This window comes from Thermosipho sp. 1070, assembly GCF_001682135.1.
In the GTDB taxonomy this organism is placed as follows: Bacteria; Thermotogota; Thermotogae; order Thermotogales; family Fervidobacteriaceae; genus Thermosipho; species Thermosipho affectus.
On sequence record NZ_CP007121.1, the window covers coordinates 865,073 to 922,743 of the forward strand.

Consider the following 57,671-nt stretch of genomic DNA (forward strand, 5'->3'; position numbering starts at 1 on the left):
ACACTATCAATGTACTCTCCCAATTTTGCGTAAACAAAACCTTGGAGCAACCTATTTTTTACAAAAATAAGATGCACATCATTTCCATCTAAAATAGGGGAAATTACAGTTTGATAATTTTTAATTGCCCCCATAAACCCACAATTTGCAAATCTTCTTGCAAAAAGATCTAAATTTTCCTTTTCAACGGACAATCCCCTCAGAAAAAAAGTAATAAAAAAGAAAGTAAATAAAGAAAATAAAAGTAAAATGTTAAAAATTAAAAAAGTTCTAAAAAACTTTGTCTTTAACTTCAATTTAATCACCTATCATCTCTAGATAATCTTCATAGTGGATGCCAAAATACTTAAAAAACAACGCGTTAAAGTCTGTACTTTCAAGGTATTTTTTAAATTCCCTTGCTAAAAGTTTATCCTTAAAACCAAAAGCAAGAAAACCTCTAGACGCTGAAAAAAGTGGCTTTACTTCATTTCTCAGAAACTGTGCCTTAAAATACTTTTGAACAAAAGATAAAGAGTCAAAAATGGATATATCCGCGTTATTCTCTAAAAGTTGAATAATTACAAAATACGGCGAATATCTATATCCCTTTGGAACAAGCAATATTTCAACTTTATCTTTATCCACGGGATTGTGCGTAATAAATTTAAGTTTATTATTTTCATATATTACCTTATTGATAACGTAATCTATATTATTTTCTTCAAGCAAATTCAAAAGAGTCTTGTAATATGCAAAATCCTCATATGTTATTACCCTTTTTCCTTTAAAATCCTTTAAAGAAGTTGCTTTTATATCCTCTCTTGAGATAAATATTTCGTTATTTTTAACGAAAGGGATCATAATCATTAGCTTTTTTCTTTCAGGAGTCACAGTTAATATATCTGCTATCATATCCACTTTTTCAAAAAAATTTGGAGAAAAATATTCACTAAATTTTTCCACAACATAAATTTTTGGAGAAATCCCCAGATATTTTGCAAACCCACTTGCAAGTTCATAGCAAAATCCAGGATACTTTTCATTTCCCGGAAAATATATAGTTTCACTTGGAATATTCCTCGTTGCAATTAAAATTTCCCTTGAATCTAAAATTTCCATAAAAGTTCTTGAAAATAACATAACGGAGAATAACAAAAAAACAAAGATAATCCTCTTCATTTTTTCACCTCTCAATATAGCTTATTATATTTGCTATATCTGCAGGTGTAACACCGGGAATTCTCATTGCCTGACCTATTGAACGCGGCAAAACTTTTTTCAACTTTTCACGTGCCTCTGTGGAAAGATTTGGAACCTTATCAAAATTTATATTTGATATATCAAAGGATTCATATTCTTCAAAAACCTTTACCTCTTCCAACATCTTTTCTATGTATCCTTCATACTTTATATAAATTTCTATCTGCTCCAAAAGTTCTTTGTTTTCTATTTTTTCATCGTCTAATTCCTTTATATCTACGTATCTAATTTCTGGTCTTTTTAATAGATTATAAAGCTTTGTCCCCTCTTTAAGTGGTGTTGTACCCAAATTTTTCAAAAGATCGTTCACCCTATCTGATTTTGGTACTTTTACATTTCTCAACCTTTCAATTTGTGCATTTAAACTTTTTTCCAGACTCAAAACTTTTTCGTAAAACCATTTTGGTATAAGTCCCACCCTATACCCATACTTTGTAAGTCTTAAATGCGCATTATCATGTCTTAAAAGAAGCCTATACTCTGCTCGTGAAGTAAGAAGTCTATACGGTTCATCTACCCCTTTGGTAGTTAAATCATCTATTAAAATCCCTATATAACTTTCAAAGCGTTTTAAAATAAGTGGTCTTTCACCTAAAATCTTCATTGCGGCATTTATTCCTGCAATTAATCCTTGACCAGCTGCCTCTTCGTATCCACTTGTACCGTTTATCTGCCCTGCAAAGTACAATCCTTCAACCAATTTTGACTCAAGTGTTTGATACAACTGCAATGGATCAATATAGTCATATTCTATTGCATACGCAGGTCTTACTATCACCACATTTTCAAGACCAGGTATTGTCCTTAGCATTTTTATCTGTGCAGCATACGGCAAGCTTGTAGATAAACCGTTTAAATAATACTCTTGGGAATCTTTTCCCTCTGGTTCGACAAACACCTGATGTGAATCTCTGTTAAACTTTACTACTTTATCCTCGATAGAAGGACAATACCTTGGCCCCACACTTTGTATAAGTTTTACATCCCCATACAATGGAGAGTACACAAGATAATCCCTTATTATCTTATGCGTTTTCTCGTTTGTATGTGTTAACCAGCAAGGATGTGTTTTGGAAAGTATTTTGGGCTCACTAAAGTACGAAAAAGCGCGCGGCTCATCGTCTGTATCTTGTCTTACCATCTTTGAAAAATCTATACTACTTTTTAAGACTCTCGCAGGGGTACCCGTTTTAAATCTTGAAAGGTTAAACCCCAAAGATTTTAAACTTTTACTAAGACCCTTTGCGGGTAAATCTCCCATTCTACCAGCTTCCATAGTGTCTCTTCCTATAAATATCTTTCCACGGAGGAAAGTACCTGTGGTAATAATCACAGCCTTTGCATAATAATCTATTCCAAATGAATCTACAACACCTTTTACCTTCCCATTTTCCACCAATATTTCTTCTACAACTCCAAATCTTAAAACCAAATTTTCTTGAGTTTGCAACTTATTTTTCATAGTTTGAGAGTAGGAATATTTATCTATTTGGGCTCGCAATGCCCTTACCGCGGGGCCTTTTCCCGTATTTAGCATCCTTACATTTATCATGGTCTCATCTGTGGTCTTTGCCATTTCTCCACCCAAAACATCTATTTCCCTTACCACAATTCCCTTAGCAGGCCCACCAATTGCGGGATTACAAGGAGCCCATCCCACACTATCAAGATTAGTTGTTAAAATAAGCGTTCTAAGACCAAGTCTTGCAGGTGCAAGCGCTGCCTCAATACCTGCGTGTCCTGCACCAACCACTATAACCTCAAATTCCCTATCATCTTTTGGCCTTTCAAAAAACATATCAAGCCTCCTTAATTTTTAATAAATTATACCACAAAAAAATTCTGGGGATATTCCCCAGAATTATATGTGAATCGACCATTTTCCTTCAAATGCACCTAGTAGTGTTTCTGTCAACGTGGGATGGGGATGTATGGCCTCTGCCACTTGATGTGCGGTCATTTTGTATCTTACCGCTAAAACTCCTTCCATTATCATATCCGTTGCACTAGGTGAAACAATTGTTACTCCCAATACCTTTCCCGTCTTTTTATCTTCGATAACCTTTGCAAATCCCACTTTTTCTTCCATAGTTCTTGCCCTTCCATTTGCAGAAACGGGAAATTTCCAAACATTTATACTTTCCTTATTCACATCCCCTTCCTTTATACCAACTGACGCAATCTCAGGATTTGAAAAGATAATAGAGGGTACTGCAGAGTAATCCATTTCCTTTTTCTCTCCCGCAATATTGTGTGCCGCAACTATTCCTTCGTACATGGCAACGTGAGCAAGCATTATCTGCCCCCTTATATCTCCAATTGCATAAATATTTTCAATATTAGTTCTCATATGGTTATCTGTAACTATTCCTTTATCTACATTTATTCCTAAATTGATCACATCTTCTGTAATATTTGGTCTTCTACCAACTGCAAGTAATACCTTTTCCACTTCAAATTCTTTATCTTTCAACTTCACCACATAGCCCTTTTCTCCCTTTATTACCTCTTCAACTTTTTCTCCTTCTATCACCTTAACTTTTTTCTTTTTCAACTCCTTCTTTATCTCCTCTGCTACATCAATATCTTCAAATGGTAAAATATGCTCTGCAAGTTCTACAATTGTCACATCTACATCAAATGTGGAAAAAAACGTTGCAAATTCAATTCCAATAACTCCTCCACCTATTATCAATATACTCTCTGGAAGTTTATCCATTTTAAATACATCATCACTAGTCCAAATTCCAGGTACGCCATCAAATGGTGGAAAGATCACAGGAACAGAACCTTGAGCAAGGATTAAATGTCTTCCCTTAATTTCCTCCCCACTCTTTTTTAAAAGCACCGTCTCATTATCTTTTAACACACCTTCATCTTTAAATACATCTATTTTATTCTTTTTCATCAAAAACTCTATACCTTTCCTTGACATAGTTACAGACTTTTGCATATGTTTCATTATAGAAGAAAGTTCAAAACTTACACCTTCCACCTTTATACCAAACTTTTTGGCTTTTTCCCTTATGTCTCTATACAAATGCGCACTTGTAAGCATGGCCTTTGTGGGAATACATCCTTTGTTTGTACAAGTACCTCCCAATTCTTCCTTTTCTACAACCGCTACTTTCTTTCCAAGCTGTGAAAGCCTGATTGCCGCTACATATCCCCCTGGTCCCCCTCCTAAAATTACCACATCATACATACTCTCCCCTCCCTTAAAAGGTCTTCAACTAAATTATATATTTTTAAAAAAAAGAGTCAATCAAACTTTAAAGGAATTTCTTTTTTAAATATCACCCATCCATCCTTAAAGGAAAACAATAACGGAACTATTTCAACACCTGCTCTATGAGCCTCTTTTAACCTCTTTGAAAATACAGGATCAACTTTGTAGTTTGGTGAAAAATATTTTGCATCTGAAAAAACTAAAAAGTATATTTCCGCACAATATCCCATTTTCTTTAACATAATTAATTCTTCTATATGACGAATACCCCTTTTAGTAGGGGCATCTGGAAACATTGCCACGCCATCTTTTGACAGCGTACAACCTTTTACCTCTATAAATTTATTACCATCAACAAAAAAATCTATTCTGCTATTACCCACTTTTACCTCTGGCTTTACTATTTTATACTTTTTTCTTAAAATCTTCTCTGCTATATATCGATGATACTTGGAGTTTAAAAGTACAAATTCCTTCCCGCTCCACGCAGCAATTAAATCGTACTTTGTTTTCCTCCCCTTTTTATCTTCCATCTTAATTAACACTTTATTTTTTTCGTATAATAATTCTTTCAATCTACCTGGATCATGGATATGTACATATTCTTCTTTCTGTAAGTGCACCACACCTACAAATTTATTTACCCTTTTCAAAAAAACCGCAGGTTCTGTTCCATCAATTTTATAAATTCTCACCTAATCCCCCTTTAAAAATTCCCTTACTTCATCCACTGTGGGAACTTTTCCAGAAATAACAATCTTTCCATCTATTGCAACAGCAGGCGTTGCAAAGATTCCTCTTGATACAATTTCGTTTATATCTTGCACCTTTTCAACAACTGCGTCAAGTCCCTTTTCATTAACAACCATTTTTACAACCTTCTCCGTTTGTTTACACTTTGGACATCCACTTCCAAAAATTTCTATTTTCATATTATCCCTCCTTTAAATATGTCCGTAAATCATCCCAAACATAGTTGAAAAAACAATAACAAGCATAAAATACGTAAATGCCTTTTTCCTTCCAAATAGCTTTGTAATAACTATCATACTGGGTAAACTCAAGGAATTACCCGCCATTAGCAATGCAAGTGTTGGACCTTTTGCCATACCTAGTTTTAATAAAGCCTGCACAATAGGTACTTCGGTAAGTGTTGCAAAGTACATAAACATACCTATAACCGATGCCAAAAGGTTTGAAAAAATGCCGTTACTTCCAAGAAGTTTTGTAACTACCTCTTGTGGAAGAAGTTTTGTCAATATCCCCGCAAGAAAGACACCAAAAAATAAATAAGGTAAAATTTTCTTTGTAAAATCCCATGTTTCCAGTAACCAAGCTTTTATTTCTTCTCTCTCAAACAAAAAGAGTACCATAAAAGTTATGGAAAGGAAAATTCCAAATAATACATAATACTTAAATCTTATCTTCAAACCACTAACAATTAGAAAAGAAAGCAAAAGTAGAAAAAAAACTAGTTGCTTTCTACCAAAATTTTTCCCATCATCAACTACCAAACCTCCTTCTCCCTTTTCTTGATAAATAAATTCCATAATAAGTCCTATGAAAATTGCCGCGGTGATAGTAGAAACAAGCCTTGCAAATCCCAAATCCCAACCTAAAACCTTTGCAGTTAAAAATATAGCCGCAATATTTATCGCAGGTCCGCTAAATAAAAACGTTGTAGCAGGACCTATTCCCGCTCCTTTCTTGTAAATACCACCAAAAAGTGGAAGTATGGTACAAGAGCACACGGCTAAAATACCTCCAGATATAGCCGCAACAGGATATGAAACTATCTTTTTTGCCTTTGGTCCTAAAAGTTTTAATATTGCACCTTTGTTAAGCATAACAGAAATTGCACCTGCAATAAAAAACGCAGGAACAAGACATAAAAGTACATGCTCCCTTGCATATTCATGGAGCATAAAAAAACCATTCAACAAACTATCTTTCACTACATCCAAATTAAAAGGTACAAAATAGAAAATTAAAAATATTCCCAATATCACCAAAAATTCTTTCACAAAACCCACCTCCTTTGATGATAATTTCACAAATTAGTATATAAGAAAATTCTAATATAGTCAACAAAAAAAATTAATCTACAAGCTGTATAACTTTTTTTACAAACTCATCTTTAAGGGAATAATAAACTGTATTTCCTTTTCTTTCGTCCTTTACAATCCCTAAATTTCTAAGGAGTGCTAAGTGTTGTGAAAGGTTTGGCTGATTAACACCTAGTTTTGGAAGCAGCTCACATACACACATTTCTTTTTTGCTGAGTAAATATAATATTTTCAACCTTGTGGGATGTCCCATTGCCTTTAGGATATTTGCCTTTTTAACCAACTCTTCCATTTTTTCACCTCTTGTCTATTATAACCAACTCTTATTATTTTTGTCAATTTAATGTTAAAATTTTCTGCTAAAATGTTAGTAATCCTAACAAACAAAAGGAGGGAATATATGCACATATACAGAAAGCTCTTCAAAATTGCTATCCCCATTGCACTACAACAATTTTTATTCAGTAGTGTGAACTTTTTAGACACGTTGATGATAGGAAAACTTGGCGAAAACTCCATCGCTGCTGTTGGACTTGCAAATCAATTTTTCTTCTTTTACAATTTAGTGATTTTTGGACTTGTATCAGGTGGTGCCATATTTTTTGCGCAGTTCTGGGGAAAAGGGGATCTAGAAGGGCTATCTAAATCAACGGCACTTACCACCATATCTTCTCTTTTTATTTCCATTCCATTCTTTCTACTTACACTATTTTCCCCAAAATTTGTTATGACATTTTTTTCACCTGATCCACTGGTAATCGATTTAGGGATAAAATACTTAAAAATATTATCCATTTCATTTCCAATATTTGCCGTTTCAATGGTATTTTCTTTTATGCTTCGCAGCATACACAAAGCACATATTCCTATGTATACAACAATTGTAGAATTATCTACAAACGTACTTTTTAATTACATACTTATATTCGGTAATTTTGGTTTTCCAAGGCTTGGTGTAATAGGTGCATCTATCGCAACTGTTATATCAAGATTAGTAGGTTTGATAGTTCTAATTGCAATAATAAAAATAAAGAATCTTCCAGGTATGTTTTCTATAACTCACATAAAACTCTTGAACAAAGGCTTTATAAAAAAATTTTTTCACTACACACTCCCCACAGTTGCAAACGAATTTGCGTGGTCCTTGGGATTTACCATGTATTCTGTTATATACGCACATATGAGCACTAAAGTAATTGCCGCACGAAATATAGTAGGTACAATTGAAGGATTTGCCTGGGCTTTTTCATTTTCCCTTGCAAATGCCGCTTCCGTTATTGTTGGAAATTACCTAGGTGCGAAAAAATACAATGACGCATACAAAATATCAAAAAAAATAATAACGCTCACGGAAATAGTAGCTATTATTTCGGCACTTGTCACATACATATTAACCATATACGCGGTAAACTTATTTAACGTCTCTCAAGAAGTTAAAAGATTGGTAATAATAGCCATGGCTATATCCATGGGATTTGTCCCTGTGAAAATTTTCAATGGATTAAACGTCGTAGGATTCTTACGCGCAGGTGGAGATACCAGGTTTTCCTTTGCAGTAGAGGCCTCCACTCTTTGGTTTTTAGGTGTTCCTCTTGCCGCATTTGGAGGACTTGTATTAAAACTAAGTTTTCCAATTGTATTACTCCTTACAATGACAGATGAACTTGCAAAATTTCTAATACTTTTATTACGATACAAAAGTAAAAGGTGGATTAGAAATGTTGTTGAAAATATTTAATTTCTTCCTCGAGTGTTTCTATTTTTTCCAAAATTTCCATTATTTCATTTTCTAAACTCTCCTTCTTCTCCGTTAATTCCATAGCTTTTACATAGTCTGCACCTACCCCAAAAAGCTCTATTTCCACAAGTTCAAGCTTTTTTAAAAGCTTTTCCTCCATGCCCCTTAGTTTTTTTATTTCTTCTTTTGCCTTTTTTAATTGATTTTTTATCTTTTTCTTCTGTTCATATTCAAAGTTGGGTGATTTTTTCTCCACTTTTTTTTCTACACTAATTTCAAAATCAGATGAAACCTCAACAAGTCTTCTATTTTTTATCATATAATATCTACTACAAACATTTTTAATCAATTCCTCATCGTGAGACACAAGAATAAGACTTCCTTTATACTCCTTCAACGCCTTTTCAAGTGCCTCAACTGTTTCTAAATCCATATGATTTGTAGGTTCATCTAACACTAAAAGATTTGGTCTTTTTAATAGTACTTTTGCAAGTGCAAGAATTTGTCTTTCTCCTCCACTTAATTCAAATACATTCTTAAACACATCTTCACCTTTAAAACCAAATTTTCCCGCATAAGCCCTGATTATATAATCAGGTTGAAATGACATTTCATCGGAAAGCTCTTCAAAAACTGTGTTTTCCTCATCCAAGTTTTCCACAAACTGGTCTAAAAACTCCACCTTTACGTTATGACCAAATTCCACCACTCCTTCACCTTTTAACCTTCCAGCCAACAATTTTAAAATGGTGCTCTTTCCCGAGCCATTTGGCCCAAGAATTGCCACCTTTTCCCCCGTATATACTTTAAATGACACATCTTCTAAAATATCCAAAAATTTTAAATTATCTACACTTAAAACAACATATCCAGATGGTTCGGGGATTGGTATGGAAACTTCTTTTTCCACATCTTCTTCAAATGTTACCTCAGATTGTAATTCCCCTAACATCCTTTGAAGCATTTTTTCTTTACTTTTTGCCTGCTTTATAAACTTTTCCCTTCCCCATTTCCTGTACCTTTCAATTATCTTTTTTAACCTTTCTATTTCACGTTGTTTGTTTTTCATTGAGCGTTTTTGATTTAAAATTAAAGTTTCCCTTTCTCTCAAATAGTTGTCAAAATTCATCCTAAAGTCCCAAATTTTTGAATTGTTTATCTCCAAAAATCTTTCACAGGTATCTCTCAAAAAACTTCTATCGTGGGATATAATTATGTATCCTCCACGAAAATTCTTTAAAAGATTTTTTAAAAAGTGTATACCTGGTATATCCAAAAAATTCGTAGGTTCATCCAAGAGGATAAAATCTGCATCTTCTAGAAAAATTCTTCCAATGTGAAGACGTGTTTTTTCCCCTCCACTAAATGTGTTAATATCCCTGTGCCAATCTTCTTCTGCAAACCCCAAACCTTTTAGAATACTCCTAACAAGTCGTTGCTTTTCGGGGGTATCTGCAACCTCCAGATAATACTCATATGGTGTCCTACTGTTAAATGTTCGGTATTGATCAAGGTATACCGCTTTACCTGTGGTATTTATCTGTCCTGCATAGTCTTTAAATTCACCAATTATTGCTTTTAAAAGGGTTGTTTTTCCACTTCCGTTTTTCCCAATTAACGCAACCCTTTCACCATCTGCAATATTTAACGTTACATTGTTTAAAAGCTCTTTTCCAGGAAAGTGTATTGAGACGTTATTTAACGCTATCAACCTTTTTACCTCCCATAACTACTTTAAAAGACTCAATTGAAACAAGTATGGAGAATATGTGCCACAATACAATACAAATCGATATTACAAATACATGAACACCTGTAAAACTTGTACTCCCTTGTGAAAGACCCGTGAACTTTGAATAAAGTTGTGCAAAAAGTATAGTTAGAAGTTCTATGCCTATAAATATTATTATCATCTTTCTTTGATGATTAAAGGCAAAAAACATAGTACCAATCCCACCAATCAAAGTAAATATCACTAATTCAACGGGCATTAAATAATCGTAAAGAAAATGTCCTACACTAAAAAACGCTACAAATGAAAATATTATAGGCGCAACAAAGGGGATTAGGGTGAGAAAAGAAAAAAAATACAAAAAAAATTTTTTCACATAAATCACCTCCCAAGTATCATTATACCATCAAACTCAACGATAAATTCAAGAATTATTCACATTTGAATAGTTCTACTGTGATATAATTAAAGTGGATAAATTTTGGAGGTGATATAATGCCAAATCCACAGTTTAATCTAAACAATGGCGATACAAAGATAAAAGAAAAAATGTCAAAAGTAAAACACAAAATAGCGGTCTTAAGTGGTAAGGGTGGAGTTGGAAAGACAACCGTTGCAGTGAATATTTCCACTGCACTAGCGGAAAGTGGATACAAAGTAGGACTTTTAGACCTTGACATGCACGGTCCAAATATTGTAAGGATGCTTGGTGAAAAAAATCCATCTGTAGATGGAGAAGAAATTGTTCCCGCAGAGATTTTACCAAATTTAAAGGCACTTTCAATAGGAATGCTTGTTGAGAGTGGCAAAGCAGTTATTTGGAGAGGTCCACTTAAACATTCTGCAATTAAGCAATTTTTGGGTGACACAAAATGGGGAGAGTTGGACTTTTTAATCTTTGACCTTCCACCTGGTACTGGGGACGAAGCATTAAGTTTGTTCCAAACACTCCCAGATTTAGATGGTGTAGTAATGGTAACTACCCCACAAAAAGTGGCGTTAGACGATGTACGTCGTGCAATTGATTTCGTACATTCTATGAACAAAAAACTCATAGGTATAGTTGAAAATATGTCTTATGTAAAATGTCCAAAATGCGGCGAAAAAATAGAAATATTTGGTAGTGGCGGCGGGAACATAATTGCAAAAGAATACAACGTTGAACTCTTGGGACAAATACCACTTGATCCAAAAGCCGCTCAACTTGCAGACGAAGGAAAACCTATAACCCTGTATATGAGGGAAACAGAAGTCGAAGAAGCATTTAGAAAAATAGTGGAAAAAATTGCACAGATAGTAGAATAACCCCCAAATCTGGGGGTTTTTCTTTCCATAATTCAATGTTTTATGATATAATCATACGAAGAACCTTTTTCTTAACTGGAAAGTCGAAAATTAGAGGTGAGTAATTTTGAGGATAGAACCTACAGGCGACCCGAAAATAAAAAATGAAAAAATAAAAAAGAAAAAAGGTTCAAAAGGTAAAAAAGTGAATTTCACAAACGAAACTCCCGGCTTTTTCGATGTATTAATGGATGTAGAAGAAGAAAAGATAAACGTAGAACTTGAAAAGATTGTAAATGAAATATTGGATGCGGGAAATGATTTTATTAGATCCCCTACACCTGATACTTTGAAAAAGTACAAGGAAAAAATTAAAAAATTTCTAAAACTCATTGAAAAGAAAATGTACAAATTATCCGGTAAGATGGATTATTCAACTAATTCACCGAGATTACACGTAATTGTAGAGGATATAGATGAAAAACTAAAAAACCTTGCTGAAAAGCTTATAACTTCAGAAGGTGGAACCATCAACTTTGCCGCCAAAGTTGATGAAATAAACGGTTTAATATTAGACTTGTATAAATGAGGAGGAAAAACATGAACATCTTGGTAACAAATGACGATGGGGTAACGGCAAACGGCATATTGTGTCTTGCAAGACATTTAAGCAAAAAACACAAAGTAACCGTAGTTGCGCCTGAAACGGAACAAAGCGCTGTAGGACATGCAATAACGTTGAGGCTTCCTTTGTGGCTTAGAAAAATAGATATAAACGAAGATTTTGAAATTTACGCAGTTTCTGGTACTCCAGCAGATTGTGTAAAGATAGGTATAGATGTCGTATTAAAGGAAAAACCAGATTTACTAATCAGTGGAATAAACAGGGGAAACAACTTGGGAACGGATGTGGTGTATTCTGGAACGGTAAGTGGCGCGCTAGAAGGTGCTATAGCGGGAATTCCAGCCATAGCCGTATCAAGTTTTAGTTTTGAAAATCCCATATATGAAACAGCGGCAAAGTTTATACTAGATTTTCTAGAAGAATTTGATATTAATTCCATACCGCAATTTACCGCATTAAACATAAACGTACCTTCCATCCCTTACGAAAAACTTAAAGGTTGGAAACTAACAAAACAAAGCAAGAGAATGTATGAAGACTACTTTGAAGAACGAAAAGACCCATCCGGTGGAAATTATTACTGGATGATGGGAAACATAATAGAAAATGACCCAGATCCAAAAGCAGATTACAAAGTACTAACCCAAAATTTCGTATCGGTAACTCCAATTAGTGTATTTTTGACAAACGAAGAATATCTAAAGCGATTGGAGGAAAGGTATGAAGATAAGGCTATACGGTGATCCAATTCTTAGGAAAAAGGCAAAAAAAGTTGAAGATTTTGAATACTTACAAAGTATAAAAGATGATATGTTAAAAACTATGTACATAGAAGATGGTGTGGGACTTGCCGCGCCGCAAGTGGGTATTTCTTTAAGATTTTTTGTTATGGATGATGGAAATGGACCACTTTTTGTTGTAAACCCCGAAATACTGGAACATTCAACTGAAAAAGAAATTGGAGAAGAAGGATGTCTAAGTCTTCCGGGCATTTTTGCCGATGTTGAAAGGTATAAATGGGTTAAATTGAAATTTCAAGACGAATATGGAAAAGTTCAGACAAAGTTGTTTGAAGGATACAGTGCAAGAATAGTACAACACGAAAGAGATCACCTTGATGGTATATTATTTATCGATCACCTTCCAACCACTGTAAAAAGACGACTTTCTCCTGAGCTTTCCAAAATAATGAGGATGAGATTGGAGGAAACAAAGTGAACTTTGAAGATTTTAACTTAAGTGAAAAGACGCTTCGCGCAATTTACGAGAAAGGATTTGAAACACCAACACCTGTGCAAGAAAAGGTAATACCTATACTGCTAAAAAAGGAAAAGAATTTAATTGTACAGGCAAAGACAGGCACGGGAAAGACTGCGGCATTTGGAATACCACTCATAGAACTTTTGGAAAACAAGGGGTATGTCCAAGCGATTATACTCACCCCTACACGTGAACTGGCACTGCAAGTTTCAGAGGAGATAAACTCTTTAAAAAGGAAGAGGCTGAAGATACTTCCCATATACGGAGGACAGTCTATAAAGAGGCAAATAGACCATCTAAAAAGAGGTGTTGATATAGTAGTTGGTACACCGGGAAGGATCCTTGACCATCTAGAAAGAAAGACGATAGACCTTTCAAAAGTAGAGTACTTTATCTTAGATGAAGCAGATGAAATGCTTGATATGGGCTTTATAGACGACGTGGAAAAAATACTGAAAAATACAAATGGTGAAAAATTCTTTTTGATGTTTTCTGCAACGATCCCAAAGAGAATCATAGACCTTGCAAAAAAATACATCAAAAACTATGAAGTTATAAAGATACTTGATAAACAACTCACCACAAACCTTACAGAACAAATATACATAGAATTAAACGAAAGCGATAAATTTGAAGCACTTTGCAGAATAATAGACGTGGAAGATGATTTCTACGGTATGGTATTCTGTAGAACAAAAGTAGAAGTAGATACTGTATCTTCAAAACTCATTGAAAGGGGATACGACGCAGAAGCACTACATGGAGATTTTTCACAATACCAACGTGAGAGGGTATTGAAAAAATTTAAAGAAAAGAAGATAAATATACTTGTCGCAACTGATGTTGCAGCACGTGGAATAGATATTACCGGTTTATCTCACGTAATAAATTACTCCATTCCACTTAACCCTGAACACTACGTGCATAGAATAGGTAGAACGGGAAGGGCTGGAAAAGAAGGTATCGCCATAACGTTTGTTACCCCAAAAGAATACAGACAACTCTTTAGAATAAAGAAATTTTCAAAGGCAAAGATCAAAGAAGGTAAAATCCCTTCAGTGGAACAAATAATAAAGGCAAGATCGGAAAAAATAAAAAAAGATATTTTAAATCATAATAAAAATATACAGAAAGTATACTACAACCTTGCTGATGAACTCCTTGAAAAAGCAGAACCAAGAGAAGTTGTAGCAAAGCTTTTAAGTACTGCTTTTAAATCTTTAAATCCGGAAAATTACAAAAAAGTATCACCTACTTCAAAAGCAAAAGAAGTTGTAAGGTTGTTTATAGCGAAAGGAAAACAAGCTGGTCTTACCAAAAAAGATCTAGTTAAATTTATCGTTGAAAAAACCAACATAAATCCAAAAGTAATAAGTGATGTACTTGTTTTGGACAAATTTTCATTTATAACCGTTCCATACAAAGAAGCGGAAATAATACTATCAATCTTTAAAAAACGTGGGAGAAGATCCTTAATATCCAAAGCAAAAGAAAGAAACTAGGAGGGAAAAGTATGAAAAAAGTGGGTTTTCTAGTCGTATCTATAGCTATTTTACTCTCATTTGTACTGCTCTTTGCAGGGGGAGACACAAACCAAAGTCCAAAAATTGCATACATTGATTCAAACAAAGTACTACAATCGTACGATAAATTTATAACACTCCAATCCAAGTATCAAGAAGATGCACAATTTTATCAGAAAAAACTCAACGAACTTGCAGCAGAAATAAATCAAATGAAAAAAGATGGTGCAAGCGAACAAGAGTTAAATAAAAAGTTAGCAGAATACACACAAAAACAACAACAATATTCACAACTTTTAAATAACGAATATCAACCAAAATTTTCACAGCTTGAACAGGAGATACTCCAAAAAATAGCAGAATACGCAGAAATTATGGGATACGACTTTGTGTTTAACAGCAAATCAATGGCGTATGGCTCTCCAAAATACGATATAACGGATAAATTTATTGAATACTTGAAATCCGCACAATGAAAATAGTATGTAAAAATATAAAAAAAAGATTTGGAAAAAAACAAGTTTTAAACGGTGTAGATTTAATCGTAAACACAAATGAAATAGTGGGCTTGCTGGGACCAAACGGTTCCGGCAAGACTACTTTATTTAATATTATACTAGGTGTAGTAATTCCAAGCAGCGGTAAAGTTTTTTTAAATGAAAAAGATATTACAAAGGTACCAATACACAAAAGGGCAAGGTTGGGAATAACGTACCTTCAACAGGAAACATCTGTCTTTAGACAACTTACTGTGGAAAAAAATTTAAAACTCGTTATAGAACATTACGACAAAGATTTTGGTAAGATAGACACGCTTCTCAAAAATTTTGGATTACTTGATTTGAAAAACCAAATGGCATTTAGTCTATCTGGTGGGGAGAAAAGAAGGCTTGAACTGGCACGTATGATGACACTCTCTCCAAAATTCTTACTCCTTGATGAACCATTTGTGGGTATAGATCCAAAGACGGTAAAGGAAATTCAAAAGATGGTACTAGAATTGAAAAAAATGGGATTGGGGATAATTATAACAGACCACAGTGTAGATGCACTAAAAGATATTGTGGATAGGTTATACGTAATACACAAAGGTGGTATAATTGCAAGTGGGGAACCAAGCGTTGTCTTAAACGATGAAATTGTCAAAAAAGTGTATTTGGGGGGATAGCATGAAGGTTATCTTAACTTTTTTATTTTCAATTTGGGGGCTTTTCGCTCCAGAAAGTATTGTTGTAAAAAACGGTGATTACTTTATTTCTCAAATGGGAAAGCTATACGTTGAAGATGGTAGTGTACTTTATATGTCAAAGGAAAAAAACGAAATGCTTTTAAAAATGGTAGATCCACGGGGAATGTTCAAAGAAGGTAAATACCTCTGGATTGTAGATTTTGATAGGCTGGTAAGGCTTGATCTTTCAACGGGAAAGTACAAAAACTTTTTTGCATCTTCTCCTAAGTATTTAAACGATATAGTAAAATACAAAGAAAAATATTACGTTACAGATACATATGGAAATACAGTATACAAATTAAACGATGAAAAATTAGAAGTTACATACAATTTAAAAAGACCAAATGGTATTACAACAGATGGAGAATATTTATACATTATATCCTTTACTTCTCCAGCTGTCGTCTACAAATGTGACGAAAACAAAGTCATTGAAACATATACCTTAAACGAGGTAAAAGGTGGAGATGGTATAGTGTATGCAGATAATATGTTTTTCATATCGGGTTATACTTCAAAAAACGTGGTAATTTACAATTCTTCTTGGAAAAAGATTGGTGAAAAGAATGGATTTTCATCTCCCGCTGATATATACTACTCAAATGGAAATCTTTACGTACCAGATATGAAAGAGGGAAAAATTTACGTATTTAAGGTGGAAAATGAATAAATATCTGATTAAATTTAAAAAACTTGGAATGTACAGATTCATTTCGGGGCTTGATACCATATCCATGATAGAGAGAACATTTAGAAGAACAAATCTTAAAATGCAATTTACAGAAGGGTTTCATCCAAAGCCCAAGTTTACTTATGTTGATCCAGTTGCAACTGGGGTAATAGATTGGGCTTTTTATCTTACAATTGAACTTTTGGAAGATTATAACACATCCTTTGTAAAAGAGGAAATAAAAAGGGTACAACCTCCGCATTTTGTAGTAGATAAAGTTTTAAAAAAAGATGTCAACCTTTCAAAAATACATTCATATGAATTTCAAATTATAGCAAGAAAAAACTTTAATCTTCCGGAAAAAATAGTAAAAAAGACAAAAAGGGGTTTTAGAGAAATCCCCATATCTTCTTTGGAAAATCTCAAAATTATTGAAAAAAAGGACTATATTGTGATAAACTATATAATTGAAAAGGAAAATACATTTAATCCGTATATCATTTCAGATGCCGTGTTCTTAGCTATAAGAAAGGAATGTTATCCTTCTTTTCTTTTTGAAGGGAGTGTATTAGATGAAAAAAATCCTCGTAGTGGATGATTCTGAAGTTTTGCGAAAAATCACGTCTTTTAACTTAAAAAAAGCGGGATACGAAGTGTACGAGGCCTTTGATGGGGTAGATGGCCTCGAAAAGATGAAAGACATAAAACCTGATCTCATAATATTAGATATAATGATGCCAAGACTCGACGGGTTTGGTGTTTTAAAAGAAAAGAAAAACATAGAGGAAATAAAAAACATCCCCGTAATTATACTCACCGCAAAAGGTGGAGCAGAAGACGAAAAAGTAGCCAAAAGCTTAGGAGCACAAATAGTCATGACCAAACCATTTAGCCCATCAAAATTAATCGAAGAGGTAAAGAGGCTGATTTCCGATGATTGAAAAATTGGAAAAACTATACCTAAAATTACTTGAAATTTCAAAAAACCCACAGAAATCATACTCATCTGAAGAGGAACTTTGGGCATTGGTAGAAGAAGAAATTAATATAATTACAAGTGAATTTCTATCTTACAAGCAGGAATTGGAATCATCTACAATACTTATTGAAAGTCAACTTGAAGAAATTTCAAGACTGTATGAAGAAATTTCAACACTTTTTGAAATAAGTAAAATTGTAGCATCCAACATAGAAACAAAGCAGATTCTAATGCCCGTGTTAATTACTTTGAAAAAGGCAATTAATTTTTCATGTGGAATAATTAGTATAAACTTTGATGGGAAATTTTCCGAAACTATTGGAGAATGTCCCAATAACATTGAAGAGGTATTAAAAGATAATTTAGACGAAAATGCAGACATTGTATTCAAAGAAACCTGTAAGAAATTAAATAATAGAAGTATAATATACAAATCTATATCCACCGCGTCAAATAAAAGAATGGGGTATATCCTTGTTGTTGGAAAGGAATCCGGCACTATATTTACAGCAGGTGATAAAAAGATTATAGAATCTGCAGCACAGCAGATTGCAAGTAGTATAGAACGCGAAATAGCTTTAAGAGAAGAAATAGAAAGGGAAAAGTTAAACCAACAAATTGAAATTGCAAGAAGTATTCAATTTAACTTTTTCCCGAAGGCATTCCCTCAAGATGAAAATTTTGATTCATTTGGCGAAAGCATCCCCGCTATACACGTTGGTGGAGATTACTTTGATGTGTTCTTGAAAAATAATAGTCTCTACGGTATAGTAGCCGATGTATCTGGAAAGGGGCTTCCCGCATCTTTGATTATGTCTTCTCTTAGAAGTGCTTTTAAATCGCTAATAGAAAGTACAAATGGCGATCTATTAAAAACAGTGACAAGTTTAAACAACATGCTCTCATACGACGTTGGAGATGACAAATTCGTAACCGCTGTATTTGTGAAATTAAATAGGGATGGAGCACTGGAAGTGATAAACGCGGGACATGATCCACTCTATATAGTAAAAGATAAAATTACAAAGATAAACTCCACAAGCATTCCTATAGGTATGTTTGAATTCATGGAATTTGAAATGCAACGTACACAACTTTCCGAAAATACACTTATTTTTGCATACACAGATGGTATCCCAGAGGCAAGAAATATAAACAACGAAGAATATGATTTTGAAAGATTGGAAAGATTACTAAGTAAGATTCACATTTTACCTGCAAAAGATATAGTCGATAGTGTTGAAAAAGATGTCTTTAGATTTTCACAAGGTGCACTACAGCACGATGATATGACAATTTTGGCGATAAAATACTTAGGATAGGAGGTAGTTAAATGATAGATGTAGGTGCATTAAGTAAAGGTATGTACATAAAGTACGACGGAGATATTTACAGAGTGGTAGACGTTAACAAGCACTTTAGAGCAAGGGGTTCTGGGTTAATTAGAACAAAACTAAAAAATCTTTCCACGGGATTAATGAGAGACGTTAATTTTAACAGTGGTGAAAAGGTGGAAGAAGCAGAGGTTAATTTTAGAAAGGCATCTTACATATACAACGACGGTGAAATGTATTACTTCATGGACAATGAAACATTTGAACAATACGGTATTCCAGAATCCGATATTGAAGATGAAAAAAATTACTTAGTGGAAAACACCGAAGTGGATTTAATAATGCATGATGGAAAACCACTAGGTATACAACTTCCAACAAGTGTTGTACTTGAAGTAGTGGAAACTGAACCAGGTTTTAAAGGCGATACGGTTTCAGGGGGAGGTAAACCAGCAATTCTGGAAACTGGTTTAAAAATTACAGTTCCTTTCTTTGTGGAGAAAGGTCAGAAAGTTAAAGTAGACACAAGGACAGGCGAATACATAGAAAGAGCCTAAAGGAGGGATAAATATGGATTTTGAGCAAGGAAGTATAAACATAAGCGATGATGTTTTAAAAGAAATAGCCTTTAGAAGTTTTATCGAAGTACTTGCACCAGATGAAAAAGATGTAAAAAAACTAAAGAAAAGTATCGAAATCGAAAGAACACCGGACGACAACGTAATAGTATATGTAAGGACTGTTGCACCATATGGACAAAGCCTTGTAGAATTCGGTAAAAAAATTATGAAAAACATATCGGAAAATATACAAAGAATGACAGAACTTCAAGTTTCCGCTGTTAATGTTACAATAACTGATGTTGTTGAAAAGATTGAAACAACGGAGGAGGAAGAGTAATTGATAAAGAGTCGGCACAAAATGAGAGAAGCTATTTTTAAAGCTCTCTTCCAGTGGGATTTCAACAAAGATGAAAATCTAGAAGACATATCCAAAGAACACATTAGCGTATTAGATGATTCTTTGCAAGAACTTGCGAAAAAATACGTGAGGGGGATAAGGGAAAATATATTAAAGATAGACGAAATTATATCCAAGTATCTAAAAAACTGGACGCTAGATAGGCTATCTGTTACCGATAGAAATATACTTAGGCTTGGAACTTTTGAGTTATTATACATAGATGATATACCCATAGAAGTTACACTAGATGAAATGATAGAACTGGGAAAAGCCTACGGTACGGAAAACAGTGGAAAGTTTGTAAATGGTGTATTGGATAAAATAGCAAAAGAGGAGGCACCAAAAGAAAAGTTTGAAATCTAAGGTGGGGGGAAAATTTCTTTTTCCGAGGTCATCATTTCTCTGCTTATTTCAATATACGTAATCTACGCGTGTTATCTTATTCTTGATTCAACCATTGAATGGTATATATTTTTGAAAACGGACTATATTAAATCTCTCGAAACGTTTTACGTGGTAAATTACATACGTCACGATTTTTATACTCGTGGTATATCTGGTGTAAATTTTGAAAATGAAAAATGCATATCCTTTACAGAAAAATTGAAAAATGGCGATGTAAAATTGGTAAAATATAAGGTTTTGGATACAAAAGACGGTATGTTTTTAAAAAGGGAAGTACAAGGTCTGGGAAACTACCTTGGTCCATTTAAAACGACTCTTTCATTTAAAAACGCCGCAACTATAGTATACATCCAAACTTACAGGGGAAGGTTTGTACTTCCAAAAGAGCCTCTTAAGTTTAAAATAAAAAAAATCTTAGTCTCCTTTTAAGCTGTACACATATGCTAGTACTTCTGCAACTGCTCTGTAGAATTTCTCTGGAATTTCGTCTCCCACTTCTACGTTAAAATACAACTCCCTTGCAAGTTTTGGATTTCTAAAGACAGGTATGTTATTTTCCCGTGCAATTTTTTTTATCTTTTCTGCTATATTATCCACACCTTTTGCAACAACAATTGGTATCTCCATTTCATCTACTTCATATTTTATAGCAACGGCATAGTGTGTAGGATTGGTGACCACCACAGTAGCCTCGGGAACTTCTTGCATCATTCTATGCATAGAATATTGCATCATAATCTCCCTTTGCTTTCTTTTTACTTCTGGATTTCCTTCAACTTCTTTGAATTCCTCTTTAACCTCTTGTTTTGTCATTCTTATATTCTTTTCATATTCGTACCTTGAATAAAAATAATCGGCTACTGATACAATAAAGAGTGCTATACCACACTTTATCAAAAGCTCAAACGTTATATTCCAAATAAGTAGCACGCCCTCTAAAACACTCGTATCTGTTGCAAGCAACAACTTATTCCAATTGACTTTCACTACCAAAAATCCTACATATCCCACTATAACCAACTTTAAAATGGACTTTAAAAGTTCAAATAACGAACGCAATGAAAACATCCTCTTCAAACCACTGATGGGATTTATCTTTGAAAAATCAAGTTTTAAAGATTTGAACGTAAATAAAAACCTTGTTTGTAAACTTCCAACAAAAATTCCCGTTACCATTACTATTGCAACAAAGATTATCAAATCAACAATTAACCCTTTAAACGCATCAAATGTGTATATTCCCAAATCGTTGATAGTCAACGTATCATAGGAGGGTAATTGTGCAAAAAAGGATATAGCAGATTCTAATCCCAGTATAATTCCCCTGCCTAAAAATGCAAAACCAATCACCGCCGCCAAGAATGTAAAACCAGAGGTAAGTTCCCTTGAAACTGGAACTTGGCCTTCTTCTCTTGCCTTTTGTCGCCTTCTTGGAGTTGCCTTTTCCGTCTTATCTGAATCGGCAAATAGCTGTATATCTATCCTGAAAGAAAATGCTGCAGGGTTTTTTCTAAAAGAACTGTCAACTTTGCAGAAGTCTCCGCCCATAACGGCACCATCCCCAAAAATATTAAAAAAACCAATATGCTTTTTAGTGGTATTCCCACCATAAATACATTCATTTGCGGTACCAACCTTGAAAGAATCCCCAAAAGCACGTTTACTATAAACATATAGCCTATAACTGGGAGTCCTATCTTTAATGCCACAAAAAATAATTCTATAAATTTTGACGTTATAAACTTAACAAAACCAAAATCCAAAAAATCCAAGTTAAGTGGAAACACTTTAATAGAGTCCACAACCGCTTCGTATATTAACAAATGCCCATTTAAAGAGATAAACACAAAAATTGCAAGAAGAAATATAAGTTGCCCTATTATGGGACTTTCTTCCATAGTTGGATCCATAGAAGTAGCAAGCCCAAAACCAGACTCTATACCCAACAATTCCCCTGCAACGGCAAATGCTCCAAAAATCATATATGCCAGTAATCCAATCGCAAAACCCACAATGAAGTTATTTAAAAGGGAAAGTACTATATGAAGAACAGGAGTATCTAGTGCTATAACACTTTCCTGTGGAAGCAGTGAATATGAAAATGCAAGCACAAGAAAAGCCTTTACTGTGGAAGGAATAAACCTTCCTGACAGTAAAGGCGAAATTACAAAAATCCCAGTTATTCTACTTATTAGCATTCCCCAATTTAAAAATTGAGTCTCTACAAATTGATATAAATCCATTATCCTCCTATTTTAAACCAATTTGCTATACTTTTCAATTGTTCAGAGACCAAATCAATAGCTTTAACTGTTTCGTGTAATCTTTGGGAAAATTCCTCTAATTTTGACATATTCTCGTTAACCATCGCTAATTTATTCACCGCTTCTGAAACCGTATTTGTAGATCTTTCTGAGATATATACCATCTCGTTAAATACTTCTTTTGCTTGCTCTAAAACTTCCGATACCGTCTTTGTGGTTCCCGCAAGTTTTTGGATACGCTCAATTACAATTTGGAAACCTTGAGAAAATTCTTCTTTTGTCTTTGAAAGGGCTGAAAAATTATTCTTTGAATCTTCATATACCTTGTTTAAACCACTGAGATTTTGTGTGTATTCTTCCATATCCTTTACAAGTTTTTTTGAAATATCGTTTATCTCTATAGATAACTTCATAATCTCATCTGCAACTACCGCAAAACCCTTTCCCGCTTCTCCGGCCCTTGCCGCTTCTATTGCGGCATTAAGTGCAAGTAAATTTGTCTGATTTGCAACATTTTGTATCTTTGATATCTCGCTAGTAACCCTGTTAAATTGCCCTATAGTTTGGTTAATATAACTGTTAAATTTTTCCATGGCATCTAGCGACCTTGTTATACTGTTATCCATTTCCTTTACAAGTTTTGTATTATCATCTAGCCTTTCCTCCGTATCTATTATATCATTAACCAACTCTTCTAATGTATTTTCTACATTTTCTATAGATTGTTTTGCACCTTCTGTTGTACTTTTTAGGTTATCAAACTCATCTAAAATATCAGTGGTATTTTTAGAGAAAACCTCTATAGTACTTGAAAACTCCCTGGAGGTCTTTTCCAATATATTGCTCAATTCTTCTAAGCCATCTACACGAGAAACAAGCCTATTTGAATTTGAAAGAAGATTTTGTGCAAAATCTTTAAACCTTTCAGAAAGATTTTTTAAAGAGTCCATCATAACTTTAAATTCTCCAGAAACCTTCACACCGTCAAAGCTTTCAAATCTTCCCTCGGATAATCTTTCAATAACCGTCTTTGAATGTTCAAGTGCTTTTGAAAGCTGATCTGTTATAACAAATATCAAAATCACACTTATAACAAGAACAACAACAACCAATAAAATTGTTTTTTTCACAATAATAGAATTGTCAATCTTTAAATTAATCGAAACATTTGGTTTTTCAAGTTTTGGAACAACAAATGGTTTGGGTTTTGGCAATTCAACACTTGTATCAATAGCCTTAAATGGAATAGCAACTTCTATTTCACCTATCTTCTTTCCAAGGTATTTAAATTCACCTACTTTTGCAAAATAGGTATCTTTCAAAATTTCAATTATATTACCTTTTAACTTTCTTAAAGGCTCTCCTACAAGTCTTTTACCATCTTCCCCTACCTTTGTGGTTATAAGCGCTTTACCATTTACATACAACGTGATCTCTGCATTTGAAACGGATTTTATTTCATCTAAAAATTTATTGTCCATCTTATCAACAAATACAACAAAACCATTTACCGTGTTACCAAGTATGGGGTGCATTACGGGAACAATGACAATTGAATACAAAAAATTATCATACGGAAAAATCAAAGAACGATAAAAAACAGACTTTGCAGAAATTATACTTGAAAAATTTTCTTCAAGTTCCCTAATGTATGGCGGTTTTTTGTAAAAACTTACATTTGCACCTGATGAAACGGATTTTGCATATTCTACTATGTATTTTCCATTGTATTTTGTATACAATCTACTTTTAATCTTTGGCTTTTTTTCATCTATTGTCCAAAGTGCAGCATATTCAACAGAAAATTTTTCTATAAAGGGAAATAAAAGGGATTTTCTTTCAGTTAACGACAAATCTTTGTCATTTGCGGCATTTACAGTCTCCTTTAAAGATGCCGCAATTTGTGCACCTGTTAAAAGTTGTTCTGTCCTTTCCTTTATTAAATTTACAACCGTATCAAATGTGAAATTCACTTGATTTTCAAGCGCCTTTTCGTAAACTTCATTAAAAGATTTTTGTATCTTTTTTTCTTGTTCTCTCACCGTTTCACTTAATCTTTTCGTATATTCCTCTGATTGTTTCAAAAGTTCATCTTTGAAACTATCAATGTACGATTCATATTTTGAAATAACGTTTTTTTCAACGTATAAAGATATGTCTTTTTGCAAATTTTCGATCTGAGAATTTACCCCTCTGATATTGAAATACGTAACCAAGAATACTGGAACCGTTACCAAAATTATTGCAAACAAAACTATTTTTACCCTAAAAGACATATTTTCACTCCTTAAATTTCTTTAACAAGTTCAGAAATTATTCTTACAATCATTCCTCCTGTTTTATTTGCAACTTCTAATACTTCTTCTGCTGTAAGTGGTTTTAAATCATCATGTACCGCTTTATCTGTAATAGCGGATACACCAAGAACCTTTAAACCGCCGTGATTTGCAACAATAACTTCTGGAACAGTTGACATACCTACGGCATCTGCACCCATCCATCTCAACATCTTTAATTCAGCGGGAGTCTCAAAATTTGGTCCCGATACTGCAACATATACACCTTCGTAGAATGGTATATTAAGTTTTTGTGCAATCTCAATAGCCTTTTTTCTCAAATCTTTATCGTATGCATTTGACATATCTGGAAATCTTGGACCCCATTCTTCTACGTTAGGACCAATCAACGGATTATCTCCCATCATGTTTATGTGATCGGTAATAAACATAGGTCTTCCAATCTCAAATTCTGGATTCATTCCACCTGCCGCATTTGTTACTATCAATACTTCTACACCCAAAAGTTGCATAACCCTTATTGGGAAGGTTACGGTCTTCATATCGTATCCTTCATAATAATGGAATCTTCCATTCATTAACATAACATCTTTACCATTGAGTTTTCCAAATATAAGTTCACCCTTGTGTCCTGGCGCAGTTGATACGGGAAAACCCGGAATATCCTTGTATGAAAATTTCTTTGGATTTTCAATACTATCCGCTATCCCATGTAAACCAGAACCAAGGATTATGGCAATCTGTGGTATAGAATCAATGTGTTCCTTCAAAAAAGCTACCGCTTGATTTACTCTTTCAATGTATTCTTTCATCGTTTTGACCCTCCTTTTTATTTTATACATTGATAATTATATCATAAAAAAAGCGGCTATACAGCCGCTTATTCCTCTTATTCTTCTATTATATAGACTAAATCTCCTGTTTTTAAAAGTGCCGCATTTGCTTCATCTGTATCTACGTGAAATTCCAAAGCGTATTTCTCACTAACCCTTATAAGCACATCATCAAAAATTAATCTTCTTCCTTCTTTTTCGACTAACACTTTTACAATATCTTTATCTTTTACACCGTATTTTTCAGCATCACTTGTGTGCATGTGTATGTGTCTTTTTGCAATTATTACCCCTTTTTCTTTTATAACACTACCTTTTGGTCCCACTATAACTATTCCTGGAGTTCCTTCTAAATCTCCAGAATCTCTTACAGGTGGTCTAACTCCTATTTTAAACGCATCTGTAAGGGAAATTTCAACTTGTGTTTCTTTTCTTTCGGGGCCAAGTACTCTTACCTTCTCAATTGCACCTTTTGGTCCTACAATAATTACCGTTTCTTGACATGCAAATTGGCCGGGTTGCCCTAGGTCTTTAATAGGTGTAAGTTTGTAATCTTTACCAAAGAGTATTTTCACATCTTCCCTTGAAAGGTGCACATGTCTGTTACTAACACCTGCTACAATTCCAGGTTGTTTTAAATTCATTTTATCCCTCCTCTTTTCGGCTTAAGCAATCTATCCCTAACAACTACCTTAATTTTTTCTGGAACTGTAACTTTTATTGTAAATGGTCCCCTTTTAATGTTCAAAAAGCCCAAACCAGCTATTACTACCTCTTTCTCCTCATCTACTTCAAATATGTGTGTTACAAAATTTTCATCTATATCTTGCTTTTTACACGGCGGAATTAGAAGATCCCCTGCCCTCTTTTTCATTAACTCATCTGCCTTTTCTTTCTTTGTTTCATGAAAAGTTACCTTCTCAGGTGCGAAAATCTGGAAAATAGGCTTTTTTTTCGTTTTAAATTCCACCTCTATTTTACAAAATGCACTTACCAACACTGCTCTACTTTCGTCTATTTTAAAGGTTTTTCTTGTAAAAGACTTTGTATTTAAAATTTTTGCCTGACATTCTACAGAAAGTAAATCTGTTACTCTATCGTTTGTTAATATTCCAGGTGTGTCAAATAAATTTACATCAAAGACTTTTCTTTTTATTATCCCCAAAGTCGTACCCGGAAATGGGGAAATAGTTGGTTTTGCTTCTGTAAAATGCGAAAGTAACGATGACTTTCCAACATTTGTAACACCCAAAATTAAGATATCTTCCCTTAGACTTCTTAAAAATTTTTCAAACTTTCTCAACCCAAATTTATTTTTACTACTTAACAAAAATATACGCTCAGAAGAGCAACCAAACTTGTTTTTTAACCATTCTTGAGCTTCAATAGATGAAAGTGATTTTGGCAAAAGGTCAAACTTTGTAACGGCAAAATATACTTCTTTTCCGTTTAATTTTTTCATTATTTCCTTTCGAAAAGTACCTTCAAAATCCGTTATATCAACAACGTATATTACCTTTTTAAAATCCTTTAAAATTTCATCTAATTTATCCAAAAATATTTCCTCTTCAACCGGTACACTCAACTTTCCATAATGGATCATTTTATAACAGCGCTGGCAGAGCGGTTCTTTTTCTTCCAACAGCACATGTTCTGGTATATATCCAGGTTTTTTTGGATCTTTAAATTGCAATTCAACTCCACAACCTCTACACTTCATCGTTAACCTCCTATATAAAGCTTTACCATAACAAATGTAAATCCAACTAAACTAGTCAAAAGATAAGGTTTAAACGCCCACTTTATATATTCACCAAATGAAAATTCTCTACCTATTTGTTTTGAAAGTAAATTAACCCCCACAATATTCTGAACGGCACCAAGTGGCGTAAGGTTAGTGGCAAGATTTGCGCTTACCGCATATATCCACCAAAAAGAAGGTGAAAAACCGGCATTCACCAAAATCTTTATAACAGGTGCAATAATCAAAGTTCCTGGAACAGCACTAAGCCAAGGAATTGCAATTGAAGTAAAGGCAAATATTGCAAGAAGCGAGTAAAATAGATGTCCAGAAAGTGGTAAAAACATATTTGCAAGTAGGCGTGTAATACCCACTTCTTCAAGTGCATATGACAAAATGTAAAGCCCTGCATAGAAAAATAAAGTATCCCAATCTATCTCATTACTTATATCATTAAAATTCTTCTTGTGAAACAGTATCACAGCTACCGCTCCAAGTAATGCAACAAATGAAAGATCAACCTCTACTACTTGATGAAGACCAAAAAGGGAAAGTACTATAAGAAAAACTAATAGTGTAAATCTCAAAGACTTTTTATCCGTAATAGCCATTGTTTCATCAATATCTGAAAGCTTTTCAAGTTTTTCTTCAACATCTTTATCAACTACTGTATATTTTTTAAACAAAAGCATAGTAATAGCAAATGAGATTATGGTAATCAATCCCATGTTTTTAATAAAATCATTAAAACCTAAACCGCTTACTGAACCAAGCACAAGGTTTAAAGGGCTACCAATCAATGTAGACATTCCACCAATATTGTCTATAAAGATGGTTAGCATTAAAAACGGAATGGGATTTAAGCCAAGTGAATCTGTAATAAGAAAGATCATAGGGGCTATAAGGATTATCGTAACAAGGTTATCCAAAAAAGCAGAAGATACAGCTACTAAAATCATCAACCCAGTTATGGTCAAAAAAAACCTCTTGCCACCTATTTTTACCACACGTATAGCCAAAAACTGAAAAAGACCCGTTTTTTTCAAAAACTCCACTATAACGGTCATTCCCGCAAGAAGACCTAATGTGTTAAAATCTACTACTCTACTAATATTCTCCGGTTCTAATCCCTCAATAAGCTTAAGTGCGGAAACTAAAATCGCCAACCCAAAAACTATAGGCGCCTTATACTTTTTACCGAAAATAATATACCCATATGCAACTATTACAATAGATAATGCAAATACCTTTTCCACAAGTCCACCTCCCTATCACATTTTTTATTATAACTCTAATTTTTACACTTTCTTGTTAAAAATTATATAAATTTATATTTTAACTTCTTTTCTTTTTTTCCTTTTCTATTAACATTTGTGAAAAAAATCAATATATTAAATATTCCAAATCTTATCACCTAAAATGGAAAATATTACGGTTTGCAAAATCATTACTTATATTAGAAAATAAAAATGAAGAAACTAAAAAGGGGTGATAAAATGGCAAAAGTTTCTAATATGGTCTTGTTGAACAAACCCGGTGAAAAGATACTCCTTTTAGGTAACCATGCAATAGCAAGAGGAGCACTCGAAGCTGGCATAGCACTCTTTGCTGCATACCCTGGAACTCCTAGTTCCGAACTAACGGATACAATGGCAGCAGTAGCAAAAGATGCAGGCGTTTATATGGAATACTCTACAAACGAAAAAGTGGCATTCGAAACGGCTTTATCCGCTGCATGGAGTGGTCTTCGCGCGATGACTGCTATGAAACATGTGGGGTTAAACGTTGCTGCAGATTCATTTATGAGTGCCGTAGGAATGGGAGTAGAAGGTGGATTTGTTATAATGGTCGCAGATGATCCAAGCATGTGGTCCTCACAAAATGAGCAAGATACAAGGGTTTTTGGGAAATTTGCAAATGTTCCCGTATTAGAACCATGCAGTGTTCAAGAAGCAAAAGACCTTACAAAATACGGTTTTGAAATTAGCGAAAAGTACAAACACATGGTAATTTTCAGAACAACAACTAGGTCTTCACACATGAGGGGAGATGTGGTATTAGATAAATTACCAGATGAAATAGTAAACAAAATAAGAAGAGTTGGAAAATTTGAAAAAGATCCAAAAAGGTTTGTTGATATACCCGCACATTCTAGAACGTTTCATCCAAAAATTCTTGAAAACATAGAAAAAATTAGAGAAGAATTTAACAACTGTCCATTCAACAGAATAGAAGGTGATGGAAAGGTAGGAATCATTACCTCAGGTCTTTCATATGCATATGTAAAAGAAGCTATCTCCTGGCTGGGAATAAACAACGTAAAAGTCCTTAAACTTTCAACTCCATATCCCGTTCCATTTGGACTTGTCGAAAAGTTCTTAGAAGGACTTGAAAAAGTATTAATAGTTGAAGAGCTTGAACCAGTTGTTGAAGAACAGATAAAATTGTGGGCATATGATAAGGGTTACACCATTCCTATATATGGCAAAAACATTGTACCAAGAACATACGAAATGGATACAAAACGTGCAGTAAAAGCTATTTCGAAATTTTTAAACATCGACACGCCCATTGATTTTAACGCACTAGAAGAAAAATACAAAGAAATAAGCTCAATGCTTCCACCAAGACCACCTTCATTGTGTCCCGCATGTCCACATAGAAATTCATTTTTTGCAATTAACAAAGCTACAAGAAAAAATGCAATTTTTCCAAGTGATATAGGATGTTATACCTTAGGTGTATTGCCACCTCTTAGTGCCGTTGACACAACAGTTGCAATGGGTGGATCAATTGGGATAGCACATGGACTTAGCGTATCACTAAATGGTGCAACAAATGAAGAAATATACAATAAAAAAGAAGTAATTGTTGCAACAATAGGAGATTCTACCTTTTATCATACGGGACTTCCCGCAATAGCAAATGCCATATACAATAGATCAAACATACTGGTGGTAATTGTAGACAACGAAATTACAGCTATGACTGGTGATCAACCAAATCCAGGTACTGGAGATACCCCACATGGACCTGGAAAAAGAATCCCCATTGAAGATGTGGTAAAGGCTATGGGGGCAGATTTCGTCGAAGTAGTAAATCCGTACAACATAAAGAAAACAACCGAAGTAATCAAAAAAGCATTGGATGTAGACGGTGTTAGTGTTGTTGTATCAAGACAAGTGTGTGCTTTACATAGGGTAAGTCAAGCAAGAAAGAAAAAACAAAAATTACCCACATTTAGGGTTAATCCAGATAAATGTACAGGTTGTAAAGTATGTGTCACCACATTTGGATGCCCTGCAATATTCTGGGATAGTGAAAATAACAAGGCAAAAATTGATCCTACCATGTGTTGGGGTTGTGGAAGCTGTGCACAAATATGTCCATTTGGAGCCTTTGAACTTGTAAAGGAGGCGAAATAATGGTTAAAGAATACAATATAGTTATTACAGGTGTAGGAGGACAGGGAATACTAACAGCTGCAAACCTACTTGGATGGGCCGCACTAAAAGAAGGCTACAAAGTTAGAGTAGGAGAAGTACACGGAATGAGCCAAAGATTCGGTAGCGTTATATCTTATGTAAGGTTTGGCGAAAATGTCTACGGTGCGATGGTACCAGAAGGAAAGGCAGATGTGATAATATCATTTGAACCAGTAGAAGCATTAAGATATATCAATTACTTAAAAGAAGGTGGTCTTGTATTTACAAATTCCAGACCCATTCAACCTGTACAAGTATCAATGGGACTTGCAAAATACCCTTCACATGAAGAAATTAAAGATATCGTAGAAAAAAATTTTAACGCAAAATATTTAAGTTTTGATGCAGAAAGCCTTGCAAAAGAGGCGGGAAATATAATTACAACAAATGTGGTATTAATTGGCGCTTTAACATCAACACCAGACTTTCCACTCTCTTCCCAAACAATAAAGGAAGTAATTAAAGTTAGTGTTCCACCAAAAGCTGTAGATTTAAATATAAAGGCATTTGAATTGGGGTTAAGCAAAGCAAAAGAAATGTTATAAAATAACAAAAAATGAGTGTAAAACCCCTTGCAAATTTTGCAAGGGGTTGTTTTTTTTTGCTTTCTAAGTTAAAATATAAAGCAAAATGTAAAATGAAAGGAGAGAATAAATGTATTTACTTTCTTCTATAATCTTTGGTATACTACTGGGTTCAAATGATTCTGCAAATATCTTTGGCCCTTCTGTAGAAATGGGAATATTAAAATACAGAAAAGTCACAATAATTGCGGCTATTTTTACCTTTTTAGGTGCAATAATCGGTGGAGAAAATGGAATAAGAACTATAAGCACCTTTTCAAATATTGATATTTACAGTGCAACAATTTCCGTTATTTCAGCCGCAATTACCATGTTTATACTCTCAAAAATTGGCATTCCTTCGTCTTCTTCACAATCTATTGTTGGAGCAATAATTGGTATAAATTTATTAACCAATAATCTAAATACAAAACTTCTTTTAAAACTCTTTCTTGCCTGGATTTTTACACCCATTGGTGGGATAATCTTTACATACTTATTATATAAAACTTTATCTCCACTGTTTAATAAGATAAAATCGATACAAACAAGGGAGAAAATCATAATACTTTCAACATTAATCATAGGTTCATACGGTGCATATTCCCTTGGAGCAAATAACGTTGCAAACATTACCGGAGTTTTTGCAAACAATATTGGAATTAAAAATGCAACATTTATAGGCGGCATAAGTATGGCAATTGGGGCGCTACTTTCAAATAAAAAGGTTATGTACACTATAAGTAAAAAAATAATGGAATTAGATTATTTTTCCTCTGCTGTATCTTCACTTGGTCAAGCTATAACTGTGTGGATATACTCACTTGTCGGAATACCCGTATCCGTCTCCCAGGCCATTGTTGGCGCAGTCATAGGTGCAGGATACGCAAAGGGATCAAAGATAACAAACAAAAAAGTAATTATCCAAATATTCCTCACTTGGATTCTTACACCCACTTTTTCGGCGTTTATCTCAATTATTCTAAATTATCTTCTTAAAATTTCCATTTTTTAAATTTTCATCAAAAAATAAAATATGTTACTATATAGTAATTGTTAAAATAAATAAGAAATTGGGAGGTGGTGTAAATATTTATATACCTACTTCCAGCTGTTTTTTTTGGCTGGTCTCTTGGAGCAAATGATGCGGCGAATATATTTGGAACCGCAGTGTCAAATAGAATTATTAAATATCGAACTGCAACAGTAATTTCTGCAATATTTATAATAATCGGTGCAATTATTGGTGGAGAAAAAGGTATTTTAACTATTAGCAGTATTTCCGCAAGCGACTTAAAACTTGCTGCAATATCCGTACTTTCGTCTGCTATTACAATGACCACCATGACTTATATAGGTGTCCCTGTTTCTTCTTCCCAGGCAATAGTAGGTTCAATAATTGCAACTTCTTTAATAGAAGGTACAGTAAAATGGGGCATACTCTCAAAACTTTTTCTTGCGTGGTTTTTTACACCAATTGGTGGTATCTTTTTTAGTTATATATCGTATAAAATCTTTGCAAGGCCATTTAATAAAATAAAATCTATTTATGTAAAGGAAAAAGTTATATTTTTTGCAACATTAATAATAGGGGCATATGGTGCATACTCACTTGGTGCAAATAACGTTGCAAATATCACAGGGGTATTTGCAAATGCCATTGGAATTAAAAATGCCGCATTGTTAGGTGGAATAAGTATAGCATTGGGTGTTTTAACGTATAGTTACAAGGTAATGTACACAGTGGGTACACAAATAATAGAGCTTGATTATTATTCCTCTGCAATTGCGGTATTAGGCGAATCTATTACCGTATGGATCTACGCGCTGCTTGGTATACCCGTCTCAACATCGCAAGCAATAGTAGGGGCAGTTATAGGTGCAGGATATGCAAAGGGCTCGAGAATTTCAAGTAAAAAAATTATTTTCAAAATAGTTAGTGCTTGGATTAATACCCCTGTAATTGCAGGGGCTATAACTTTTCTGATATACTATTTAATGAGACTGGTATAAAAGGAGGAAAATAATATGAGTCTATTTTTTGGTAAAAAAGAGCAACTAGTAATTGAGTTATTTGAAAGTCATTTGGATTCCGTAGAAGATACCATAAAAAAATTGGTAGAACTTGTAAAGGAAAATGATATAGAAAAAAGAAAGGAGCTTGCCGAGGAAGTTAGAAAAATAGAATCACAGACAGATCAAATTAGAAGAAAAGCAGAACTTGAAATGTACTCCGGTGCATTTCTTCCAAACTTTAGGGGAGACCTTTTGGGTACCATTGAAGCACTAGATAGAATTGCAAACAAAGCAGAATCAGTAGCCGATGAGATAGATCTACAAAATCTAGTAATCCCACAAGAAATTAGAGAAAATATTATAGATCTCGTTGAAACATCTCTTGAAACCTATAAAGCCTTAAAAAAAGCCGCAAAAAAGATGTTTAAAGATTTTGATAAAGCAAGTGAGATGATAATAGAAACGGAAAAGTTCGAACATAAAACAGATGATATAGAAAGGGAAACAATAAGAAAGATATTTAATCTTGATATATCACTTGCGGAAAAAATACAATTAAAAAAGCTAGTACACAGAATAGCTGACATATCCGATACTTCAGAAGATGTCTCAGATAGAATCCAAATAATACTTTACAAAAGAAAAGTATGAGACATTTGAGGAGTAAAATTGATTAGTAAAAAAAACATTACAAAAGAAATTTTATCTTTAAAAGAAAATATCAAAGAACATTGTAAAATTTTCCATATAGAAAAAAATGAAGTATTACACTCACCACATGAAAAATTGGAACAAATAAGTGTTGTTTTAAAGGGAAGACTAAAAGTTGTAAAATTTACATCAGAAGGAAATGAACAAGTTGTAAAATATATAAGTGAAATGGAAAGCTTTGGTGAAGGGCTAATATTTGCTGGTGAATTTTATCCATCCTTTATAATCTCCGAAAAGAAATCAGAAATAATGGAAATCTCTAAGGAAGGAATTTTATTTTTGTTAAAAAATAACGAAGAATTCCTTATTACTTATTTGAATGAAATATCAAGAAAAATGGTAAATTTATCAAATGTAATAGATATACTCATTATTAAATCTGTAAAAGAACGGATAATAAAGTACTTCTCACTACTACATAAAACTCAAAACAGTGATGTAATATTTTTTAAGTCAAAACAAAAAATAGCAAATGATATCGGTAGCGTAAGAGAAGTTGTTTCAAAAAAGATTAAAGAACTAGAAAAAGAGGGGATAATAAAGATAATAGATAAAAATCACATTAAAATCATAAATAAAAGGCTTTTTGAATAAAACCGTGATTGAAATCACGGTTTTATTTTCTTGTGTAAAATATAATGAAATTAGAAAAATTTATAAAAGGAGTGATTTAATGAACACTATAATTTTAATCGTCATAGCAATACTATTTTTAACTTGGTCAATATTTAAAAGTAAAGAAAAAACAAAAGAAAGCCTTATCTTATCAAAAAATCTCCTTATAAAGACATTTATCGAAATAATAGGAGTTATGGCATTAGTTGGTCTAGTTTTGGCAATATTACCACCAGAACTCATAAAGCAACTACTTGGAAATTCAAATGAATTTTTAAGCACGCTTTATGGAGCAATTATAGGGGCCTTAACTATAATACCCGCTTTTATAGCCTTTCCACTATCCAAATCACTTTATCAAAGTGGTGCTAACTTAACTGCAATTGCTGCATTCATAACCACACTAACAATGGTAGGTTTTGCAACTATGCCAATAGAAACAAAGTATTTTGGAAAAAAATTTACACTACATAGGTTATGGTTAAGTTTTGTTGCTGCAATATTAATAGCCTCAGGTATGGCGGTGATATTGTGATTAAATTAATAAAAAACAATAAATTAATATTTATTAGTATATTTCTCTATACTATAGCATTTTTTGTAAAACCATCGATATTTTACAAAGGTTTGGAAATGACAAAAGGATTTCTTATAGAAATGCTAGAAGTTATGCCACCCATTCTTATAATATCTTCACTAATAACAGTATGGGTACCTTCAGAAATTATAATGAAACACTTTGGAAAAAAATCTGGGATAAAGGGTAAACTCTTATCAATATTTACAGGTGCAATATCGGCAGGTCCAATATACGCGGCTTTTCCCATTGCACAAGCTCTATTTTTCAAAGGGGCAAGTATTGCAAATTTAGTGATAATTATTAGTTCATGGGCAGTAGTTAAAATCGTAATGTTTATGGTCGAATCAAGCTTTCTTGGACTATCTTTTGCACTAACAAGATATATATTAACAATACCGGCTATTTTACTGATGGGATACATTATGGAAAAATTAGTTAAAAGAGAAGACATTTTAAATGAAATCTCAAACAACAATTACACGTATAAAAACATAAAGGAAGTATTACACGATTTACCAAACATGGATTGCGGTGCCTGCGGATATGCAAATTGCAAAGCTTTTGCAAAAGGAGTTTTAAATAAAGAAGTTACAATTGATGATTGTGTTATCAGAAAAAACGCAAAAAAAATAGCATAAGTCCAGTTCCAAGTGGAACTGGACTTTTAATAATTATTCACCTACTGTAAATTTAACAAATCTTGAAACTTTGATATTTTCTCCTATCTTTGCAATTGCTTCTTTTATCATATCCTCAACTGTCTTTTCTTCATCAAATGCAAATTTTTGTTCGTAAAGACAATTTTCCTCAAAGAATTTGTTTAATTTTCCTTCAATTATTCTTTCAATAACATTTTCTGGTTTTCCAGAATCTTTGAGTTGTTCTCTGTAGATATCCTTTTCTTTTTCGATAACCTCTTGTGGTACTTCTTCTCTTTTTACCCATCTTGGTGACATTGCAGCAATGTGCATTGCTATTTTGTTTCCAAGTTCTTGGAATTCTTCTGTTCTTGCAACAAAGTCTGTTTCACAATTTAATTCCACCAAAACTCCTATTCTTTTGTTAAAATGTACATAAGATGCAATTATACCTTCTCCTGTTTCCCTTGATGCCTTTTTTGCAGCCTTTGCAATACCCCTTTTTCTTAAGACCTCTATGGCCTTTTCTATATCTCCGTTTGACTCTTCTAGTGCCTTTTTACATTCCATCATTCCAGCACCCGTTCTATCTCTAAGCTCCTTAACAAGTTTTGCACTAATCATACTTTCTCCTCCTTTATATATTTTTAGAAGATATTTTCCACCCATTCTCATATACCATCAAATACTTTATACCTACCTCTTCTAAAATTTCATACACCTTTTCTATTCCCCTTCCAACATGTTCTACTTTATGGGCATCGGAACCTATTGTAACATATTTTCCACCAAGTTTCTTAAAGAGTTTTAAAATATCAATTGAAGGATTTGGCTCACCATATCTAAAAATACCAGCAGTATTAACTTCGATTGTTTTTCCCTTTTCAAGTACAAGTCTTAACACATCTTCAATAATTGGATAAAGCTTTTTAGAAAAAGGTTCAAAACCATCAGAAAACCTCCTTGGAAAATCAAGATGCCCTAGTACGTGAAAATCATCTATTTTCTTTACAAATGTGTATAAATCCAAAAGATACTTCTCATATACCTTTTGTCTATCTTTTTCATCATATCTCTTATGATTTGAAAGAATAACAAAATCAAATTCCTTTAAATCTATATCAATCTTTCCTTTTCCGTCCCATCCAAATTCCACACCTATTGGTAGATTCCTTTTTCTCATCTCTCTTTTATACACTTCCACATCAAATTTAAAACTTTCCTCACCATCCACTGCTTCATAGTGATCCGTTATTATTATACTCAAATTTCCAGCCATACTTAGTATATCATCTATAGAAGATGTGGAATCTGCGGAAAAGTTACTGTGTAAATGGTAATCTATCATTTCTTTCCACCTGCAATATTTACTAACCACTTAAAAATTGGATGAGGTGTTCCAACCTTTGATTTGTATTCTGGATGGTACTGTACTCCCAAGAAAAATGGATGATCTTCCAATTCCACAGCCTCAACAAAATCTGATTTTGCAGAAATCGTTAATTTATAACCCTCATTACCAGGTAATTTAAATATATCTGAAAATGATTCGGCATCAACTTCGTATCTGTGTCTATGTCTTTCGTATATTACTAATTGGTTGCCGTATATTTTGCTCAAAAGTGTGTTTTCTAAAACATTTGTCTTTTGAGCTCCAAGCCTCATAGTACCACCTAGTTTTAAAATTTCTTTTTGAGATTCCATCATATTAACCACGGGATACGGTGTATTCGGATCAAATTCTGTGGAATTTGCCCCTTCGTATCCTCCGACGTTTCTTGCAAATTCAATTGCCATAAGTTGCATACCAAGGCATATTCCAAGAATGGGTTTTTTATTCTCACGCGCATACTTTATCGCCTTTATTTTACCTTCTATTCCCCTTCTTCCAAACCCTCCTGGTATAATTAACGCATCAAAACCATCAAGGTAATCTTTTACCTGTACATCTGTCATATCTTCAAGTTCTTGTGCATCTACAATCACGGGTTTTTGAGCACCAGAAAGGTATACAGATTCAATTATACTTTTGTATGCATCATCTGTACCAAGGTATTTTCCTACAATTCCTATTTTTAAAAGCTCAAATGATTTTGGATAACTCCAAGAAAAATTATCTTTAATATCCAAGTCCAATTTTTCAGAAATAAGATTATGTAAATTTAACGAGTGAAGTACCACTGGTACCTCGTATACATTTGATACATCTGGGAGATTTATCACCCTATTTTTTGGTACACCACTAAATAACGCTACCTTAAACAAACTATTAGCATCGATAGGCATTTCCGTTCTAACTATTATAGTGTCAGGGTGAATACCTATTTTCCTTAAAAGCTGAACAGATTGCTGAGTGGGTTTGGTCTTAAACTCATTTGTGGTTCTAAGATATGGAACATATGTTACATGCACAAAGTGGAAATTTTCCCTACCCACTTCAAAGGCAAGTTCCCTTACCGCTTCTAAAAACACTTCACCCTCTATATCTCCAACTGTTCCCCCTATTTCTATTACCAAGAGTTCTCCATCCATTGACTTAATTCTATCTTTAATTTCAGATGTGACGTGAGGTACTATTTGAACGGTGGAACCCAAATACCTCCCATCCCTTTCACGTTGGATAACGGAAAAGTATATCTGCCCCGCCGTAATATTATTTTTTCTTGAAACGTTTATTCCCAAAAATCTTTCATAATGTCCCAAATCAAGGTCTGCCTCATAACCATCGTCTGTAACAAATACTTCACCGTGCTGATTTGGATTCATAGTCCCCGCATCTACATTTAAGTAAGGATCTATCTTTAATATATTAACATCTATACCACTATCTTTTAAAATCCTGGCAAGAGATGCGGAAAAAATTCCCTTTCCTATTCCACTTAATACACCACCAGTAACCACAATAAATTTTTGAGGCATATTATCCCTCCTTTTAGTAAAATTTTACTATTTTTTGTTATATTTCGTGTTTCTTTAAAGTTACAGCTTTTCTTTTTTTGTGGTATCATATATTTGGAAACGTTCCAAACACGAAAAGAGGTGAATTCATATGAAAAAATCCATAATTTTGGCAATAGGAAATGAACTAGTCGAGGGAATAATACTAGATACAAACTCAAAATATATATCAAGAAAGTTATTAGATTTTGGATACAAAACTATAGCTATAAAAACACTTCCAGATGACATGAAAATATTGGTAGAAGAAATTAAAAGTTCCTTAAAAAAAGCAGATTTATTAATAACAACTGGAGGTTTAGGTCCTACAGAAGATGATCTAACAAGAGAGGCGGTTTCCAAAGCCATTGGAAAAAAACTCGTATTTTCAGATAAAATATACAAAAGCATATTAGAAAAGGTAAAAAAATTTCACAGAGAAGTGCCAGAAAATGTAAAAAAACAAGCATGGGTAATAGAAAGTGCAAGGATAATAGAAAATCCCGTTGGAACAGCACCTGGACAAATAATTGATAATATAATTATTCTTCCAGGTCCTCCTGTTGAAATGAAACCTATTTTTGATAAAGCGTTAAACTACATAGAAAAATGTGAAAAAATATATCAAAGAAGGGTTAAATTTTTGGGTATTCCAGAGGCCGTATTAGTAGAAAAATACAAAGATATAATATACAAACACGATATCAACGTTGCAACAATGGCAAGTCATATCACAGGTGTGGAATTAAGGTTTACCGGTGAAAGAAAAAAAGTAGATGAAATAGTAAATTTACTTAAGGAAAAATTATCCGATTATATTTACGCATTTGACGACAAAACAATAGAAGAAGTGGTCTTTGAAAAATTGGGAGATAAAACTGTCTCCTTTGCAGAATCTTGTACAGGTGGATTGATTTCCTCAAAATTTGTTAGTCTCCCTGGTGTTTCAAAAGTATTTAAAGGCGCAATTGTAGCATATTCAAATGAAGTAAAGGAAAATGTTTTAAATGTAAGTAAAAATACCCTTAAAACTTTTGGAGCTGTAAGTAAAGAATGCGTAACTGAAATGGCAAAAGGGGTATGTAAGATTCTAAATAGCGATTATTCCGTCTCGGTATCTGGTATAGCAGGACCCACAGGTGGTACCAAGGAAAAACCCGTAGGGACTGTTTGGATTTGTGCCTACGATAGACAAAAAGATGTTTATCTTACAAAAAATTTTCTCTTTAGGGGAAATAGACAAATAATAAGGGAAAAATCTTCACTCTACGCATTAAATCTACTAAGGAGGATTATAGAATGAAAAAGAAAAATATTACCATAAAAGATGTGGCAAAAAAAGCAGGTGTTGGTGTGGGAACTGTTTCGCGGGTTATAAATAACAGTCCGCACGTTAACCCAAGAACTAAAGAACATGTATTAAAAATTATACAGGAAATGGGTTACATGCCAAATCCTCATGCAAGAAGGCTTTCAAGTGGACACACAAAGATAATAACCACTATCTTTCCACAGATGGTTGGTGAATTTCACCAACTTTTGCTTTCTGGAATAGATGAAGTATTTGAAAAAGAAGGATATACTTCCTTTGTATATCCACTTTACAGTGAAAATAGATATAAATTTGTAAGGGAAAGCTCTGATTTTGTGCTTGGTACCGACGGAGTAATAATTGATGCGCTAAATGTTGACAAGCTCTTAAAACAGTATATCCCAAAAAATGTACCCGTTGTTTCGGTGGAATTTGATTCGCAAAAGTACGATTCTGTAATATTGGATAATTTCTACGGTGGAATGATAGCAGGAGACTATCTATCTAATTTTGAAGGTGATTTATTTATAGTAACACACGATAGAAAAACAAAATTAGAAAGTACCGTCTTTGAAGAAAGGGTAAGTGGATTTATCGAATCAATAGAAAGAAAAGGAAGAAAAGTAGCAAAAATATTTAAAATAGATCTCGATTGGCTTGAAGCAATTAAAGTTGCAAAAGCTGTTTTTTCCATTTCAAAAAAACCCCTTATATTTGCAACAACAGATTACTTTGCATTCCCGGTAATAGAATTTGCAAGGATAAAAGGACTTGAACCTAAAGAAGACTTTTTTCTCTGTGGATTTGATAATCTTACTTTATCCAGCATATTAAATATTACCACCATAAAACAACCTATAAAGAAAATGGGAAAAACTGCAGGTGAAATGTTATTAAGAAAAATAAAGGGATATAGCAGAAAAAGACAAACAGTTGCCTTTAAACCTGAATTAATAGAAAGAAATACATAAGGAGGAATATTATGAAAAAAGGTGATTTTATTTGGATATTTACATTTCTTCTAATAATTTTTCTTTTAATCTTTCTCCATGACTATTATATAGCTTTAAATAGATCCCATCCATACTTTATGGGATTTTTAAAGGTATCCATACTTGCAACTATGGGAGAAGTACTATCTTTGAGATTACAAAGAAAAAGATATACAAAACCATACGGATTAATATACAGATTTATTATATGGGGATTTCTAGGTATGTGTTTTGTACTTGTATTTGAATTATTTTCAAGTGGCACGTATATTGTTATGGAAAAAGGACTTCTTCCAGGAAAAAATAAATTCCTTCACGCATTTTTTACCAGCACACTGATGAACCTTATATTTGCTCCAACTTTTATGGCATTTCATAGAATAACCGATACCTACATAGACTTGGGAAAAGGAAGAATAAAAGAAATATTTTCCGTAAAATTTAGTGATGTTATAAATACAATTGACTGGAATAAATTTTTTGGTTTTGTTGTTCTAAAAACTATACCGTTTTTTTGGATTCCAGCCCATACTATTACATTCTTACTACCAGCAGAATACAGGGTATTAACAGCTGCAATGCTCTCTATTGCACTGGGAGTGTTGTTATCCATACGAAAGGGGTAATACTGTGCTTAAATTGAAACCCATGCATTTTACAGATTTTATAGATGCACCTGTTGAAAAGGTATACAAAACGTTTGTAAATGAAAACGGATGGGATCCATGGTTTACAGATGGCATGAAAATGGAATTAAAAGACGGTGGAAAGATATTCTTTAGATGGGAAAGATTAACAGGTGAAGAGGTTATTGATAGGGGATACACTATTGAAATAATTCCAAACAAGTTATGGGAATTCTGGTGGTATGAATACGAAGACGGATTTAGATCAAAAGTTACTATAAAGTTTCAAAAGAACTTAGACGGTGGAACTTGGATAAGTATAACGGATAATACCATTGTTAAAAGCATGGAAGAAATAGACATTAGATACGGTTGTGCATTTGGATGGGGACAGATGCTCATACTCGCAAAGGCATATATAGAACAAAATATAATACTACTTCGGTAAGTATTTTGGAAAGTTTATATACTACATATAGTTCTTTGGAAAGATTTATACACTATATATTGATTTCTAACCACATGGTAAGAAATTTACTTTCCAATTTGTAGAATTTCTTACCACTAAAAAATCACGAACAATCGTCTTTTATCGTATATAATAAGAAAAACAAAAACTTACCACCAAAAACCTTATTTTATAAGTATTTATCTTCTTCTTACCAAAGACTGGTAACTTACCATTTAGAAAATTGGAAAGTTACAAATTAAGAAATAGCAACAATTTACAAGCCTTTTTTCAAAATAACTTTCCAATTTTCACCCTTATATTATTATTATTAATAAGAAAATATAAAGAAAGGATGAAAAAATGTTTGAAAAAGAACTTGATGAAGAACAATATGAAGCGGTAACAAAATCACAAGGGAAAACATTAGTAATAGCAGGACCTGGCAGTGGTAAAACAAGGGTAATTACATACAAAATAGCATACCTTATAAACTCCGGTGTAAAACCACAGGAGATAATGCTTGTTACATTTACAAAAGCAGCTGCAAAAGAAATGCTACAAAGGGCTAAAATAGTTTCAAAATCAAATCTAGAAGGTATTACGGCAGGTACGTTCCATCATGTATGTAACCTATTTCTTAGAAGATATGGAAGTACAATTGGACTAAAACCAAACTTTACCATCCTAGATAGTGAGGATGCAAAAGATTTAATGGAAAGCATTAGAAGTCAATTAATACCAAAGTCTGAAAGAAAAACAGTACCAACTGCAAAGCAACTGCTCTCAATATATTCATATATGAACAATACACTTTCATCGCTAAAAGAAGCAATAACAAGATACAATCCAAGATTTCTAGAACAAGAACATACAATAGAACAAATATTAATAAAATACCAACAAGAAAAACAAGCTCAAAATTCTGTAGATTATGATGACCTTTTAATCCATACACTCCACATACTTTCAACAAGCAAAAGCATCAGATTAAGAGAATCGGAAAGATACAAGTGGATACTCGTTGATGAATTTCAAGACACCAATATAGTACAATTTAAAATAGTAGAACTACTATCAACTGTACATAAGAACCTAATAGTTGTTGGAGACGATGCACAAAGCATTTATTCATTTAGAGGTGCAAGGTTTGAAAATGTACTCGATTTCCAAAAAGAAGCAGAAACATTCAAAATCCAAACAAATTACAGAAGTTCACAAGAAATAGTCAATTTTATAAACGAAATGCTCCCAAAAAAATCTATAAAGAAAACATTATGCGCAAAAAGAAGTACAGGTATAAAACCATTTTTAGTACAAGTATTTGACCATTACGATGAAGCAGATTTTGTAGCAAATGAAATTGTAAACTTTCAACATAACGGAATATCCTTAAATGACATTGCAGTGCTATACAGAGCACACGCACATTCCCTTGAACTTCAACTTGAACTTTCAAAACATAACATTCCTTTTAAGTTATACTCTGGTTTACGACTTACCGAAACAGCACATGTAAAAGATTGCATGGCATTTCTAAAGACCACGGTAAATCCTGAAGAAAAGATTTCATGGATACGGCTCCTAAAACTTGTAAATGGCATAGGAAATATAAAGGCAAACAACTATGCAGAAGAAATTTCAAAAATAGGATATAGCGCATTAGACAAAATAAAGGAAAAAAGTTCCGATTTTAAAAAACTAAGGGAAACTATTAAAAATACACTAACTGTAGAAAATCCAGGTGAAAGAATAAAGATATTTTACATAGACTTTTATCACAAAAAAATGGAGGAAAAATTTGAAGATTACAAAGATAGAAGAGAGGATATAGAGCGCCTTATAGAAATGGCGTCATTTTACAAAAACACCGAAAACTTTATTGGTGATATATTAATAAGTGAAAGCTATGAAATGAGAAATGAAGACAACGAAAAAGAAAAGGTAACACTTACTACTATCCACCAGGCAAAAGGGCTTGAATGGAAAGTAGTTTTTATTTTAAGTGTTAACCCCGGTGATTTTCCACATATAATGAGTCTACGCGAAAATAACATAGATGAAGAAGAAAGGTTATTTTATGTTGCAATAACACGTGCAAAAGATTATCTATACATAATCCACAGTATAGGTGGTTCATCTAGAATATTCTACGGAAATGATTATCTAATAAGACGTGGAAAGAGCTTTATAGACGAGATACCCTTTCACCTTGTTGAACACCTTGAATATGGAGTTGAAAAATGATATACATAGGAACAAGTGGTTTTCAATTTGATGATTGGATAGGTACAGTATATCCAAAAGACATTAAAAAGGCACAGATGTTAAATTATTACGTTGGAAAGTACACATTTAATACAGTTGAATTAAACTACACGTATTATAGAATGCCAAAATACAAAGGTATTGTATCTCTTTTAAGAAAAACTCCAAGAAATTTTGTATTTTCAATAAAACTACACGGTGGAATAACACACGAAAAAAATTTAGAACTTGTGGATAAATTCTTGCAAGAAACCTGTGAAATGGAAAACGAAAATAGATTGATAGGTTATCTTGCACAATTTCCGTTTTCATTTAAAAAAACTCCAGAAAGTGAAAGATATTTGTATAAACTTTCAAAAAAGATAAAAAATTTGTTTGTTGAGTTTAGACATATATCTTGGTTAGATTTTAAAACAAAAGACTTTGAAATAATAACAATTGATCAACCACAGTTAAAGGATTTCTATCCATTTAAGATAAATGCAAATGAGAAATTATACGTTAGACTCCATGGAAAAAATAAAAAGTGGTTTGAAGGAGATGTTAAAACAAGGTATAATTACAATTACAAAAGAAAAGAACTTTTGGAAATTTATGAAAAAATAAAGGATTTTGAAGGGGAAAAGTATATTTACTTTAATAACTGTTATCGTGGATACGCACTTTTAAATGCAGTGGAATTTAGGGAAATAATTGGTGGTGGAAAACTTGAAATTTTTTGAACACAAAGAAAAAGACAATAGTCAAATTAGTTGGGAAGGTGAAAAAAAGTTTATAGATGCCCTAAAAAGGGGAGAAGAATGGGCATATAGAAGGTTGTACAGAGAATATGCGCCAAAGATCGGTTCATTTGCCAAAACGTATTTTGGAACAGATGATGTAGATGACATAGTACAGGAAGTTATGTTAAGGATATTTAAAGGAATAAAGAAATTTAAGGGAAACTCTTCACTTTCTACTTGGATATATAAAATAACGTTAAATGTGTGCAACACGTATTACGAAAAATTCAAAAAGAAAAGTGAGAAAGTTTTTAGTGTGGAAAACGATGAAGAAGATATAGAAACAGATATTCCGGATAAAGAAAAAGATGTGCAAAAAGAAGTGGAATCGGAATTATTATACGAAAAAATCAATAAAGTGCTAGAAAAGCTCCCGGAAAATGAGAGAATATTAATAAAACTTAGGGATATAGATGAAATGTCTTACCTTGAAATAGCGGATATCCTAAGCATACCTGAAGGCACTGTAAAGAGCAGACTTCACAATGCCAGGAAAAAATTTAAAAATCTTCTTAAGGAGGAAGGTATAGTATGACCGAGGAAAGATACGGAAAAGTTATAGAACTATTAAAACAAACCACTTGCTATAGACCGGGAGATATTTTGGAAGAAAAGGTAATTAATAATATCAAAAAAAAGAAGAGATTTTCTACGTTGTACAAATCGATAATTTTGATAGCGGGAATTAGTATAATCTCGTTAATTTACGTGGGAATTGACAAACCCAAAAATGAGGTTTTTACGCAAAAAAACACCGCACCTGTTATGGAGGAATTTGAACCAATTTATGATATAACATTGGTAAGCGATGGATTTTGAGAGGTGAAATAGTGAAAAGATTTTTTCTTTTTTTCTCGATATTTATTTCTGTATACATTTTCCCACAATCTTATCATGCATTTAGATTGATATTTGAATACTACAAAGATCAACTTCAAATGGTAAGGTATGAGGAAGTTTTCTGCAAAGATGGTAACAAAATAGTTTTTGTAAAAGTTCCAAAAAAGATAACGTGGGTAAAGTTAAATGGAAAATTTTACATTGGAACTGAAAAGTTAAAACTTTCACCACCTATAAATGACTTGGAGGATGTGTTTTATAAGTATCTTGATACACATAAACTTTCAAAGGATTTTAATGGAGAAATTACAATTGCAGAAAAATTGTTTACAATAAAAGCAGTAAAAACAAATGGAATGCTTACGAAAATTGTTAGAAAATTTAGTAATATTTTAACTGAGATGCACTTTATTTATCTTCCAACTACAAAGACATTTGAGGATATTTTATCTTCTTTAAAATTATCTGATGAAAGTGATTTACCTTATAAGATATACAGTATTTTAAATAAATTTTTGTGGTTTACACCAAAGATTTCAAAAGATAACCTTGAGATTTACGCAATAGACAAAAATGGAGAAGAAGTTATCCTTGAAATCTCGAAGAAATACGGGGAATTTAAGATAGATTCATTTTATTTAACTATAAAAAAATCAAGTAAGGAGACAAGAGAGGAAATAAAAAATGAAATCAGCCGTGTTAATTGATGGATATGTGGATGAACCCGCTGTTTTAGGAGTTCCACCATATATAAGCACATACGCCCGCTATATAGCGGGCACTTTGTTGCTAAAAGGCTTTGAAGTAACATATACTACTATAGACCAAATAAGAGAAAAAGATAATTGGCAAATTTTCAACGATTACGATGTTATGGTTATTTTATCCTCCGTTACAGTTCCTGGAAAGTACATCGGTGGAACACCAATAACGATAGATGAAATCGAAAAGCTATTTGAGCTAAACAAAAAGCCTTTTAGAATTTTAACAGGTGCAATTGTGAATTTTTTTAAAAGTACAAAAGCAGATGATGTAGCTGAAGATTTTTTAAAGTATGCATTTGAAAATGTAAGCTACGAAATAATTAGGAAAGTTTCTATAGAAGGTGCACAGATTGTAAAACAACATCCGAGATATCCAGACGTTATCTGCGAAATTGAAGTTTCATTGGGGTGTGAAAGAAGAACGTATTGTACTTTTTGCAGTGAGCCAATTTTACACCCAATTTTTTCATCAAGACCTGTAAAAGATATAGTAGATGAAGTCGAAGCCCTTTATAAGTGCGGAGTAAGGGCTTTTAGACTAGGAAGAAGTGCAAATATACTTGCGTATGGATTTGACAAAAATTCATCAAAAATTAATATTTTATTAATAAATGAGTTGTACAATGGAATTAGAGATGTAGCACCTGAGTTGGAAGTATTGCATACAGACAATGCAAACCCGGGATTTATAGCAAAATATTATCCAGAAAGTGCCAAGGCAATAGAGGTAATTGTAAAATACAACACGCCTGGTGATATCTTTTCATTTGGAGTGGAGAGTTTTGATGAAGATGTAAGAAAAAAGAATAATATCCAAGGAAGTGTAGATGATATAGATTTTGCAATAAGACTTGTAAACGAGGTTGGTGGAAAAAGGGTGGAAGGCGTACCAAAGCTTTTACCTGGATTAAACTTTATATTTGGTTTATACGGTGAAACAAGAAAGTCATATGATATATTGTACAAAAAATTAAAAGAATATTTAAATGATAATGTATTGATAAGAAGGATAAATTTAAGGCAGCTTTATTTGGTCCCAAATACACCTATTTGGTATTTGAGCAAGAGAAAGCATCTTAAGGTAAATAAAAAGTTATTTAACCACTATAAATATCTAATTAGAAGAGAAATAGATTCCCCTATGCTAAGAAAAGTATTTCCAAAAGGAACTATCATTCGAAATGTAATTTCTGAATTTAAAGAGGGAAATATAACGTTTGCAAGACCTCTTGGTACTTACCCTATTCTAATAGGTGTTATAGGAATTTTCGAAGGAAAATCAGATGTTTATGTGGTGGATCATGGAAGAAGGTCTATTACGGCAATTGAAATGGAAAGAAAAGTAGGCGATTACTCAATTAATGAGCTTACAAAAATTCCGGGTATAGGAAAATCAACTGCACAAATGTTAAAAGAAAAATTTTTCAACCAGCCTTTATGGAAAGTATTGGAGGGACAAGTTGATTAAATCGTATTTTGACCTTTTGACATCTAAAATTTTACTGGAAACAACTGTGGAAGTTTTAAAAGATGAAAGTGTAGATAAGTTTTTCCATAAGTTAGCGGATAAATCATTACCCATTTTAAAATTTGACGCATGGTCTGTTTTGGAAGTGGAGGATAAAGAAAGGGTAAAGTTTGTTGCTGTATCTGATTTTTACCAAAGGTTTGATGTTGAAAAAATTGAAAAAAAACTTTCTTTTCAAGATTTTGCGTTGTATAATGTAGTTTTAAATACCAAGAGGTGGAAATATATAAAAGACGTTTCAAAGACAAGGGCTTGGGTACCAAATAATAGAATTTCTTCTTGGATAGGGATTCCATTGCTTTTTGATTCTAAAGTATATGGTGTTTTAAGTTTAGATTATTTTAAGATAAAAAGACTTGGACTAAAGGAAAAGCTATTTTTGGATAATTTTCAAAGAAATTTTTCCAAAATTGCATCTGATTTTAGACAGCTTAAGGAACTATTCTATCAAAAGTATATTGATCAACTTACAAGTTTAAAAAACAGGCATTTTATAGAAGAATTTTTCGAAAGTAATAAAGAAAGGGTTGGATTAATTTTTTGTGATTTAAATAAATTTAAATCTATAAACGATACATATGGACATAGATTTGGCGATGAAGTTATAAAGGTCGTGGCAAAGAGATTAAAAAATGTATTAAAATCCACTGATCAAGTGGTAAGATACGGAGGAGATGAATTTATAATCATAACAAAAAATGTGGATAAAATACATGTAATAATAAATAGGATTAAGAATATAATTAAAAAATATGATATAATTATCGATGGGAAGAAAGTGAATTTGGGAATTTCTTGTGGATATGCAATCTTTCCAGATGATGGAACGGATCTTTGGGAAATACTACATATTGCTGATCTTAGAATGTATGAAGAAAAAAAAAAGGAGTAAAAGATGAAGATTCTTTTTAATACGATAAATCTAGTTCCAAATTTTGGTGTACATTCTCTTCAAGTAGCCTTTCTATCATCTGAGATTTCAAAATTGCTTTCCCTTGATTATAAAAAGGCATTTATAACAGGATATATACATGATATTGGAGTTTTAATTCCCCATGAAGGTTTTGTTTTGGATGATATCAACTCATCGTATCTTTTACTCCATGATGTATCAAGTCTTAATGAGCTTACAAGAATGCATACTATAATAGGAAGTTTTATAATAAGCCAGATAAATTCACTAAAAGAATATTCGGATATCATCCTAAAGCACCATGCTGTTCCAAAGTTTTTGGATGAAAAATTTAAAGATGATATCTATGCGAATGTTATTTCAATATCTGAAGAAATATCAAAGTACCATTTTATTAACGATGATGTGGATTACGACGATCTCTTTTTTCCGATTTTATCCATAAAAAATAGATTTTTTAAAGAAGTTTTTGATGCGGCTGTAGAATGCATAAAAAAAGAGTACGTGATGTGGATATTGGATGATATAAAACGTAACATATTAAAGGAAAAGCTAATCCAAGAATTTATAGATATAAGAAAAGACCAAGATTTCTTAGTTGAGTTGGGGATTTTAATTTCATTTATAGTAGATGTAAAGAGCAAATTTACAAAAGATCACTCATGGAGAGTTGCAACGGTAGCACGTGAAATGGCAAGTGTAGCTTCATTGGATAAAGACTCCATGTTTTTAGCGGGATTGTACCATGATATTGGAAAGATAACAACACCTATAAGTATTTTAGAAAAAAAAGGAAAGTTAACAGAAAGCGAGATAAAGATAATGAAAAAACACGTGTATTATTCTATGATTATCCTACACGATTATTTGAATGAAAGTTGGTATTTACCCGCTGTAAGACATCAGGAGAGGTGTGATGGAACGGGATATCCGCTTAGATTAATTTCTGATAATATGGAATTTGAAGATAAAATACTTCAGGTAGCAGATTATTTTTCTGCATTGCTTGAAGATAGACCATATAGGGAAGGTTTTAGTGCTGAAAAGGCTTTTGAAATAACCTATGAGACGGCAAAAAAAGGTACATTGTCTGTTGAAGCTGTGGATGTTTTAAACGAAGTGTTGAAAAAAGATATGGATTTTAAAAATATTCCATATATTTCAGATGTGCAAAAAAACATTGATCAGTTTATAAATGGTATAACCATTTAAGGGGGGGAGTGTGTGAAGTTTTTGGTAATTTCCGATTTACATATTCCCACTAGAAATAGGGAAATACACCCAAAGATTGTTGAGCTTTCCAAAGAGTTGGATGGAGTTTTTGCATTGGGTGATTTTGTTGATTTAAATACAGTTTTGTATTTGCAATCTTTAAATAGAAATTTTTACGCAGTGTTTGGCAACATGGATGATTATGACGTAAAAGATTATCTTCCCGCACAAAGAGTGGTAAAGATAGGAAGATATGTTATTGGGCTTACACATGGAAGCGGTTCACATATAAGGATTCCAGAAAGAATAGTAAATTGGTTTGATGACGATGTGGATGTAATATTATTTGGACACAGCCATGTACCTGAAGATAGAATTTTTCGTGGAAAGCGTTTCATAAATCCCGGGACAGCAATGGAAACATACGGTATAATGGAGATTGGTGATACGTTAAAATTTGAAGTATTTAAGGAGGATTAAGGATGATTGGTTATGAAATTTATATCCGCTCTTTTTACGATTACAACAGCGATGGTATTGGAGATTTCAAAGGACTTTCACAAAAGGTATCTTATTTAAAGGATTTAGGTGTAGACCTTGTTTGGATAATGCCGCATTTTAGAGCACCAAGTTATCATGGATATGATATAATTAATTTTTTTGATACAAATATTTCGTATGGAACACTAGAAGAATTCAAAAAAATGGTAGATGTTTTACATGAAAATGGTATAAGAGTTGTCATTGATTTACCTTTAAATCACGTTTCTTCAAGGCATCCTTGGTTTAAAGCAGCACTTGAAGATGATCCAAAATACAAAAATTATTTTCTTTGGGCAGATGAAGATGTAGATTTAAGCGAAAAAAGGCCTTGGGATAATGAGGTGATTTGGCATCCATATAAAGGAAAGTGGTATTATGGAGTATTTGGGGGAGCATCACCCGATTTAAACTATGAAAATGAAGAAGTTGTAGAAGAGGCGCTAAAAATTGTGGAGTTTTGGTTGAAAGTGGGAGTAGATGGTTTTAGATTTGATGCGGCAAAGCATATTTACGATTATGATACTGTAAACAAGAGATTTCACTACAACCATGAAAAAAATATTGCTTTTTGGAAGAAAATAATGGATAAAGCAAGGGGAATAAAAAGTGATGTATTTGCCGTAACTGAAGTATGGGATTCTCCGGAAATAGTTATGGAATATGCAAAGACAATAGGATGTTCATTTAATTTTTACTTTACAGAGGCTCTAAAGGAATCTATGACAAATGGAAATACACATAAAATATGGGATTGTTTTTCAAGGACTTTAATGGATAATAGAGGGTTGTATATCCCTTCAAATTTTTCCGGAAATCACGATATAACACGACTTGCATCTGTTGTAAAATCAGAAGAACAAAGAAAGGTGTTCTTTGCGATGCTTTTAACGACACCTGGTATACCATTTATTTACTATGGTGATGAATTGGGAATGAAAGGCGTTTTTGATCCATACTTTACAGAAAACGTAATAGAACCTATGCCTTGGTATGCTTCACTTTCAGGTGAAGGACAAACTTTATGGAAATCTATAGGTTTTAATTATGCATTTACAGGTGTTTCCGTTGAGGAGCAATTAAAGAGAGAAGATAGTTTACTTAACACCGTAAAACAATGGATAAGGTTTAGAAAGGAAAATACTTGGATGGTGAATTCGTGGATAGTGGATTTAAAAACAAGTGAGTTTGTTGTAGCGTATACCATTACAAATGGAGAAAAGTCCTTTAGAATATATCACAATATAGCAGGGCACGAAGAGCATTTTGAGGGAATTCACCTAAAACCATTTGAATCGAAGGTGCTTTAATGGCAAAGATAAAGAAACTTGACAAAAATGTAATTTCCAAAATAGCAGCGGGAGAAGTTGTAGCAGGACCCTTTTCAGTTGTAAAAGAACTCGTGGAAAATGCACTAGATGCCCGTGCAAAAAAGATAGAAGTAGAGATCCAAAACGGTGGAAAAAGTTATATAAAGGTAAAAGATAATGGAGAAGGTATGTCAAAAGACGACCTTCTCCTTTCTGTTGAAGAACACACAACTAGCAAAATAAAAGATTTTGAAGATATATACACCTTGTATTCATTTGGATTTAGAGGTGAGGCACTATCTTCTATATCAAAGGTAAGTAGAGTTGTAATTACTTCAAATAATGGAGAAGAATCTCATAGACTTGAAGTTATAGGAGGGAAAATAAAGAAGATAGAGGAATTTCCCACTATTGAGCGAGGAACAACTGTTGAGGTTCTTGATTTGTTTTTTAATGTACCTGCAAGGAGAAAATTTTTAAAATCCGCAGCTGTTGAAAAAAGGCGTGTTATAGAATTTGTGGAAAAGTTTTTGCTGAGCAATCCTGAAGTTTCCTTTACTCTAAAGTCCGATGGTGATGTTTTGTACAATGCAGAATCTTCCAGTTTGGAAGAAAGATTTAAGTTGATATTTCCAGAGGTAAGAGAATTTACAAATATTAACGGGAAATTTGTAAATGGTATTATCTCATCTCCCAACTATTACAGAAAAAATCGTACAGGACAGATCTTTTTTGTACAAAAAAGATATGTAGTAGATAAAATGCTTTATCATGTATTTGAAAATGGATATGGAGAGTCCTTGGTAAATCACCCATATGGTGTGTTGTTTATAGATTTACCACCAAAGTATGTAGATGTAAACGTACACCCACAAAAACTTGAGGTAAAGTTTTCAGATCCCAACGCGATTTATTCGGATATAATAAGAACTGTTAGGAATGCACTGAAAAAATTTATATCAAAGAAAATATTTGTAAGTGATAAAAAATTTGAAGTTAAAGAAAGGCATCTTAACTACATTAATAGGCAAAAGGTAGAAAATGAAATTCCAAAAAATCAAATTTTTCAGACTTTGTTTGATATAGAGAGAAGGAATTTGGAAGTAAAAAGAGATGTTATTATTTTAAGGAAAAGATATGTCTTGTTTGAATCTGAAGATGGTATCTATATAATGGATTTTCACGCAGCGCATGAGAGAATATTGTATGAAGATATATTAAAAAAGTTAAATGAAAAAGTAGATGTGTTGGATTTAATGATACCTATTGAAGTAAAATTTGGAAAGAGTTTTTTAAGTATTGCAAGCGAGAGGAAAAATGATTTTGAAAAGTTTGGATTTGATATAAAAATAGAAGATGATAGTATAAAGATCCTTTCTGTTCCGTCGTTTATTAAACCTTCAAATGTTGAAGAAGTATTAAGGGAAATATTGGATGAATTTAGATTACCTGGGGATAGTCCCAAAAATATGAAACACATTATTGCAGACAAAGCGTGTAAGAGTGCGGTAAAAACAGGATATGATATTACTGAAAGTGAGGCAAAAAAACTAGTTGAGGAAGTTTTAAAAAGGGGACTGACTACTTGTCCCCATGGAAGACCTCTTTTTTTAAAATTAACTTTTCACGAACTTGATAGTTATTTTGAGAGGATTTAGCTTCTCCCATATCAAAAGTTTTACCAAGTGCAAGTACTACTCCTAATTCAACGGGAAGTCCTTTTTTGACTATTTTTTCAACCACTGTTTTTATGTTGTACTCTACAAACTTAAATTTGTAACTTACCACTCCATTTTCTATTTCCAAAATTAAGTACGTAGCACCTGGTTTTCCATCCTTTGTTCTTCCCACACTTCCCGGGTTTAAAATAATTTTTCCACAAAGATATTTTGCCATTGTAATATGTGTATGACCTGTGATTATTATATCCTCATTTGTAGATTGTGTAATTAGCTTTAGCCTTTCTGGGGAAATATCTGGTTTTACGTATTCTAAAAGATAATTTAGCGGACTTCCGTGTACTAGCAAAATTTTTACATTTTCTACTTCTAAAGAAAGCTTCTGTGGAAGGTTTTTCAAAAATTCTTTATTTTTGTCACTGGTATTCCTTATTGTCCATGAAAGAGATATATCACCTATTTCTGTCTCTCTGCCAGGATTATATGAACAACCACAACTGTTTTTTTCATTTCCCACTGCATCGTCGTAATTTCCCATAACAGAGATAATACCTTTTTCTTTAATTAATTCAATTACCTTATTTGGATTTGGACCGTATCCTACTAAATCTCCTAAACAATATATTTGATCAACTTTTTCATTTTCAATATCAAATAGCACACTTTCAAGTGCTTCAAGATTTGAATGGATATCTGAGATGAATGCAATTTTTTTCAAAAACTCACTCCTTTTTTTGGGATATTAATTATATTGTATCATTTGTTTTTATTCTTTTATCCATTTTTCCACTTTTTCCGTATCTATGGTTGCAAGTGCTATGTAATTATCTGCTCCTCCGTAATAAATGTAATATTTATCTTTGTATCTTACCATTGCATCTGAGAAGACGACATTTGGAACTCCTCCAAAAATCTCCCATTCTTCTTTGGGTTCTAAAATAGGTTCTTGTGATCTTTTAATTATTTTAGTTGGATCGTTTAAATCAAGAAGCATAAATCCCAATCTGTATATATTTCTTGGAGCTTTTTGTACGCCGTGGTACAAAAGAAGCCAGCCATATTTGGTCTTAATTGGAGGTGCACCTGCCCCAATCTTAAGGTTATCCCAGTAATTTTTTCTTGGAGATGCTATTTTTACATAATTTTCCCAGTGTATTAAGTCATCTGAAAATGCAAGATAAATATCAGGTTCGATTCTGTGAATAAGTACATATTTTCCGTTTATTTTTTCTGGAAAAAGGGTAGCATCTTTGTTAGGACTTTCAGGGAGTATTGTTCCAAATCTTTCATACGTGATGAAATTCTTTGTTCTTGCCATTGCAACTTTAATACCCGTTGGAGAATATGCAGTGTAGTTTATATAATAGTATCCTTCTAAGAAAGTAATTCTTGGATCTTCAACTCCGTATAATTCTTCTTGTGTTGATGGACCAAATACGTATTTTTCAAGTCTATTCCAGTGTATACCGTCTGTGCTAACGGCATAGCCTAATCTTGATACCATATCTTCTCCTTGTGCTCTATAGAGCATATGGAATAATTCTCCATCAAATACCACTGCGGGATTAAAAACAAATCTACTTTCCCATATATGATTTGGATTGGGACCAAATAAAGGATTTTTGAAATGTCTTTCGAGTTTTAGTTCCATGTATTTCGCTCCTTTCTATATAGAACTTTTTCTCTTGATAAATTTAGTAAATAAAGATATCATAACAGGATGAGTATCATGCCCAATAAGAAGTTCATACATTCTCTTTGCGGTTAAAGATCCCATCTCATCTTTGAAAACCTTTAAAGTAGTTAAAGGTGGTTCAAACTCTTTTGCACTGAGTATATCGTCAAAACCTATTATTGATACATCTTCTGGTATTTTAAAATTCCTTTTTTTTAATTCTCTAATCACTCTCATTGCGGTGATATCATTTGAAGCAAAGATAGCTTCTGGAATACCGTCTTTTTTTAGCATAAATTCTATTACATCTTCCATGTTATCTTTTACATCATCGTATTCATAATACTTTGGAAGTAGATTTGCTTGATGCATAGCTGTGGTATACCCTTCAAATCTTCCCTTAAAACCGTATGAATTCAATGGACCGTGTATGTGAAATATTTTTCTAAATCCCTTCTTTATTAGATAATTAGTTGCATAATATGCTCCATCGTATCCATTTGTGACAATACAGTTAATCTTTTCTCCTGGAATGTAATGATCCAAAAGTAAAAAAGGTTTTTTAGTAACTTTATATTGCTCTATTACTTCTTTTGTAGTGTCACCACCCACAAGTATGTACCCATCACATTCTATAGGGGTAAGTAAGTTTGTTTTACAAAATTCAATACCGTATTCCCCACCAATTTTTTCCAAAAATGTTAATATAACAGAATAAAATTCTGGAGATGTATTTTCACTTTCCATTTTTTTCAATCTGTCACTTTCACAAATTCCCACTTTAAACTTTTTTTTGTGCCTTGCAAGTGCAGAAGCAAGAATCTTTGGTTTGTAATTTAATTCTTCGATTGCTTTTAAAACTTTCATCTTGGTTTTTTCTGAGACATTTTCTAAATTATTTAACACACGTGATACGGTTGCAATAGAAACCCCAGCTTTTCTTGCAACATCATCTATTGTTACCACAAAAAATCCTCCTTTTTTGTAAGCGGTTTTATAGTGTATTAAATAGCTTAACACTTTAAAAGATATTTTCAAAATCTAGATATGCATTTCATTTGAAAATTATGTGTAAAAATATAGATTTTTCTTTAATTTATCTAGTTTTTTCTTTAAGTATCTATATGTAACCGTTTACATTATAAAAAAATAAAAAAGGCCACCTGGAGGTGGCCTTTTTACACGTATGCTGCTAAATCAAATAATCCGTGACCTGAAAGTGTAAATACAATTGTTTTTTCTATTTTTTCTTCTTTTGCTTTCAGTGCTTCTTTTATAGCTCCTGCTATTGCGTGAGCAGATTCAGGTGCTGGTATTATTCCTTCAACTTTAGCAAAAATTTTTGCAGCTTGAAAGGTTTCGTTTTGATCAAATGCTTCTGCCTCGATTAATTTGTTTTTCAAAAGAGCTGAAACGATAGGAGCAGCTCCATGGTATCTTAATCCACCTGCGTGTATTTTAGGTGGAACAAAGTCTTTTCCAAGTGTGAACATTTTTAAAAGAGGTGTAAATCCTACACTGTCTCCAAAATCGTATTTGTATTCTCCCTTGGTCAAAGTTGGACAACTTTTTGGCTCGCAAGCCAAAAATTTTATGTTTTTTCCGGAGAGTTTTTCCGGTATAAACGGTAATATTGTACCTCCAAAATTTGAACCTCCACCATGACAACCTATTAAAACATTGGGAATTAAACCTAATTTTTCAAGTTGTTTTTTTATTTCAAGTCCAATTATCGTTTGATGCAAAAGCACGTGGTTTAATACGCTGCCTAGCGCATATTTTGAGTTTTTTTGTTCTAAAACTTTTTCCATAGCTTCACTA

General features: G+C 33.0%; 63 protein-coding genes (2 of these 63 running past the window's edge). 39 read left to right on the forward strand and 24 right to left on the reverse strand.

The window, feature by feature from the left end; all coding sequences use genetic code 11:
- From Y592_RS09100 to Y592_RS04335, 8 genes are all read right to left on the reverse strand, one after another.
- On the reverse strand, positions 1-305 hold the beginning of the coding sequence (locus Y592_RS09100; RefSeq protein ID WP_077198188.1) for a GGDEF domain-containing protein. 1,189 nt of this gene lie to the left of the window's left edge; 305 of the gene's 1,494 nt are visible here — the first part of the coding sequence; the start codon lies at positions 303-305; its stop codon lies off the left edge, out of view.
- On the reverse strand, positions 298-1,161 hold the full coding sequence (locus Y592_RS04305) for a transporter substrate-binding domain-containing protein (protein ID WP_075665788.1): 864 nt from the start codon (positions 1,159-1,161) through the stop codon (positions 298-300). The genes Y592_RS09100 and Y592_RS04305 overlap by 8 nt, the downstream gene beginning before the upstream one ends.
- Before the next feature lie 4 nt (positions 1,162-1,165).
- A complete protein-coding gene (mnmG, locus tag Y592_RS04310; RefSeq protein WP_077287368.1) occupies positions 1,166-3,040 on the reverse strand; it encodes a tRNA uridine-5-carboxymethylaminomethyl(34) synthesis enzyme MnmG in 1,875 nt (624 codons plus the stop codon).
- 63 nt (positions 3,041-3,103) lie between these two features.
- Positions 3,104-4,447 carry a dihydrolipoyl dehydrogenase gene (gene lpdA / locus Y592_RS04315; RefSeq protein ID WP_075665790.1) on the reverse strand — a complete coding sequence of 448 codons (1,344 nt, stop codon included), beginning with the start codon at positions 4,445-4,447 and terminating at the stop codon, positions 3,104-3,106.
- Between the two features lie 56 nt (positions 4,448-4,503).
- On the reverse strand, positions 4,504-5,166 hold the full coding sequence (gene sfsA, locus Y592_RS04320) for a DNA/RNA nuclease SfsA (protein WP_077287372.1): 663 nt from the start codon (positions 5,164-5,166) through the stop codon (positions 4,504-4,506).
- The gene (locus tag Y592_RS04325; protein ID WP_075665792.1) at positions 5,167-5,403 is read right to left on the reverse strand and encodes a thioredoxin family protein; all 237 of its coding nucleotides are present in this window, start codon (positions 5,401-5,403) and stop codon (positions 5,167-5,169) included.
- Positions 5,404-5,415: 12 nt separating this feature from the next.
- The gene (locus Y592_RS04330) at positions 5,416-6,495 is read right to left on the reverse strand and encodes a permease (protein WP_077287374.1); all 1,080 of its coding nucleotides are present in this window, start codon (positions 6,493-6,495) and stop codon (positions 5,416-5,418) included.
- 73 nt (positions 6,496-6,568) lie between these two features.
- Positions 6,569-6,829 carry an ArsR/SmtB family transcription factor gene (locus Y592_RS04335; protein WP_075665794.1) on the reverse strand — a complete coding sequence of 87 codons (261 nt, stop codon included), beginning with the start codon at positions 6,827-6,829 and terminating at the stop codon, positions 6,569-6,571.
- Positions 6,830-6,937: 108 nt separating this feature from the next.
- On the opposite strand from Y592_RS04335, the gene Y592_RS04340 reads away from it, so the two are divergent.
- Positions 6,938-8,275 carry an MATE family efflux transporter gene (locus Y592_RS04340; protein ID WP_075665795.1) on the forward strand — a complete coding sequence of 446 codons (1,338 nt, stop codon included), beginning with the start codon at positions 6,938-6,940 and terminating at the stop codon, positions 8,273-8,275.
- On the opposite strand, the gene Y592_RS04345 is transcribed toward Y592_RS04340, so the two are convergent.
- Entirely contained in the window at positions 8,250-9,986 is a 1,737-nt protein-coding gene (locus Y592_RS04345) for an ABC-F family ATP-binding cassette domain-containing protein (RefSeq protein ID WP_075665796.1), read from the reverse strand. The two genes, Y592_RS04340 and Y592_RS04345, sit on opposite strands and share 26 nt — an antisense overlap.
- On the reverse strand, positions 9,970-10,383 hold the full coding sequence (locus Y592_RS04350; protein WP_075665797.1) for a hypothetical protein: 414 nt from the start codon (positions 10,381-10,383) through the stop codon (positions 9,970-9,972). Before Y592_RS04350 ends, Y592_RS04345 begins: the two co-directional genes overlap by 17 nt.
- Before the next feature lie 119 nt (positions 10,384-10,502).
- On the opposite strand from Y592_RS04350, the gene Y592_RS04355 reads away from it, so the two are divergent.
- The 15 genes from Y592_RS04355 (at position 10,503) to Y592_RS04425 (ending at position 20,710) form a co-directional block, all read left to right on the forward strand.
- Positions 10,503-11,312 carry an Mrp/NBP35 family ATP-binding protein gene (locus tag Y592_RS04355; protein ID WP_077287376.1) on the forward strand — a complete coding sequence of 270 codons (810 nt, stop codon included), beginning with the start codon at positions 10,503-10,505 and terminating at the stop codon, positions 11,310-11,312.
- Between the two features lie 106 nt (positions 11,313-11,418).
- Positions 11,419-11,880: a YaaR family protein gene (locus tag Y592_RS04360; protein WP_075665798.1), complete on the forward strand. Its 462-nt coding sequence runs from the start codon at positions 11,419-11,421 to the stop codon at positions 11,878-11,880.
- Between the two features lie 11 nt (positions 11,881-11,891).
- Positions 11,892-12,659, forward strand: coding sequence for a 5'/3'-nucleotidase SurE (surE, locus tag Y592_RS04365; RefSeq protein ID WP_075665799.1), 768 nt, complete (start codon positions 11,892-11,894; stop codon positions 12,657-12,659).
- Entirely contained in the window at positions 12,637-13,134 is a 498-nt protein-coding gene (gene def / locus Y592_RS04370) for a peptide deformylase (protein WP_075665800.1), read from the forward strand. The genes surE and def overlap by 23 nt, the downstream gene beginning before the upstream one ends.
- Complete coding sequence (locus Y592_RS04375; protein ID WP_075665801.1) at positions 13,131-14,678, forward strand: DEAD/DEAH box helicase; 1,548 nt, start codon at positions 13,131-13,133, stop codon at positions 14,676-14,678. Before def ends, Y592_RS04375 begins: the two co-directional genes overlap by 4 nt.
- Positions 14,679-14,689: 11 nt before the next feature.
- Positions 14,690-15,175, forward strand: a complete 486-nt coding sequence (locus Y592_RS04380) for an OmpH family outer membrane protein (protein WP_075665802.1) — start codon at positions 14,690-14,692, stop codon at positions 15,173-15,175.
- Positions 15,172-15,867, forward strand: coding sequence for an LPS export ABC transporter ATP-binding protein (gene lptB, locus Y592_RS04385; RefSeq protein WP_075665803.1), 696 nt, complete (start codon positions 15,172-15,174; stop codon positions 15,865-15,867). Before Y592_RS04380 ends, lptB begins: the two co-directional genes overlap by 4 nt.
- Before the next feature lies 1 nt (position 15,868).
- On the forward strand, positions 15,869-16,600 hold the full coding sequence (locus Y592_RS04390; RefSeq protein WP_075665804.1) for a hypothetical protein: 732 nt from the start codon (positions 15,869-15,871) through the stop codon (positions 16,598-16,600).
- Positions 16,593-17,198 carry a TIGR03936 family radical SAM-associated protein gene (locus Y592_RS04395; RefSeq protein ID WP_075665805.1) on the forward strand — a complete coding sequence of 202 codons (606 nt, stop codon included), beginning with the start codon at positions 16,593-16,595 and terminating at the stop codon, positions 17,196-17,198. Before Y592_RS04390 ends, Y592_RS04395 begins: the two co-directional genes overlap by 8 nt.
- On the forward strand, positions 17,173-17,541 hold the full coding sequence (locus tag Y592_RS04400) for a response regulator (protein ID WP_075665806.1): 369 nt from the start codon (positions 17,173-17,175) through the stop codon (positions 17,539-17,541). Before Y592_RS04395 ends, Y592_RS04400 begins: the two co-directional genes overlap by 26 nt.
- A complete protein-coding gene (locus tag Y592_RS04405) occupies positions 17,534-18,901 on the forward strand; it encodes a PP2C family protein-serine/threonine phosphatase (RefSeq protein ID WP_075665807.1) in 1,368 nt (455 codons plus the stop codon). The genes Y592_RS04400 and Y592_RS04405 overlap by 8 nt, the downstream gene beginning before the upstream one ends.
- A gap of 11 nt (positions 18,902-18,912) precedes the next feature.
- Positions 18,913-19,470, forward strand: coding sequence for an elongation factor P (gene efp, locus Y592_RS04410; protein WP_075665808.1), 558 nt, complete (start codon positions 18,913-18,915; stop codon positions 19,468-19,470).
- Between the two features lie 13 nt (positions 19,471-19,483).
- Positions 19,484-19,813, forward strand: a complete 330-nt coding sequence (locus tag Y592_RS04415; RefSeq protein ID WP_075665809.1) for an Asp23/Gls24 family envelope stress response protein — start codon at positions 19,484-19,486, stop codon at positions 19,811-19,813.
- Positions 19,814-20,239: a transcription antitermination factor NusB gene (gene nusB / locus Y592_RS04420; protein ID WP_075665810.1), complete on the forward strand. Its 426-nt coding sequence runs from the start codon at positions 19,814-19,816 to the stop codon at positions 20,237-20,239.
- 111 nt (positions 20,240-20,350) lie between these two features.
- The gene (locus Y592_RS04425; RefSeq protein WP_077287378.1) at positions 20,351-20,710 is read left to right on the forward strand and encodes a hypothetical protein; all 360 of its coding nucleotides are present in this window, start codon (positions 20,351-20,353) and stop codon (positions 20,708-20,710) included.
- On the opposite strand, the gene flhB is transcribed toward Y592_RS04425, so the two are convergent.
- The 7 genes from flhB to Y592_RS04460 all read right to left on the reverse strand — a co-directional run bounded on the left by flhB (position 20,696) and on the right by Y592_RS04460 (position 28,672).
- Positions 20,696-21,829 (reverse strand): flagellar biosynthesis protein FlhB, encoded by a 1,134-nt coding sequence (gene flhB / locus Y592_RS04430; RefSeq protein WP_075665812.1) that lies wholly within the window; start codon positions 21,827-21,829, stop codon positions 20,696-20,698. The two genes, Y592_RS04425 and flhB, sit on opposite strands and share 15 nt — an antisense overlap.
- Entirely contained in the window at positions 21,760-22,524 is a 765-nt protein-coding gene (gene fliR, locus Y592_RS04435) for a flagellar biosynthetic protein FliR (protein WP_075665813.1), read from the reverse strand. Before fliR ends, flhB begins: the two co-directional genes overlap by 70 nt.
- Positions 22,524-24,821, reverse strand: a complete 2,298-nt coding sequence (locus Y592_RS04440; protein ID WP_075665814.1) for a methyl-accepting chemotaxis protein — start codon at positions 24,819-24,821, stop codon at positions 22,524-22,526. The genes fliR and Y592_RS04440 overlap by 1 nt, the downstream gene beginning before the upstream one ends.
- A gap of 11 nt (positions 24,822-24,832) precedes the next feature.
- A complete protein-coding gene (locus Y592_RS04445) occupies positions 24,833-25,654 on the reverse strand; it encodes a purine-nucleoside phosphorylase (protein ID WP_075665815.1) in 822 nt (273 codons plus the stop codon).
- A gap of 77 nt (positions 25,655-25,731) precedes the next feature.
- Complete coding sequence (pduL, locus tag Y592_RS04450; RefSeq protein WP_075665816.1) at positions 25,732-26,319, reverse strand: phosphate propanoyltransferase; 588 nt, start codon at positions 26,317-26,319, stop codon at positions 25,732-25,734.
- Entirely contained in the window at positions 26,316-27,395 is a 1,080-nt protein-coding gene (gene yqeH, locus Y592_RS04455) for a ribosome biogenesis GTPase YqeH (protein WP_075665817.1), read from the reverse strand. The genes pduL and yqeH overlap by 4 nt, the downstream gene beginning before the upstream one ends.
- 2 nt (positions 27,396-27,397) lie before the next feature.
- The gene (locus tag Y592_RS04460) at positions 27,398-28,672 is read right to left on the reverse strand and encodes an SLC13 family permease (RefSeq protein WP_088368898.1); all 1,275 of its coding nucleotides are present in this window, start codon (positions 28,670-28,672) and stop codon (positions 27,398-27,400) included.
- A gap of 240 nt (positions 28,673-28,912) precedes the next feature.
- Here Y592_RS04460 and iorA point away from each other — a divergent pair, with 240 nt between their 5' ends.
- From iorA to Y592_RS04500, 8 genes are all read left to right on the forward strand, one after another.
- Positions 28,913-30,841: an indolepyruvate ferredoxin oxidoreductase subunit alpha gene (gene iorA, locus Y592_RS04465; RefSeq protein ID WP_075665819.1), complete on the forward strand. Its 1,929-nt coding sequence runs from the start codon at positions 28,913-28,915 to the stop codon at positions 30,839-30,841.
- Positions 30,841-31,446 (forward strand): indolepyruvate oxidoreductase subunit beta, encoded by a 606-nt coding sequence (locus Y592_RS04470; RefSeq protein WP_075665820.1) that lies wholly within the window; start codon positions 30,841-30,843, stop codon positions 31,444-31,446. The genes iorA and Y592_RS04470 overlap by 1 nt, the downstream gene beginning before the upstream one ends.
- 109 nt (positions 31,447-31,555) lie before the next feature.
- Positions 31,556-32,479, forward strand: coding sequence for an inorganic phosphate transporter (locus Y592_RS04475; protein ID WP_075665821.1), 924 nt, complete (start codon positions 31,556-31,558; stop codon positions 32,477-32,479).
- Positions 32,480-32,559: 80 nt separating this feature from the next.
- Positions 32,560-33,477: an inorganic phosphate transporter gene (locus Y592_RS04480; protein WP_077287388.1), complete on the forward strand. Its 918-nt coding sequence runs from the start codon at positions 32,560-32,562 to the stop codon at positions 33,475-33,477.
- Between the two features lie 15 nt (positions 33,478-33,492).
- Positions 33,493-34,131, forward strand: a complete 639-nt coding sequence (locus Y592_RS04485; protein WP_075665823.1) for a TIGR00153 family protein — start codon at positions 33,493-33,495, stop codon at positions 34,129-34,131.
- Between the two features lie 18 nt (positions 34,132-34,149).
- Positions 34,150-34,785 carry a Crp/Fnr family transcriptional regulator gene (locus tag Y592_RS04490; RefSeq protein WP_198022704.1) on the forward strand — a complete coding sequence of 212 codons (636 nt, stop codon included), beginning with the start codon at positions 34,150-34,152 and terminating at the stop codon, positions 34,783-34,785.
- A 79-nt stretch (positions 34,786-34,864) separates the two neighbouring features.
- Positions 34,865-35,341 (forward strand): permease, encoded by a 477-nt coding sequence (locus tag Y592_RS04495; protein WP_075665824.1) that lies wholly within the window; start codon positions 34,865-34,867, stop codon positions 35,339-35,341.
- Positions 35,338-36,024 (forward strand): permease, encoded by a 687-nt coding sequence (locus Y592_RS04500; RefSeq protein WP_198022705.1) that lies wholly within the window; start codon positions 35,338-35,340, stop codon positions 36,022-36,024. Before Y592_RS04495 ends, Y592_RS04500 begins: the two co-directional genes overlap by 4 nt.
- Before the next feature lie 33 nt (positions 36,025-36,057).
- Here Y592_RS04500 and tsf read toward each other — a convergent pair whose 3' ends face one another.
- From tsf to Y592_RS04515, 3 genes are read right to left on the reverse strand one after another with little or no spacing between them, the layout of a single operon-like run.
- Entirely contained in the window at positions 36,058-36,648 is a 591-nt protein-coding gene (tsf, locus tag Y592_RS04505) for a translation elongation factor Ts (RefSeq protein ID WP_075666706.1), read from the reverse strand.
- 13 nt (positions 36,649-36,661) lie between these two features.
- Positions 36,662-37,372 (reverse strand): PHP domain-containing protein, encoded by a 711-nt coding sequence (locus Y592_RS04510; protein WP_075665826.1) that lies wholly within the window; start codon positions 37,370-37,372, stop codon positions 36,662-36,664.
- On the reverse strand, positions 37,369-38,943 hold the full coding sequence (locus Y592_RS04515) for a CTP synthase (RefSeq protein WP_075665827.1): 1,575 nt from the start codon (positions 38,941-38,943) through the stop codon (positions 37,369-37,371). The genes Y592_RS04510 and Y592_RS04515 overlap by 4 nt, the downstream gene beginning before the upstream one ends.
- A 130-nt stretch (positions 38,944-39,073) precedes the next feature.
- Here Y592_RS04515 and Y592_RS04520 point away from each other — a divergent pair, with 130 nt between their 5' ends.
- From Y592_RS04520 to mutL, 15 genes are all read left to right on the forward strand, one after another.
- A complete protein-coding gene (locus tag Y592_RS04520) occupies positions 39,074-40,264 on the forward strand; it encodes a competence/damage-inducible protein A (RefSeq protein ID WP_075665828.1) in 1,191 nt (396 codons plus the stop codon).
- Positions 40,261-41,244 (forward strand): LacI family DNA-binding transcriptional regulator, encoded by a 984-nt coding sequence (locus Y592_RS04525; protein WP_075665829.1) that lies wholly within the window; start codon positions 40,261-40,263, stop codon positions 41,242-41,244. Before Y592_RS04520 ends, Y592_RS04525 begins: the two co-directional genes overlap by 4 nt.
- An 11-nt stretch (positions 41,245-41,255) precedes the next feature.
- Positions 41,256-41,891 carry a hypothetical protein gene (locus tag Y592_RS04530; protein WP_075665830.1) on the forward strand — a complete coding sequence of 212 codons (636 nt, stop codon included), beginning with the start codon at positions 41,256-41,258 and terminating at the stop codon, positions 41,889-41,891.
- A 4-nt stretch (positions 41,892-41,895) separates the two neighbouring features.
- Complete coding sequence (locus Y592_RS04535) at positions 41,896-42,339, forward strand: SRPBCC family protein (protein ID WP_075665831.1); 444 nt, start codon at positions 41,896-41,898, stop codon at positions 42,337-42,339.
- 363 nt (positions 42,340-42,702) lie between these two features.
- Positions 42,703-44,586 carry an ATP-dependent helicase gene (locus tag Y592_RS04540; protein ID WP_088368899.1) on the forward strand — a complete coding sequence of 628 codons (1,884 nt, stop codon included), beginning with the start codon at positions 42,703-42,705 and terminating at the stop codon, positions 44,584-44,586.
- Positions 44,583-45,329, forward strand: a complete 747-nt coding sequence (locus tag Y592_RS04545; RefSeq protein WP_077287401.1) for a DUF72 domain-containing protein — start codon at positions 44,583-44,585, stop codon at positions 45,327-45,329. Before Y592_RS04540 ends, Y592_RS04545 begins: the two co-directional genes overlap by 4 nt.
- Positions 45,316-45,924 (forward strand): RNA polymerase sigma factor, encoded by a 609-nt coding sequence (locus Y592_RS04550; RefSeq protein ID WP_075665834.1) that lies wholly within the window; start codon positions 45,316-45,318, stop codon positions 45,922-45,924. Before Y592_RS04545 ends, Y592_RS04550 begins: the two co-directional genes overlap by 14 nt.
- Entirely contained in the window at positions 45,921-46,208 is a 288-nt protein-coding gene (locus Y592_RS04555; RefSeq protein ID WP_075665835.1) for a hypothetical protein, read from the forward strand. The genes Y592_RS04550 and Y592_RS04555 overlap by 4 nt, the downstream gene beginning before the upstream one ends.
- 11 nt (positions 46,209-46,219) lie before the next feature.
- Positions 46,220-46,936, forward strand: a complete 717-nt coding sequence (locus tag Y592_RS04560) for a hypothetical protein (RefSeq protein WP_075665836.1) — start codon at positions 46,220-46,222, stop codon at positions 46,934-46,936.
- Complete coding sequence (locus Y592_RS04565) at positions 46,914-48,461, forward strand: radical SAM protein (RefSeq protein ID WP_075665837.1); 1,548 nt, start codon at positions 46,914-46,916, stop codon at positions 48,459-48,461. The genes Y592_RS04560 and Y592_RS04565 overlap by 23 nt, the downstream gene beginning before the upstream one ends.
- Positions 48,454-49,413 (forward strand): sensor domain-containing diguanylate cyclase, encoded by a 960-nt coding sequence (locus Y592_RS04570; protein WP_232218155.1) that lies wholly within the window; start codon positions 48,454-48,456, stop codon positions 49,411-49,413. Before Y592_RS04565 ends, Y592_RS04570 begins: the two co-directional genes overlap by 8 nt.
- A gap of 3 nt (positions 49,414-49,416) precedes the next feature.
- Entirely contained in the window at positions 49,417-50,646 is a 1,230-nt protein-coding gene (locus tag Y592_RS04575; RefSeq protein WP_075665838.1) for an HD-GYP domain-containing protein, read from the forward strand.
- 12 nt (positions 50,647-50,658) lie between these two features.
- Entirely contained in the window at positions 50,659-51,126 is a 468-nt protein-coding gene (locus tag Y592_RS04580) for a metallophosphoesterase family protein (RefSeq protein ID WP_075665839.1), read from the forward strand.
- Between the two features lie 2 nt (positions 51,127-51,128).
- Entirely contained in the window at positions 51,129-52,496 is a 1,368-nt protein-coding gene (locus tag Y592_RS04585) for an alpha-amylase family glycosyl hydrolase (protein WP_075665840.1), read from the forward strand.
- A complete protein-coding gene (gene mutL, locus Y592_RS04590) occupies positions 52,496-54,154 on the forward strand; it encodes a DNA mismatch repair endonuclease MutL (RefSeq protein ID WP_075665841.1) in 1,659 nt (552 codons plus the stop codon). The genes Y592_RS04585 and mutL overlap by 1 nt, the downstream gene beginning before the upstream one ends.
- On the opposite strand, the gene Y592_RS04595 is transcribed toward mutL, so the two are convergent.
- The 4 genes from Y592_RS04595 to Y592_RS04610 form a co-directional block, all read right to left on the reverse strand.
- Positions 54,078-54,893 carry a metallophosphoesterase family protein gene (locus Y592_RS04595; RefSeq protein ID WP_075665842.1) on the reverse strand — a complete coding sequence of 272 codons (816 nt, stop codon included), beginning with the start codon at positions 54,891-54,893 and terminating at the stop codon, positions 54,078-54,080. The two genes, mutL and Y592_RS04595, sit on opposite strands and share 77 nt — an antisense overlap.
- Positions 54,894-54,941: 48 nt before the next feature.
- On the reverse strand, positions 54,942-55,826 hold the full coding sequence (locus tag Y592_RS04600) for a glycoside hydrolase family 130 protein (protein ID WP_075665843.1): 885 nt from the start codon (positions 55,824-55,826) through the stop codon (positions 54,942-54,944).
- A gap of 15 nt (positions 55,827-55,841) precedes the next feature.
- Positions 55,842-56,816: a LacI family DNA-binding transcriptional regulator gene (locus Y592_RS04605; protein WP_075665844.1), complete on the reverse strand. Its 975-nt coding sequence runs from the start codon at positions 56,814-56,816 to the stop codon at positions 55,842-55,844.
- 212 nt (positions 56,817-57,028) lie between these two features.
- Positions 57,029-57,671, reverse strand: the 3' portion of a protein-coding gene (locus tag Y592_RS04610) for a TrpB-like pyridoxal phosphate-dependent enzyme (protein ID WP_075665845.1). The gene runs 611 nt beyond the window's last position; 643 of the gene's 1,254 nt are visible here — the last part of the coding sequence; its start codon lies off the right edge, out of view — the gene reads right to left on this strand; it ends in the stop codon at positions 57,029-57,031.

Excerpts from the sequence above, each read along its gene's own strand:
- Y592_RS04575 (WP_075665838.1), top strand. The coding sequence starts at position 49,417 with ATGAAGATTCTTTTTAATACGATAAATCTAGTTCCAAATTTTGGTGTA.
- Y592_RS04520 (WP_075665828.1), top strand. The coding sequence starts at position 39,074 with ATGAAAAAATCCATAATTTTGGCAATAGGAAATGAACTAGTCGAGGGA.
- Y592_RS04355 (WP_077287376.1), top strand. The coding sequence starts at position 10,503 with ATGCCAAATCCACAGTTTAATCTAAACAATGGCGATACAAAGATAAAA.
- Y592_RS04515 (WP_075665827.1), bottom strand. The coding sequence starts at position 38,943 with ATGCCTCAAAAATTTATTGTGGTTACTGGTGGTGTATTAAGTGGAATA.
- Y592_RS04325 (WP_075665792.1), bottom strand. The coding sequence starts at position 5,403 with ATGAAAATAGAAATTTTTGGAAGTGGATGTCCAAAGTGTAAACAAACG.
- Y592_RS04495 (WP_075665824.1), top strand. The coding sequence starts at position 34,865 with ATGAACACTATAATTTTAATCGTCATAGCAATACTATTTTTAACTTGG.
- Y592_RS04485 (WP_075665823.1), top strand. The coding sequence starts at position 33,493 with ATGAGTCTATTTTTTGGTAAAAAAGAGCAACTAGTAATTGAGTTATTT.
- Y592_RS04525 (WP_075665829.1), top strand. The coding sequence starts at position 40,261 with ATGAAAAAGAAAAATATTACCATAAAAGATGTGGCAAAAAAAGCAGGT.
- Y592_RS04475 (WP_075665821.1), top strand. The coding sequence starts at position 31,556 with ATGTATTTACTTTCTTCTATAATCTTTGGTATACTACTGGGTTCAAAT.
- mutL (WP_075665841.1), top strand. The coding sequence starts at position 52,496 with ATGGCAAAGATAAAGAAACTTGACAAAAATGTAATTTCCAAAATAGCA.
- Y592_RS04305 (WP_075665788.1), bottom strand. The coding sequence starts at position 1,161 with ATGAAGAGGATTATCTTTGTTTTTTTGTTATTCTCCGTTATGTTATTT.
- pduL (WP_075665816.1), bottom strand. The coding sequence starts at position 26,319 with ATGAATTTAAAACAACCTGGAATTGTAGCAGGTGTTAGTAACAGACAT.
- mnmG (WP_077287368.1), bottom strand. The coding sequence starts at position 3,040 with ATGTTTTTTGAAAGGCCAAAAGATGATAGGGAATTTGAGGTTATAGTG.
- Y592_RS04540 (WP_088368899.1), top strand. The coding sequence starts at position 42,703 with ATGTTTGAAAAAGAACTTGATGAAGAACAATATGAAGCGGTAACAAAA.
- lpdA (WP_075665790.1), bottom strand. The coding sequence starts at position 4,447 with ATGTATGATGTGGTAATTTTAGGAGGGGGACCAGGGGGATATGTAGCG.
- fliR (WP_075665813.1), bottom strand. The coding sequence starts at position 22,524 with ATGGATTTATATCAATTTGTAGAGACTCAATTTTTAAATTGGGGAATG.
- Y592_RS04440 (WP_075665814.1), bottom strand. The coding sequence starts at position 24,821 with ATGTCTTTTAGGGTAAAAATAGTTTTGTTTGCAATAATTTTGGTAACG.
- Y592_RS04445 (WP_075665815.1), bottom strand. The coding sequence starts at position 25,654 with ATGAAAGAATACATTGAAAGAGTAAATCAAGCGGTAGCTTTTTTGAAG.
- def (WP_075665800.1), top strand. The coding sequence starts at position 12,637 with ATGAAGATAAGGCTATACGGTGATCCAATTCTTAGGAAAAAGGCAAAA.
- Y592_RS04405 (WP_075665807.1), top strand. The coding sequence starts at position 17,534 with ATGATTGAAAAATTGGAAAAACTATACCTAAAATTACTTGAAATTTCA.
- Y592_RS04555 (WP_075665835.1), top strand. The coding sequence starts at position 45,921 with ATGACCGAGGAAAGATACGGAAAAGTTATAGAACTATTAAAACAAACC.
- Y592_RS04395 (WP_075665805.1), top strand. The coding sequence starts at position 16,593 with ATGAATAAATATCTGATTAAATTTAAAAAACTTGGAATGTACAGATTC.
- Y592_RS04600 (WP_075665843.1), bottom strand. The coding sequence starts at position 55,826 with ATGGAACTAAAACTCGAAAGACATTTCAAAAATCCTTTATTTGGTCCC.
- Y592_RS04390 (WP_075665804.1), top strand. The coding sequence starts at position 15,869 with ATGAAGGTTATCTTAACTTTTTTATTTTCAATTTGGGGGCTTTTCGCT.
- Y592_RS04335 (WP_075665794.1), bottom strand. The coding sequence starts at position 6,829 with ATGGAAGAGTTGGTTAAAAAGGCAAATATCCTAAAGGCAATGGGACAT.
- Y592_RS04470 (WP_075665820.1), top strand. The coding sequence starts at position 30,841 with ATGGTTAAAGAATACAATATAGTTATTACAGGTGTAGGAGGACAGGGA.
- efp (WP_075665808.1), top strand. The coding sequence starts at position 18,913 with ATGATAGATGTAGGTGCATTAAGTAAAGGTATGTACATAAAGTACGAC.
- Y592_RS04510 (WP_075665826.1), bottom strand. The coding sequence starts at position 37,372 with ATGATAGATTACCATTTACACAGTAACTTTTCCGCAGATTCCACATCT.
- yqeH (WP_075665817.1), bottom strand. The coding sequence starts at position 27,395 with ATGAAGTGTAGAGGTTGTGGAGTTGAATTGCAATTTAAAGATCCAAAA.
- tsf (WP_075666706.1), bottom strand. The coding sequence starts at position 36,648 with ATGATTAGTGCAAAACTTGTTAAGGAGCTTAGAGATAGAACGGGTGCT.
- Y592_RS04545 (WP_077287401.1), top strand. The coding sequence starts at position 44,583 with ATGATATACATAGGAACAAGTGGTTTTCAATTTGATGATTGGATAGGT.
- Y592_RS04565 (WP_075665837.1), top strand. The coding sequence starts at position 46,914 with ATGAAATCAGCCGTGTTAATTGATGGATATGTGGATGAACCCGCTGTT.
- flhB (WP_075665812.1), bottom strand. The coding sequence starts at position 21,829 with ATGGGCGGAGACTTCTGCAAAGTTGACAGTTCTTTTAGAAAAAACCCT.
- Y592_RS04530 (WP_075665830.1), top strand. The coding sequence starts at position 41,256 with ATGAAAAAAGGTGATTTTATTTGGATATTTACATTTCTTCTAATAATT.
- Y592_RS04340 (WP_075665795.1), top strand. The coding sequence starts at position 6,938 with ATGCACATATACAGAAAGCTCTTCAAAATTGCTATCCCCATTGCACTA.
- surE (WP_075665799.1), top strand. The coding sequence starts at position 11,892 with ATGAACATCTTGGTAACAAATGACGATGGGGTAACGGCAAACGGCATA.
- iorA (WP_075665819.1), top strand. The coding sequence starts at position 28,913 with ATGGCAAAAGTTTCTAATATGGTCTTGTTGAACAAACCCGGTGAAAAG.
- Y592_RS04400 (WP_075665806.1), top strand. The coding sequence starts at position 17,173 with ATGAAAAAAATCCTCGTAGTGGATGATTCTGAAGTTTTGCGAAAAATC.
- Y592_RS04415 (WP_075665809.1), top strand. The coding sequence starts at position 19,484 with ATGGATTTTGAGCAAGGAAGTATAAACATAAGCGATGATGTTTTAAAA.
- Y592_RS04585 (WP_075665840.1), top strand. The coding sequence starts at position 51,129 with ATGATTGGTTATGAAATTTATATCCGCTCTTTTTACGATTACAACAGC.
- Y592_RS04380 (WP_075665802.1), top strand. The coding sequence starts at position 14,690 with ATGAAAAAAGTGGGTTTTCTAGTCGTATCTATAGCTATTTTACTCTCA.
- lptB (WP_075665803.1), top strand. The coding sequence starts at position 15,172 with ATGAAAATAGTATGTAAAAATATAAAAAAAAGATTTGGAAAAAAACAA.